The sequence below is a fragment of the Lactobacillus kullabergensis genome, from assembly GCF_000967195.1.
GTDB classification, from domain to species: Bacteria; Bacillota; Bacilli; order Lactobacillales; family Lactobacillaceae; genus Lactobacillus; species Lactobacillus kullabergensis.
Map to the genome: position 1 here is coordinate 105917 of NZ_KQ033871.1, position 47052 is coordinate 152968.

General features: G+C 35.7%; 45 protein-coding genes. 31 read left to right on the forward strand and 14 right to left on the reverse strand.

What is annotated here, in order from left to right:
• The 4 genes from JF76_RS10285 to JF76_RS01040 all read right to left on the reverse strand — a co-directional run.
• Positions 1-710 (reverse strand): hypothetical protein (locus JF76_RS10285; protein WP_167594931.1); only part of this gene is annotated, 710 nt, incomplete at its 3' end.
• Positions 711-730: 20 nt separating this feature from the next.
• On the reverse strand, positions 731-1714 hold the full coding sequence (locus JF76_RS10370) for an SLAP domain-containing protein (RefSeq protein ID WP_045927432.1): 984 nt from the start codon (positions 1712-1714) through the stop codon (positions 731-733).
• Positions 1715-1734: 20 nt separating this feature from the next.
• Positions 1735-2694, reverse strand: coding sequence for an SLAP domain-containing protein (locus JF76_RS01035; protein ID WP_045927433.1), 960 nt, complete (start codon positions 2692-2694; stop codon positions 1735-1737).
• A 20-nt stretch (positions 2695-2714) separates the two neighbouring features.
• The gene (locus JF76_RS01040; RefSeq protein WP_045927434.1) at positions 2715-3677 is read right to left on the reverse strand and encodes an SLAP domain-containing protein; all 963 of its coding nucleotides are present in this window, start codon (positions 3675-3677) and stop codon (positions 2715-2717) included.
• 219 nt (positions 3678-3896) lie between these two features.
• On the opposite strand from JF76_RS01040, the gene JF76_RS01045 reads away from it, so the two are divergent.
• Entirely contained in the window at positions 3897-6428 is a 2532-nt protein-coding gene (locus tag JF76_RS01045) for a M1 family metallopeptidase (protein WP_045927435.1), read from the forward strand.
• A 140-nt stretch (positions 6429-6568) separates the two neighbouring features.
• On the opposite strand, the gene JF76_RS01050 is transcribed toward JF76_RS01045, so the two are convergent.
• Positions 6569-7780 carry a L,D-transpeptidase family protein gene (locus JF76_RS01050; RefSeq protein WP_045927436.1) on the reverse strand — a complete coding sequence of 404 codons (1212 nt, stop codon included), beginning with the start codon at positions 7778-7780 and terminating at the stop codon, positions 6569-6571.
• A 112-nt stretch (positions 7781-7892) separates the two neighbouring features.
• On the opposite strand from JF76_RS01050, the gene JF76_RS01055 reads away from it, so the two are divergent.
• The 5 genes from JF76_RS01055 (at position 7893) to JF76_RS01075 (ending at position 14038) form a co-directional block, all read left to right on the forward strand.
• Positions 7893-8702: a DUF4931 domain-containing protein gene (locus tag JF76_RS01055; RefSeq protein ID WP_045927437.1), complete on the forward strand. Its 810-nt coding sequence runs from the start codon at positions 7893-7895 to the stop codon at positions 8700-8702.
• A gap of 108 nt (positions 8703-8810) precedes the next feature.
• Entirely contained in the window at positions 8811-9425 is a 615-nt protein-coding gene (locus tag JF76_RS01060; protein ID WP_045927438.1) for an ECF transporter S component, read from the forward strand.
• A gap of 180 nt (positions 9426-9605) precedes the next feature.
• A complete protein-coding gene (locus JF76_RS01065; protein ID WP_045927439.1) occupies positions 9606-10355 on the forward strand; it encodes an ABC transporter ATP-binding protein in 750 nt (249 codons plus the stop codon).
• 11 nt (positions 10356-10366) lie between these two features.
• On the forward strand, positions 10367-12172 hold the full coding sequence (locus tag JF76_RS01070) for an FtsX-like permease family protein (RefSeq protein WP_045927440.1): 1806 nt from the start codon (positions 10367-10369) through the stop codon (positions 12170-12172).
• Positions 12173-12223: 51 nt separating this feature from the next.
• Positions 12224-14038, forward strand: a complete 1815-nt coding sequence (locus tag JF76_RS01075) for an FtsX-like permease family protein (protein WP_045927441.1) — start codon at positions 12224-12226, stop codon at positions 14036-14038.
• Between the two features lie 320 nt (positions 14039-14358).
• On the opposite strand, the gene JF76_RS10190 is transcribed toward JF76_RS01075, so the two are convergent.
• Entirely contained in the window at positions 14359-14529 is a 171-nt protein-coding gene (locus JF76_RS10190) for a hypothetical protein (RefSeq protein ID WP_156962734.1), read from the reverse strand.
• Between the two features lie 95 nt (positions 14530-14624).
• On the opposite strand from JF76_RS10190, the gene JF76_RS01080 reads away from it, so the two are divergent.
• The 10 genes from JF76_RS01080 (at position 14625) to JF76_RS01125 (ending at position 27633) form a co-directional block, all read left to right on the forward strand.
• On the forward strand, positions 14625-15473 hold the full coding sequence (locus tag JF76_RS01080) for a helix-turn-helix domain-containing protein (protein ID WP_045927442.1): 849 nt from the start codon (positions 14625-14627) through the stop codon (positions 15471-15473).
• A 1043-nt stretch (positions 15474-16516) separates the two neighbouring features.
• Positions 16517-18109 carry an ATP-binding cassette domain-containing protein gene (locus JF76_RS01085; protein WP_045927443.1) on the forward strand — a complete coding sequence of 531 codons (1593 nt, stop codon included), beginning with the start codon at positions 16517-16519 and terminating at the stop codon, positions 18107-18109.
• 139 nt (positions 18110-18248) lie between these two features.
• Positions 18249-19097, forward strand: a complete 849-nt coding sequence (locus JF76_RS01090; RefSeq protein WP_052060280.1) for a helix-turn-helix domain-containing protein — start codon at positions 18249-18251, stop codon at positions 19095-19097.
• Between the two features lie 525 nt (positions 19098-19622).
• Positions 19623-21086 carry a hypothetical protein gene (locus JF76_RS01095; protein ID WP_045927444.1) on the forward strand — a complete coding sequence of 488 codons (1464 nt, stop codon included), beginning with the start codon at positions 19623-19625 and terminating at the stop codon, positions 21084-21086.
• 415 nt (positions 21087-21501) lie between these two features.
• A complete protein-coding gene (locus tag JF76_RS01100; RefSeq protein ID WP_156962735.1) occupies positions 21502-22704 on the forward strand; it encodes an ABC transporter substrate-binding protein in 1203 nt (400 codons plus the stop codon).
• A gap of 27 nt (positions 22705-22731) precedes the next feature.
• A complete protein-coding gene (locus JF76_RS01105; RefSeq protein ID WP_034979008.1) occupies positions 22732-23610 on the forward strand; it encodes a branched-chain amino acid ABC transporter permease in 879 nt (292 codons plus the stop codon).
• 8 nt (positions 23611-23618) lie between these two features.
• Positions 23619-24575 carry a branched-chain amino acid ABC transporter permease gene (locus JF76_RS01110; RefSeq protein WP_045927446.1) on the forward strand — a complete coding sequence of 319 codons (957 nt, stop codon included), beginning with the start codon at positions 23619-23621 and terminating at the stop codon, positions 24573-24575.
• A 3-nt stretch (positions 24576-24578) separates the two neighbouring features.
• The gene (locus JF76_RS01115; RefSeq protein ID WP_045927447.1) at positions 24579-25361 is read left to right on the forward strand and encodes an ABC transporter ATP-binding protein; all 783 of its coding nucleotides are present in this window, start codon (positions 24579-24581) and stop codon (positions 25359-25361) included.
• Positions 25362-25367: 6 nt separating this feature from the next.
• Complete coding sequence (locus JF76_RS01120; RefSeq protein WP_141639338.1) at positions 25368-26072, forward strand: ABC transporter ATP-binding protein; 705 nt, start codon at positions 25368-25370, stop codon at positions 26070-26072.
• 358 nt (positions 26073-26430) lie between these two features.
• Positions 26431-27633 carry an ABC transporter substrate-binding protein gene (locus JF76_RS01125; RefSeq protein WP_167594945.1) on the forward strand — a complete coding sequence of 401 codons (1203 nt, stop codon included), beginning with the start codon at positions 26431-26433 and terminating at the stop codon, positions 27631-27633.
• A 73-nt stretch (positions 27634-27706) separates the two neighbouring features.
• Here the strand turns inward: JF76_RS01125 and JF76_RS01130 are convergent, their stop codons facing one another.
• From JF76_RS01130 to JF76_RS01140, 3 genes are read right to left on the reverse strand one after another with little or no spacing between them, the layout of a single operon-like run.
• Positions 27707-28561 (reverse strand): class I SAM-dependent methyltransferase, encoded by an 855-nt coding sequence (locus JF76_RS01130; protein ID WP_045927450.1) that lies wholly within the window; start codon positions 28559-28561, stop codon positions 27707-27709.
• Positions 28562-28587: 26 nt separating this feature from the next.
• A complete protein-coding gene (locus JF76_RS01135) occupies positions 28588-29232 on the reverse strand; it encodes a histidine phosphatase family protein (protein WP_045927451.1) in 645 nt (214 codons plus the stop codon).
• Between the two features lie 24 nt (positions 29233-29256).
• On the reverse strand, positions 29257-29925 hold the full coding sequence (locus tag JF76_RS01140) for a M57 family metalloprotease (protein ID WP_045927452.1): 669 nt from the start codon (positions 29923-29925) through the stop codon (positions 29257-29259).
• 203 nt (positions 29926-30128) lie between these two features.
• Between JF76_RS01140 and helD the strand changes: the two genes are divergently transcribed.
• Together helD and JF76_RS01150 are read left to right on the forward strand one after the other, a co-directional pair.
• Positions 30129-32423, forward strand: coding sequence for an RNA polymerase recycling motor HelD (helD, locus tag JF76_RS01145; protein WP_045927453.1), 2295 nt, complete (start codon positions 30129-30131; stop codon positions 32421-32423).
• A 9-nt stretch (positions 32424-32432) separates the two neighbouring features.
• Positions 32433-32882, forward strand: a complete 450-nt coding sequence (locus JF76_RS01150; RefSeq protein ID WP_045927454.1) for a GNAT family N-acetyltransferase — start codon at positions 32433-32435, stop codon at positions 32880-32882.
• A 15-nt stretch (positions 32883-32897) separates the two neighbouring features.
• Here the strand turns inward: JF76_RS01150 and JF76_RS01155 are convergent, their stop codons facing one another.
• Positions 32898-33470: an SGNH/GDSL hydrolase family protein gene (locus JF76_RS01155; RefSeq protein WP_045927455.1), complete on the reverse strand. Its 573-nt coding sequence runs from the start codon at positions 33468-33470 to the stop codon at positions 32898-32900.
• A gap of 95 nt (positions 33471-33565) precedes the next feature.
• Between JF76_RS01155 and coaA the strand changes: the two genes are divergently transcribed.
• The 5 genes from coaA to JF76_RS01180 all read left to right on the forward strand — a co-directional run bounded on the left by coaA (position 33566) and on the right by JF76_RS01180 (position 39294).
• Positions 33566-34480 carry a type I pantothenate kinase gene (coaA, locus tag JF76_RS01160; RefSeq protein WP_045927456.1) on the forward strand — a complete coding sequence of 305 codons (915 nt, stop codon included), beginning with the start codon at positions 33566-33568 and terminating at the stop codon, positions 34478-34480.
• Positions 34481-34554: 74 nt separating this feature from the next.
• The gene (locus tag JF76_RS01165; RefSeq protein ID WP_045927457.1) at positions 34555-35544 is read left to right on the forward strand and encodes an ornithine cyclodeaminase; all 990 of its coding nucleotides are present in this window, start codon (positions 34555-34557) and stop codon (positions 35542-35544) included.
• A gap of 197 nt (positions 35545-35741) precedes the next feature.
• Entirely contained in the window at positions 35742-36314 is a 573-nt protein-coding gene (gene efp, locus JF76_RS01170; protein WP_034978986.1) for an elongation factor P, read from the forward strand.
• 308 nt (positions 36315-36622) lie between these two features.
• Positions 36623-37159 (forward strand): TetR/AcrR family transcriptional regulator, encoded by a 537-nt coding sequence (locus tag JF76_RS01175; protein ID WP_045927458.1) that lies wholly within the window; start codon positions 36623-36625, stop codon positions 37157-37159.
• Between the two features lie 101 nt (positions 37160-37260).
• The gene (locus JF76_RS01180) at positions 37261-39294 is read left to right on the forward strand and encodes an FAD-binding protein (protein ID WP_045927459.1); all 2034 of its coding nucleotides are present in this window, start codon (positions 37261-37263) and stop codon (positions 39292-39294) included.
• Between the two features lie 454 nt (positions 39295-39748).
• Here the strand turns inward: JF76_RS01180 and JF76_RS01185 are convergent, their stop codons facing one another.
• Together JF76_RS01185 and JF76_RS01190 are read right to left on the reverse strand one after the other, a co-directional pair.
• Positions 39749-39973, reverse strand: a complete 225-nt coding sequence (locus tag JF76_RS01185; protein WP_244267914.1) for a hypothetical protein — start codon at positions 39971-39973, stop codon at positions 39749-39751.
• A gap of 15 nt (positions 39974-39988) precedes the next feature.
• Entirely contained in the window at positions 39989-40360 is a 372-nt protein-coding gene (locus JF76_RS01190) for a hypothetical protein (protein WP_156962736.1), read from the reverse strand.
• Positions 40361-40594: 234 nt separating this feature from the next.
• On the opposite strand from JF76_RS01190, the gene JF76_RS01195 reads away from it, so the two are divergent.
• Positions 40595-40936: a hypothetical protein gene (locus JF76_RS01195; protein ID WP_052697040.1), complete on the forward strand. Its 342-nt coding sequence runs from the start codon at positions 40595-40597 to the stop codon at positions 40934-40936.
• A gap of 168 nt (positions 40937-41104) precedes the next feature.
• Here the strand turns inward: JF76_RS01195 and JF76_RS01200 are convergent, their stop codons facing one another.
• Together JF76_RS01200 and JF76_RS01205 are read right to left on the reverse strand one after the other, a co-directional pair.
• The gene (locus JF76_RS01200) at positions 41105-41290 is read right to left on the reverse strand and encodes a hypothetical protein (RefSeq protein WP_045927461.1); all 186 of its coding nucleotides are present in this window, start codon (positions 41288-41290) and stop codon (positions 41105-41107) included.
• A 20-nt stretch (positions 41291-41310) separates the two neighbouring features.
• Entirely contained in the window at positions 41311-41991 is a 681-nt protein-coding gene (locus JF76_RS01205) for a hypothetical protein (protein WP_045927462.1), read from the reverse strand.
• Between the two features lie 56 nt (positions 41992-42047).
• Here JF76_RS01205 and yaaA point away from each other — a divergent pair, with 56 nt between their 5' ends.
• The 7 genes from yaaA to JF76_RS10375 all read left to right on the forward strand — a co-directional run.
• Positions 42048-42815 carry a peroxide stress protein YaaA gene (yaaA, locus tag JF76_RS01210; protein ID WP_045927463.1) on the forward strand — a complete coding sequence of 256 codons (768 nt, stop codon included), beginning with the start codon at positions 42048-42050 and terminating at the stop codon, positions 42813-42815.
• 29 nt (positions 42816-42844) lie between these two features.
• Complete coding sequence (locus tag JF76_RS01215) at positions 42845-43450, forward strand: histidine phosphatase family protein (RefSeq protein WP_045927464.1); 606 nt, start codon at positions 42845-42847, stop codon at positions 43448-43450.
• 135 nt (positions 43451-43585) lie between these two features.
• The gene (locus tag JF76_RS01220) at positions 43586-44107 is read left to right on the forward strand and encodes a TetR/AcrR family transcriptional regulator (protein ID WP_045927465.1); all 522 of its coding nucleotides are present in this window, start codon (positions 43586-43588) and stop codon (positions 44105-44107) included.
• A complete protein-coding gene (locus tag JF76_RS01225; RefSeq protein ID WP_045927466.1) occupies positions 44107-45168 on the forward strand; it encodes an ABC transporter permease in 1062 nt (353 codons plus the stop codon). Before JF76_RS01220 ends, JF76_RS01225 begins: the two co-directional genes overlap by 1 nt.
• Before the next feature lies 1 nt (position 45169).
• Positions 45170-45844 (forward strand): ABC transporter ATP-binding protein, encoded by a 675-nt coding sequence (locus tag JF76_RS01230; RefSeq protein WP_045927467.1) that lies wholly within the window; start codon positions 45170-45172, stop codon positions 45842-45844.
• Between the two features lie 495 nt (positions 45845-46339).
• Positions 46340-46561 (forward strand): hypothetical protein, encoded by a 222-nt coding sequence (locus JF76_RS01235; RefSeq protein WP_045927468.1) that lies wholly within the window; start codon positions 46340-46342, stop codon positions 46559-46561.
• 109 nt (positions 46562-46670) lie between these two features.
• On the forward strand, positions 46671-47052 hold a 382-nt coding region (locus tag JF76_RS10375), incomplete at its 3' end, for a TetR/AcrR family transcriptional regulator (RefSeq protein WP_045927469.1).

The window sequence follows — 47052 nt, forward strand, 5'->3', positions numbered from 1 at the left end:
TTATTAGAATTTGGATCACCACTTACGAGGTGACCAGTCTTCTTGTAGTTAGCAACAGCATCATTGATTTCTTTAGTTAAGGCATCAACAGTTGATTGTGGAACACCCATGGCTTTAGCTGCAAAATAACGACTACGCAGATCAGCTACATATTGCCCATCTTTTTTTGATAATTTAGAAAAGTCAATAGCTGAATCATAATTAGCATAAGCTTCATTTAATTTATCAAGATTTGCAACAGGGACATCAGGATTGTTACTATCTACAGGATGAAAATCAGAAGATTTTAAGTCAGTATAATCTTCGGTATTTTGTACTAATACGGTATAATCTGACGGATAATCAATTTCATGCCAGTCTTCATAATTAACATAAGCCTCAGCAATCTCACCGCCACCAACGTCTTGTAATAGTTGATTTCCGGGAATGCCACCAATAACAAGTGTCAAATAAAATGGACGACCATGCATCGAAATAGGTGGCTTAGCATCATCACTAAGTTCACGCACCACTTTAGTGCCAGCAGGGTAAACTCTGCCAGAAGGTCCTTTTAAAGCATACTTTAAAGTACCATATTGTAGCCAAACTTTGGTTCCTTGGTGATTGGCTGAAACAGTTTGAACATTGTCAAAGTTGAAAACTGCTGTCATTGGTGCGGCTAGACTTAACGCGGCAATTGTCGCAAAGATTATGCGTTTATTCTTCTTCATTTTTTCACTCCTTATAATTATTACTTTGCAACATTCACTTTACGGATGTAACGGTTTTTGCCAATACGGTAGAAGGTCTTACCCTTAATGCGGTAAGTCTTGCCGTTAATCTTGACATATGAGCCTTTCTTGAGTAGTTTCTTAGAAACACGTTTACCCTTGCGAGTATAGCGGTAAGATGCTTTACGCAATTTTACCACCCGTGATTTAGATTTGCTTGAAGTAGAAGGCTTAGCGGTGCTATTTGATGAATTAGATGAACCAGAGTTGCTGGCGTTGCTAGAATCTGAACTGCCACTCACAAAATGACCAGTCTTCTTATGATTAGCAATGGCATCGTTAATTTCTTTAGTAAGAGCATCAACGGTTGACTGTGAAACGCCCATTCCCTTAGCCGCACTATATCGTTTATTCATTGACTCTTCCCATATTTTATCTGCTTTAGAACGATGTTCAAAGTCAATGTTGTTTAGGTATTCTCCGTACGCATGATCAAGTGCATCCGTATTTGCTACTGGCACATCAGGATTATTGCTATCTACGGGATGAAAATCACGAGATGCAAGGTCTGTCTTGTCGAAAGTACTTTCAACGATATCAGTGCCAAAACTATCTACGTCAGGGTCGTCAATTTCTTGCCAATCCTCTAAATTAACATAAGCCTCGGCAATATCACCGCCGCCAAATTGGGTAATACCTATTGGGGATGAGGTGATACTTAATGATAGTGCAAATGGTAGCGCAGGGTAGGAAAGCTTACTAGGCTTAGTAAGGTTCCCCATGTATCTTGCAACTTTGGTGCCAGCAGGATAGACCCTACCGGAAGGTCCTTTTAAAGCATATTTGAGCGTGCCGTATTGAATCCAGTTATTAAAGCCTTTATGGTTGGGTGTGGCATTGATAGTGTGGACAGTGTCACTAACGATAACAGCTGCGCCAACGGTAGTTAGAGCCACACTGCAAAAAGCAATTGCTAATTTTTGGCATAGTTTATTCTTTTTCATTTTTTCACTCCTTATAATTATTATTTAGCAACGTTCACTTTACGGATATAACGGTTTTTAGCAATGCGATAGAAGGTTTTGCCCTTAATGTGGTAGGTCTTGCCGTTAATCTTGACATATGAACCTTTCTTAAGCAGTTTCTTAGATACACGTTTACCCTTGCGAGTATAGCGGTAAGATGCCTTGCGCAATCTTACTACTCGTGACTTAGAAGTGCTAGTTGCAGTAGATGAGCCAACAGAATCGTCATTACTATTGTCAGGAATGTTATCAGTTGAATTAGAACTATCATAACCTGCTAAATGACCAGTTTTTTTGTAATAAGCAAGAGCTTGTTTCATTTCAGTAATTAGCTTATCAACTGTATCTTGTGATACACCCATAGCTGTAGCAGCAAAATATTTATCGGTAAAATCAGACATTATTTGCTGATCTTGTTTAGTTATTTTGTTGGTTAATACTATATCTAACGCATTATATGCTGCTCGTAATTTGTCAACATTAGCATGTGGCACATCAGGATTACTACTGTCTACAGGATGAAAATCACTAGAAGCAAGATCGGTTGGATCTTCGGTATTTTGTACTAGAACTACTTCGTCAGATGGATAATCAATTTCATGCCAATCTTCATAGTTAACATAAGCTTGTGCAATTTCACCACCACCGAAGTCTTGTAAGGTTTCCATACCAGGTAGTCCACCAATCAAAAGGGTTAAATAGAACGGCTCACTTGGAAGAGAAGTGGGTGGAATATTGTCATTACTTAGTTCACGTACAACCTTAGTGCCAGCAGGGTAAACTCTGCCAGATGGTCCTTTTAAAGCGTACTTTAAAGTACCATATTGCAGCCAAATCTTAGTTCCCTGGTGATTGGCTGAAACAGTTTGAACATTGTCAAAATTAAAGACTGCCGTCATTGGCGCAGCCAGACTTAACGCGGCCATTGTCGCAAAGATTATGCGTTTATTCTTCTTCATTTTTTCACTCCTTATAATTATTATTTAGCAACGTTGACCTTACGGATGTAACGGTTTTTACCAATGCGGTAGAAGGTTTTACCCTTAATGCGGTAAGTTTTACCGTTAATTTTGACATATGAGCCTTTCTTAAGCAGTTTCTTAGATACACGTTTACCCTTGTGAGTATAGCGGTAAGATGCTTTACGCAATTTTACAAAACGTGACTTAGATTTGCGCTTTGCCGGAGTGACTGTGCTAGAACCACTATTGCTATTAGATGAATTGCTAGAGTTGCCAGAGTTTGAATTACCGCTTACGAGGTGACCAGTCTTCTTGTAGTTAGCAACAGCATCATTAATTTCTTTAGTTAGACTATCAACACTTTCTTGAGTTGCACCCATAGCTTTAGCAGCATTATAACGGTCTGTGAAGCGATAAATTTTTTCACGATCTTGCCCAACCACGGAAGATTTACCAGCAATTCTTGTCAAATCAGCATATGCTTCTTCTAGTGCATTGAGATTTGCACACGGTACATCAGGATTACTACTATCTACAGGATGAAAATCACTAGATTTTAAATCATTGTAATCTTCGGTATTTTGTACTAATACGGTATAATCTGATGGATAATCAATTTCATGCCAGTCTTCATAATTAACATAAGCCTCAGCAATTTGTCCGCCACCAACGTCTTGTAACAGTTGGTTGCCAGGAATACCACCAATAACAAGTGTTAAATAGAATGGTTCACTTGGAAGAGAAGTTGGTGGAATATTGTCGTTACTGAGTTCACGTACTACTTTAGTACCAGCAGGATAAACTCGACCAGATGGTCCTTTTAAAGCGTACTTTAAAGTACCGTATTGCAACCAAACTTTGGTTCCTTGATGATTAGCAGAAACAGTTTGAACATTGTCAAAATTAAAGACTGCTGCCATTGGTGCAGCCAGACTTAACGCGGCAATTGTCGCAAAGATTATGCGTTTATTCTTTTTCATTCTTTACTCCTTATAATAAAAAATCAATTGTTTCACAGGCAGAAAGGCACCTAACCGAACTGAGACTAAACTGCTGTCTTTTTCTATCAGTATACTACATGAAACTACCGTAATGGTAATTATTATGTGAAAAGCAAGTCCTAGCTGCAACTAAATTTTAATGTTATTTCCATATATGTCTGTTAAAATTGATAGTAACTATTATTTTAGGAGGTAAATATGGCTGCTAAACATTTTTATGAAACTTTTCACCCTGAACACTATGATTTGTTCATAGACATTAATCGGGCACAGAAAACTATTAATGGTACTTCAACAATTACAGGTGAGGCACTCGAAAATACTATTTTAATTAATCAGAAGTATATGAAAATTGCTTCTGTTACCAGTTCGGGCGAGGATATACCGTTCACTGTCAATGAGGACAAAGAAGCAATTGCTATTGAACTGGGTCAAACCGGTAAAGTCACAGTTGAGATTAAGTATTCGGCACCGCTGACTGATTCTATGATGGGAATTTATCCGTCATACTATCAAGTTGATGGTGTTCAAAAACAGATTATCGGTACTCAATTTGAAACAACAGCTGCACGTCAGGCTTTCCCATGTGTTGATGAGCCGGAAGCCAAAGCTACTTTTTCTTTAGCACTTAAGTATGATGAGCATGAAGGTGAAACTACGATTGCCAACATGCCGGAAGTTAAAGTTGAAGATGGTGTGCACTACTTCGAGCAAACCGTTAGAATGTCCAGCTACTTGATTGCCTTTGCTTTTGGTGAATTACAATCAAAGATCACCGAAACCAAAGACGGCGTTCAAGTAGGAGTTTTTGCGACTAAAGCACATCAAGCAAAGGAATTAGACTTTGCTTTGGATATCGCAAAACGGGCAATTGAATTTTACGAGGAATTTTACCAAACCAAGTACCCGCTGCCACATTCTTGGCAATTGGCGCTGCCTGACTTTTCTGCCGGAGCAATGGAAAACTGGGGCTTAGTCACATACCGTGAAGTCGCAATTTTGCTTGATCCTGATAATGCTACTCCTTATCAAAAAGCGTATGTGGCAACGGTTATCGCTCACGAATTGGCGCACCAATGGTTTGGCGACCTAGTTACCATGAAGTGGTGGGATGACTTATGGCTCAATGAAAGTTTTGCCAACATGATGGAATATGTTTCAGTTGATGCTTTGGAGCCGAGTTGGCATGTTTGGGATAATCTTTACCAAATTTCTGAAGTGCCAGCAGCTTTAAAACGTGATGCCACTGATGGTGTCCAATCCGTTCACGTTGATGTGGAGCATCCAGCTGATATTGATTCGATTTTTGATAGTGCGATTGTTTACGCTAAAGGTTCAAGGATGCTGGTTATGGTACGGGCACTCTTAGGAGATGATGCTTTGCGTAAGGGACTTAAGTATTACTTTGAGCAGCACCAATATGGCAACGCTACGGGTGATGACTTATGGAATGCTCTTTCGACTGCCACTGATTTGGATATTGGCAAAATCATGCATACTTGGCTTGATCAGCCCGGTTACCCTGTAGTTTCCGCCAAAGTCAATGAGAATGGTCATTTAATTTTGAGTCAAAAACAATTCTTCGTGGGTGAAGGCAAAGAAGTTGGACACAAATGGGCCATTCCACTAAACGCAAACTTTGAAGCACCGCAGATTATGTCTAAGCGAGAACTGGATCTGGGAGATTACCAAGAATTACGCAGTGCAGCTGGTCACGCTTTGCGCGTAAACGTAGGCAATAGTTCACACTTCATTGTTAATTATGATGACACTTTAATGAACGATATTATGGCTGAATTTAAGCAACTTAAACCAGTAGATCAATTACAATTACTGCAAGATTTGGGACTTTTAGCAGAAGGCAAGCAAATTTCATACGCTGAAATTGTCCCGTTGCTGCCGAAATTTGCGGATTCCAAATCATACATTGTCATTAGTGCCTTGTTATCTAGTATCCGTTCATTATTTAAATTTGTTACACCTGATTCAGCTCAAGAAAAAGATTTGAAGGCATTTGTTAATAAATTAACCCAAGAGCAAGTTGAACGTTTAGGTTGGCAAGCAAAAGATTCTGATACAGATGATGATAAGAGAATTCGACCACTAGAAATAGCCTTAGCTTTGTATGCCGGTAATTCTGCTGTGATAAAAGCTGGTCACCAAATTTTTGTTGAGCACGATCAAAACTTAAACGAAATTGATGCTTCAGTTAGACCGTATGTTTTAATGAATGAAGTTAAGAATTATAATGAACCAGGTTTAGTTGACCGTTTGCTGAAAGAATATCAAGCTGCCATCGATCCTAACTATAAGGACGATCTTACTGATGCTATTACCAACACCAAGAATCCCGCTGAAATCAAGAAACTTATTGAGAATTTTGAGAATGCTGCAGTTGTTAAGCCTCAAGATTTGCGCTCTTGGTTTGCGAATGTCTTAGCTAATCCAAAAGGCGAACAATTTGCTTGGGACTGGTTACGGGACCAATGGTCATGGCTCGAGAAAACAGTCGGTGGTGATATGGAATTTACCACTTATATTACTGTGGCTTCAAACATTTTCCATACTGAAAAGAGACTGGAAGAATTCAAAGAATTCTTTGAGCCAAAGGTTGATCAGCCGGGTCTTGGTCGTGAGATCAGAATGGATACCAAGAATATCGAGTCCAAGGTTGACGTGATTAATGCTGAAAAGGATGCTGTCAATCAGGCTGTTAAGGAAGCTTTATAAGTAAAAATTATTTAATATTTAAAATTGCAAAACCTGTTAACTAAAGCGAGTGTGAACTTGATATTAAGTTAACAGGTTTTTGCATAACAAAAAAGGACAAGTTTTTTAAATTCTTGTCCTTTAATTTCTTATTAAATTACTTAATCATATACAATTACCGGTTCATGCTTGCTTACATTCTGCCAGACTTGCTTTATTTCTCTAGGCTTGATATTGACACAGCCATGAGAACCCCCACGTAAATATGCTTTTTTACTCCAATCACCACGCCAGCTGGCATCATGGAAACCGCAACCACTTAAAGTAAACGGCATCCAGTATCTGACTGGTGAAGCATATTTAGAGCCGTCGTTATTGCGTCCGCGCAATACAGCATGACCTTGCTTATAGTGAATATACCAAACACCTTGAGGGGTACTGTTACCCTTAACGCCATCTCTCGTACCAGTGACAATGTCATTCAAATGTACGACTAATTTGCCATTTTTTACAATCCACATTTCCTGCTTTTTAAGTGAAACAACAATATAGTTATTTCCTATACCATGATTGTTTTTACCATAGCCTAAACCATAAGTACTATAACCCAGGCCATAGATGTAATCTTTACCATCAAGATTTTTAGTTCCGTTTAAAAATGCTTGTTCGACAGCGGCTTGAGCCTTTTTGACGTGAACGCCCCAGCCGTAGCTTTGGTTTTTGATTGTGATTTTCTTACCTGCAACTTTGTTGCCCTTAGGCACAGCGAACTTGTAGCTCTGATGAATGGTTGAAACATCCTGGTCAATTTTATTGAGTTTCGCCGTTAGATTTTCTGAATTAAGAAACGAATATTTGCCTTTTTTGTAAATTGCCTGGTTAATCAGATTTTGAGCTTTAAGCTGATAATCCTTGCCAGCAACATGGTAATTAACCACAGCGTGACTAACGGCCAGCATTTTTTTATTGGCAGCATCTAAGTCAGTGTTGCGGTATTCATAATTTTGCTTGTCTGGCATCGTCGTATGCTGCTTTTTGAAGTAATTGGCAACTTCCTTTTTCTTAATAGTATCAATGCTGGGATCGCGTTCAATTGCTACTTTACCATTTTCCAGGGAAACGATATTGTTGGCTTTCCGATTAATCTTGGCCGTCGCTTTATTAATTGTTAAGTTTCCAACTTCTACTCCATAAATATTAACATTAGGGTTAAAATGATTAATAGCGAATGCTTTAGCCTGCTTTTGCGATTCGACGTGATTGTTATATAACACCACGCCAAATACAACTGCTAAAATCAGAACTATTCCGATAATAATTAAAAGCAAGTTATTGCGGTTATTGTATTTTTTTAAATTTCTTTTTGATTGCATAAGTTCTACCACCGTTGGAATTTTCAAAAAAATAATTGCGGTTACAGTTTACCATCTATTGCGGCCCTAGTAAAATGCAAGATATAAGAATGTTTTTGGGAGGGATTGCTCAATGGAAAATGACCCATTAGTGTTTGATGTTAACATAGCTAAAGAAAAGCCTAATTCTTATCGTAAAGTAAAAAATAATTCTGGCTGTCCCTTTTGTGATGTGGCGGGTTTGACCCATATCTTAAAAAAACAGGGTGGGATGATTTGGCTTGATAATAAATACCATACGTTACATGATACGGTTCAGACTGTTTTGATTGAGTCCAATAAGCATCAAGGTGATATTACCACTTATTCGCTTGCGTATAATCGTTCTTTGATGCGTTTTTCACTGTCATGCTTTAAGCAGATGAATGATTCACACAAGTACAGATCGGTTTTATGGTATAAAAATTATGGCGAAAATTCTGGTGGCTCTCTTGCACACCCCCACATGCAAATAGTGGGTCTGGAAAAGTTGGATGGTTATAAATATATTCAACCCAATAATTTTGAGGGTATAAGTCTTTTTAATAAAGATGGAGTTGAGGTTAATGTGAGCACGCATCCAATTCAGGGCTACATTGAACTTGATTTTAATCTTCTTAATGAAAACAGTATTGATGAATGGTCCGACTGGATTCAAAGTGGAGCAAAGTATATGCTAAAAGTTTTATCAAAAGGGCGTAATAACTCCTATAACTTGTTTTTCTATCCGCGCTTTGATCGAGGCATTAGTGCTAAATTAATCTTACGTTATACGGCATCACCGTATTTTGTCGGTTATAAGCTCTCACAGGTTGATAATCGGGAAAAATTACTGACTGAAGCTGAAAAATTTAAGCGCTTTTTTGAGTCTGGATCAGTTTTAGAGAAAGGATTTAAAATATAGCTTTTATTGAAGTAATTATTGTTAAAACTAATACTTAGCAGAGATAATATTTGCGACAAATAATTCTAAGCAATATAATAGCAAGGTGTTTTTTTAAGGAGGACGCAAATGCGCAGAAAAGAAACTAAGAACCTGGCTATTACTGCCATATTTGTCGCAATCTTTTTATTGCAAACTTTCATTCCTAATATCGGTTATATTCGCATATTGCCAACTTTGCCGGCTATAACTACTATTCCTTTGACTGTTTCCATTTATTCTTTGCTTATGGGACCAATTGCCGGCACATTTTTTGGTATTTTCTGGGGTATTGCCCGTATGGTACAGGCATATACGCAACCTGGGGATATTGTCAGCTTAATGCTCTTTCAAAACTTTGCGATTGCCGTAATTCCTAGTGTTTTGGCGGGTCTTTTTCCAGGACTGATTGGGAAACTAACTGCTAAAAAGAAAAATAGCATTAAAGAATTAAGCTACACATTTGCAGGTGCAGTGACTTCTTTAACTAACACTGTTTTTGTAATTCTATTAACCAGTCTAGTTTTCATGGGCAACTCTGCCAAACTGCTAGGCCATTTGGGCAGCTTCACTCAGGGGACGCCTTTAATTACAGCGTTAATAATTGCTTTAGGTTTGAACGGCCTGGTTGAGGCAGTATTTACTGCAATTGTGACGCCAATTATTGTGACGCCGCTCAATAAGGTGTTATGCAGAGTAGGCTAAAAGAACAGTAGTGTTTTTAAGAAAAACTTAATATTCTTAATTGACCGCTAAAAACAAGGAAAAAGTATGCAGATAAGTCTTTCTAACTCGGAAAGGCTTATTTTTTTATTGACAAAAGTTATAAATACAATTAGTGTATTAGATAAATAGTACAGAAGTATTGCAACGAGGATTTTACAAATGACTGAAATTTTACGAGTAGATCAAGTTACTAAGACATATGGCAAGCGGGGCGAAAAGCAATACCAGGCTCTCAAGGGCATTAATTTTGCGGTTAATTCAGGTGAATTTGTAGCCATTATGGGCGCCTCTGGTTCCGGTAAAACAACTTTGCTTAACATTTTGTCAACTTTGGATAAACCGACAACAGGCAATGTTTTTATTAACCATGAGGATAACAGCACTTTAAATGCCAATCAATTAGCTGACTTTAGAAGTAAGCAAATCGGCTTTATTTTTCAGGACTTTAATTTGCTGGAAAATTTAACTAATCGGGAGAATATTGCCTTGCCTTTAAGTTTAAGGGGTATTTCTCCCAGAAAAATTGATCCCCTGGTTGATAAAATTGCAACTAGACTGGGCATTAAAGAAATTCTGCCCAAGTATCCTGCTGAAGTATCAGGTGGGCAAAAACAGAGAGTGGCAGCTGCCAGGGCGTTAGTGCATGAACCTGCAATTTTGCTTGCCGATGAGCCAACGGGTGCCTTAGATTCAAAGAGCGCCCGCGAATTGCTCTATACTATGGCAGATTTGAATCATAACGATGGTATTACCACTCTGATGGTTACGCACGATCCGTTTGCTGCCAGCTTTGCCAGTCGTATTTTATTTATTAAAGACGGCAAGATTGGTGAGCAAATGTTGAAAAACGGTCAGTCCAGACAAGAATTTTACCATCTATTAATCGACCACTTAGATACTGACGAATAAGGAGAACTAAAATGGTTTGGAAGTTGTCCTTAACGGGAATCAAAAGTCGTTTTAAAGATTATGCGGTTTTATTTTCCGGCTTGGTTGTTGCCAGCATGATCTTTTACATGTTCCTTACAATCACAATTAATCCTACTTTTATCAAAAATGATATTTCAGCACCAAGTAACTATGTTCGGTTCACTTTTGCCTTTGGTATTATCTTGCTGATAATCATTACTATGGTTTACCTGGTTTATGCCAATTCTTTTTTGTTGAGCATGCGTAAACACGATTACGGTATGTATATGATGCTGGGAGCTAAGAGTACCAAAATTGGTTTGCTGATTTTTTTGGAAACTCTAATAACTGGCATTTTAGCTACACTAGTGGGTATTGTGCTCGGGTTTGGCCTCACTGCCATAGTGTCAAAGCTGTTAATATTTCGTTTAGGGTTGACAGTGAAACATTTTGCGGTTGTTTTACCTAACGCTATCATTTGGACGATTATCTTCTTCATTATCATGTTCTTATTCGGAGCTTTGAAAAATGTCCGTAAATTAACCAAGACGCCAGTAATTGAACTATTACGCGATGACCAAAAGCCAGTTGCTTACAAACACCGGCCGGTCTTGCACTGGATTCAAGGAATACTGGGTCTGTTACTTTTAGCTGCAGGCTACTTTATTTTGGGTCTTCCAGGCGGTGCTATTTTATTTATTATTCCAGCAGCGTTGGTGACAATAGTCGCTGGTTCCTATTTCACATTTAACGCTTTTTTCGGCGCCTTAATCGGATTTTTGCTTAACCGCAGAAGCTTTTCTTATCATGGCATCCGGGTATTTACTCTAGGCCAGTTGAAATTTCGATTGCATGATTATACGCGAATTTTGACAGTTGTTTCACTGCTTTTTGCCCTGGCACTTGGAGCGATTACTGTAGGGCTTAACTTCAGCACGCTCAGTGAGCAGCTTGAAGACAATTTTTATTATGACACTACTATTATCAGTGACTCATCCAGAGTAACGCAGGCTAAAAATAAACTGACCATTACCCGTGAGCAAACCTATCATTATAAAGAGCAGGGTAAATATTTGTATTTTAACCGCAGTGAATTTAACAATAACCCGGTCAAAAACGTCAAGTTTTACATGAAAAATGGTAAACCGGCATACAAGAAGGTCAATTTGCCCACTGAGAAATTGGACGTCCCAGCGACATATGCTAACAATGCCTTTGGTGCTATGGTTCCTGATGGTATTGCTAAAATCATTCGCCTGGTTTCACCAAAAAAATGGACCGAGAAAAAAGGACAAGACAAGTTTGTCAGCTTTGTAAAAGTGAAAAACTTTGATCAGGATTTCCCCACCATCTTAAAATTGCAGAAACAACAACTGAAGGAAAATCCTGCTTATTCTTATATTTATACTTCCAGCAAGGCGGGCAGTTTTCAGTTAATCAAGAATTTCAGCAGCGGTTTTGAATTTATGGGCTTCTTTTTAGGCTTCGCTTTCCTGACCATGCTGGCTTCAACTTTAATGTTCAAGGTCTTAAGTGGCGCAGCTAGTGACAAGGTGCGTTACCAAATGTTATTTGAAATTGGCACAAGGGCAAAAGTTTTGCGTCAATCTATTAAAAATGAGATTGGAGTGCTGTTTCTTCTGCCCGGCGTATTAGGCGTAATCGATGTGCTCTTTGGGTTGAGGCTGTTTAAATTGCTCTTGCCACACCCATACCAGAACTTATGGATTCCTTTTACAATTTTTATCATGCTATACCTGATTTATTACTTATTAACCGTAAAACTATATGAAAAAATCGTCCTGGAACGTGAGTAAAATTGGGAGCAGTAAATAGATTCTTGTTTTTAATTAAAGAAAGGAGCAGTAATGATTTGGAAACTGTCTGTGACGGGGATTAAGAATAGGCTAAAAGATTATCTGGTATTATTTTCTGGTTTAATTGTTGCCAGCATGATTTTCTACATGTTCTTGTCAATTGCTACTAACCCTGTATTTATTAGTAAAGATGTCTACGGTAGAACAGCATACCTGACTTATATTTTTACCTTTGGCATTATTTTGTTAGTAATCATTACATCGGTTTATCTTGTTTATGCCAATTCGTTTTTGTTAAGTATGCGTAAGCATGACTATGGCATGTATATGATGCTTGGAGCCAAAAGCACGCGGATTGGTTTACTAATTTTTTCTGAAACTCTGCTAACCGGCTTTTTAGCAGTTCTGCTGGGAATAGTACTGGGGCTGGGGTTGACCACAATAGTTACCAAGGTGCTGATAGGTAAGTTAGGGCTGGAAATTACTCACTTTAAGGCAATATTACCCAGCGCAATAATAGGGACTTTGCTTTTCTTTGTTATTATTTTTCTCTTGGGTGCACTGAGCAATGTGCACAAACTTACACATACTCCAGTAATTGATCTTTTACACGAAGATCAAACTCCAATTAATCTTAATCATCATCCACTTTTGCGGGGAATTGAAGCAATTTGCGGTGTGCTTTTGCTAGCAGTCGGTTACTATGTAATGACTCTGTCCACCAGATATATTTACTTTCTTATTCCCACCGCCTTAGTAACAATTATTGCTGGCTCTTTCTTCGTCTTTAATGGCGTCTTTACAGCTATAATTAATTATTTACTTAATAAAAAATCTTTTTCATATCGTGGTATTAATGAATTTACTCTTGGTCAGTTGAAATTTCGTTTGCAAAGCTACACCAAGATATTAACTATGATTTCAATTCTGTTTGCCTTGGCTTTAGGTGCAATTACCGTGGGACTTAATTTTGGCTCCATGAAGGATGAGACGCAAAAAAGCTTTTATTATGATGCTACAATTGTTAGTCAGACGCCAGCAGTTAAAAAAGCAGAAGCTAAGTTAACCATTACCAATAAGCAGACTTATCACTACAAAGAAAAGGGGATGCATCTTTACTTTAACCGCGCGGAATTTGAAAAACAGCCACTGAAAGAAATAGAAATCTATTTTCATGACAATCAAGACAATTTACCTACATATAAAGTGAAAACACTGGTTACTGCCGAACTGGATAAACCAGAAACAGCTGCCAATAGCATTTTTAGCCAAATGGTGCCTAACGGCATTCCTAAGAAAATTAAGCTAGTTTCACAACAAAGGTGGAATACACTTGGTGGTCAGAAAAAATTCGTCAGTTATATTAATGTCAAAGACTTTGCCCATGATTTTCCAGTGATTAAACAAATTCAAAAAGAGCAACTAAGGGAAAATCGCAATTACCAAGATATTTACCTTTCTTCAAAATCATATAACTATAGCAATATGATTGGTTTTACCAGTGCGTTTGAATTTATGGGCTTTTTCTTAGGAATAGCATTTCTGACTATGCTCGCTTCGACGTTAATGTTTAAAGTTTTAAGTGGTGCCGCTAGTGACAAGGTGCGCTACCAGATGCTACATGAAATTGGAGCCAGGCCACAATTATTACGCAGTTCAATCAGAAAAGAAATTGGTACTTTGTTCACCATGCCTGCTATTTTAGGCATAGTAGATGTCCTTTGTGGCTTACAATTGTTTAAAACATTGCTGATATCTCCATACCATAATATCTGGATTCCATTTACAATTTTTATTGTGCTTTATCTGGGTTATTACTTGTTAACAGTTACATTATATGAAAAAATTGTACTCACAAATAAATAATTATAAAAAGACCGGATTTTGAAATAAATTTTCAAAATCAAAATAGTAACTCTTTAATTGGTGGGAATTCACGCAACATCTCATGAAAAATAAGCAGAAGTCGCTTGGACTAATGCTTATTTTTTCGTCTAGTCGTGTCCTTTTGAATACGATTTTTTTAATTGTTCAAATTGTGCAAAATTACCCGGTAAAAAAGACTTTAATTTCACAAAATCTTAATTGGAGAACGCTTTTATCCCTAATATGCGAAAAATTGGTATAGCGTTCATTATTTTATGTTGGATTGATCTGAATTTTTAGGTAAAAACATCAATAAATTTTTATGCAATTTCAGCTTGTTTTGTTTTGTTGACTTTTATCATTACAGTTAAAGTAACAGTGAAAACGATTGCACTAAATCCCAAGACACCGTACAGGTCATAATTAACGTTGATTGTACCAGCTATGGTGGGAAATTTTCTGTAGTTTTTATTCTTTAAAAAGATGGTCACATTTTTAACTCTCTTCATAACTTAACGATATATTTTGGCTATAATGAAAAAGAGGGAATGTCATATTTGACAGCATAAAACTAGGAGGAATAAAAATGACAATTGGGGAGTTGCTAAAAGATTATCGGATAAGTCAAAAAAAGACGCAGAAACAATGGGCAAAAGATGTGATAAGCCCTTCATTTTATGCGAAAGTAGAGAAAAATTTAAGTCGGATATCAGCAGAAGATTTAATTGAATTGCTACATTCTAATCAAATTCCAGTGATTGATTTTTTCAGTAAATTAAATCAAAAAGATAAGTCGATTAATCAACAAGAATTAGAAATAAATCGACTTATTAATGAAGCATATTACCAAAATTCAAAAAAAGAGTTGCAACAAATACGAGATGTAGTTGCTGAAGGTGAATTGCCTAATAAAAATGATGAATTACTTCTTATTGATGCCTATATTGCGGTAATTAGTAAAGACCTTACAATGCTAGATAAAGAAGTTATAGACAGAATGAAAGAAAAAGTTTTTAATATTTCTAATTTTGATGAAGATGGATTAATTATGTACTGTAATTTCATGAGCTTTTATGATTTGAATAGCAACTTATTGCTATCTAAAAGGATAATAAAACAGCTTGTTGGATCAAGCAGTGTCAGAATACAAGAAAAAATTTTGGCTATCATTATCAATATGCTGATTTTTTGCATTAGAAATAAACGATTTGAAGAAACTGAGGAATTTGTTAATTATGCGGATCAAATAAAAACAAAACCGGAGGTTTTCTTTTATAAGCTGCTGATACCGGCATTTTATAATATAGTTAAATATCAAGATAATCATGAACAAAAATATCTGGATGAAACAGAAATAATAATTAAAAGTATCAAATTAGCGGGAATGCCAGATTATGGTAAGGAGTTAGAAGAGCTTTTAGTTGCAAATAAATAAACTTAAAAATGTCATATTTTATTTTGAAGTAACCCTCAAATTTAGGACAAATTTGGGGGTATTTTTATGTCTAAATTATCTAAACAAGATAAAATTGAGATCTGTCATCTTTGGCACAGCTAATTAATTTGCTTTTGCTGATTTTTTGGCATTTCTGAAGAATATTATCCACTCATAAATACATGCAATAACCGTTATTAGATAATCATACCAATGAAAAGCTTTTGAAAAGCCTACTAGAGAGAACAAACACGGCAATCAACGCTAAACTAAAAAATATAGGTTTAGCAATCGCCATATTATACTTAATAAGCCAAGTATCAATTGGCAGAAGCTCTAAAGCTAAAATAATTATTATTACTAAAGTAGTATTCATGTTATAGTCACACCTTTTAAATTATTTTAAAGATAAATATGATTGTTCGTGCAGTCCAGTAAGCGACTGTCTTGTCAAAGTGTAGATATACAAAAAGGCAATCCACTGGATTGCCTAGACGTCTAGTACGCCTCTTTTGCATGCAAAGATCGCACTTTATTTCTTCTACTGAAATTATAGCATAAGAACACATGATAGAATAGTGAAGTACGCCTTTCGATCCTCCCCGAAAAAAGGTGATAGCATGGGAAGGGTTGTACTTTTATTTCTTCTGAAGTGTTTACTACTAACCAGTCTAACGCCTGCATTGCGCAAGCTAGGACAAGATTTTGATAAATTAGCCAATTTAATCGAAAAGATGCTTCGGTTATTTAAGTAGTAATCAGAAAGAAATGGACTTTTGTCCTACCTCTTTTTGATTACTGCTTTATTTTTTATGTACCTTTTAAAGTTGCTAGCTACTTGGATTTAGCTCTACTTCAATTAATATACTATGTTAATCTACTTTGGTATAGGTGAAAGTCGATAGGAAATAAATTCTGTTAGCTTTTGGATTTGTCATATCCACCTTATTTGCGTCAAATATGACAGTTTTATTAATAAAAATAAAAAGGCAATTATATTATTTATATAAATAACGAAGGTTTTTTGAAAGGAAAAGAAAATCATGGTTTATAAATATTATTCGCATTTTAAGTTTTTTTGTTTAAATATTTTTGGATTAATTTCCAGTATGCAGAATATTGTTACAGCATACATTGTTGGTTCGTTAATTAATTTGGCAACAGCTAAAAATTTTGCAGCTATTCCAGTCTTTTTTGGTAAAAATATTTTGTTATTGATCTTAATTTTAGTCGCCACTTTAATTTTTGATTATCTTAAAGCAGACGCTGCTAAGCAGGTCAATACTAAGTTAAGGCTTAAAGTGATGAGGGGTATGCTCTCGGATGAGCAAGAAGATGCTTCTAATTTAGGTTTTTTAACTAATGATTTTAAACTTTTGGAAACAAATCGCTATGATGCTGAAATAGGAATTCTGATTTATTCATACACCGTCGTATTTGCTATGGTATTCGCTTTGTATCTAAATTGGCAGCTTACAATAATATTTTTTATTGGTTCGGTTATACCAACAATTGTTTCCACCTTTTTCCAAAAGCCTATTCAAAATGCTGCAGAAGCTTGGACAAATGCTAATGATAAATATGTTAATCAAACTAAAAATTTGTTATCTGGTACTGCTACCTTTAATTTATATGATAAGCAGGATAATGCAGTTAAACAAAACCAGTATAAAGTTAACCAATTAGAAGAAAAATTAGCCAAGATGAATGTGCTTAATACTAATACCAGTGCTTTTCTTAATGCAATTGCAATTATGGGTACTTATTTACTGCCATTTGCAATTGGTATTGCATTAGTAATTAAAGGCCAAACTACTTTAGGTGCTCTTTTTGCAATAACGCAATTATCGAATTCATTTGTAAATCCAATTTTACAAATTCTGCAAGAACGAAATAATTTGTCTACTACAAAGCCAATTGTTCGAAAGATAAAGCAATATATACAAAAAGCAGATAATGTGGAGCGTGAACAAACCAATGATCCTACATTTAATGAACTACAAGTGCAAGACCTAGATTTAATGCGTCAGGATAAGGTATTAGCACAACATATTAATCTTGATATTAAGTCTGGCCAAAAAGTTGCGGTCATCGGACCCTCAGGATCAGGGAAATCTACGATGTTACAGTTTCTAATGTATGGTAAGTATGGTAAATCTAAAAAAATTATACTTGATCATAACGAAGTAGCGTCAGGATCATTTACTAAGTTGTTTGCCTATTCCAGCCAGAGTGCAGTTATTTTTTCTGATACGCTTTGGTTTAATCTAACTCTAGGAGCCAATATATCTAAAGAAAAAGTTCTTGAGGTATGTCAAGGACTACAGTTAGGACAATTAATTAAAGAAAAGGGATTTGATTATCAATTAGGTGACAATGCAGATCAACTATCTGGTGGCCAATTGTCCAGAATTGAGGTGGCACGGGCTATTTTAGCCAATCGACCAATTTTATTACTGGATGAAATTAATGCTTCACTTGATAAAACTTCATCAAAGGCAATTCACCAATATATTTTTGATTCAAACTTTACTTTTGTTGAAGTTATTCATCATTACGATCCAGAAGAACTGCAAAAGTATGATGTAGTTGTTGATTTTAATCAATACCAATTTAACGATAAGAGCCTGTCGTAGTCAGATAGATAATAACCCAATTTACCTCAGCATTATATAATTTTTATTTTTAATTTTATGATACTTTTATATTTTTTGATTATAATAAAATTAAAAAGTTTAATATTTGATAGTTAATCAAATAGTTGAGGAAATTAAAATGACAATTGGTGAATTACTAAAAGACTATCGCATTCAGCAAAAGAAAACACAAAGGCAATGGGTTAATGATGTGGTAAGCCCGTCATTTTATGCAAAAGTTGAAAAAAATTTAAGCAGCATTTCAGCAGATAATTTAATTGAGCTATTAAACGTTAACAAAATTTCATTAACTGATTTTTTTGGTAAGTTAAACCACCAGGCGAAGACCGTACATGACGAGAACCTAGAGATTGATAGAATGGTTAATGAAGCGTATTATCAAAATTCTGTGCATGATCTGCAACAAATACGAAATTTTGTTGCGGAAAGTGATTTTCCAAATAAAGAAGATAAATTAGATATAATTGATATCTTTATTGCAATAATTAACAAAAATCTTTCCAGTATTGATAGTGGCGTTATAGATAGATTGAAAGAAAGAACGTTTGATGTTTCTCATTTTAATTCTGATAGTTTAAGACTGTACTGCAACCTTATGAGTTTTTATGATTTAGATAGTAATTTATTGATTTCAAAAAGAGTAATACGTCAGTTTATTGGCTCGAGTAGCATTGATATTCAAAAGTTAGTTTTGTCTATAATTATTAATATGATGATTTTGTGTATTCGTAACAAAAGATTTGAAGAAACAGAATTTTATATTAGTAGTGAAAAACAAATCAAAACAAAACCAGATATATTTTTTTATAAGACTATTGCTCCAGCTTATGAGAATATAATCAAATATCATTATGACCAAGATCCCAAGTGTCTTGATAAAGTACAAACAATAACTGCAAGTGTAAAAATTGCTGGTATGCCCAGTTATGGTAAAGAACTTGAAGAACTAATGATTGCTAATAAATAAAATTTTTAAATGTCATATTAAACCATTAAGAGTTAAATATGACATTTTTTATATGCTTATATAAAATTGTAATAAACTAGAAGTAAATAGAAAGGAGTAAGAAAATTGAAAATTTATTACATAAATTAATTCTTATTGGGCTCAATTTAGATTAATTAGAAACATGGGAAAAATGTTTTGTAAGTTAAGCGAAGATTTAAAAATTATGTCTAAAGTAGATGATCATATTTATGAAGCATTTGTAGATGGATTATTTATAAAGTTTAGACCGGAAAAAAATTATAAAGATAAGTAAATTTTCTATAAAGAAATATGATAGGAAAAATGTTTTAAAAATGGCGATCAAGCTGGAGGAAATTGATACTAACAAAAAGCAATATTTAAAAAAGAATAATGGTTTAAAAAGCAAATATTAAAATATGTTCAAGAAACTGTTCAGGTCATTTAAAAAATGACAGCGCTAACTATAATTAAGTCAAAAGGTGGTCTGCTTGAAGGAGCTGAACAGAAAGTTTGGTGATCTTGATGCAAAAATTAAAAAATATGCGCGTTGGACTGATAGAACTTTGTGCGACACTCATTATTGGCGGTTTGATGATAATCGCTGGCATTATTTTAGGGTTGGATTTAGCTTCCTTAATTATTAAGTTATTTAGCGGTTTAATAAAACCAAATGTGCCGAATTTTAACGTCATTAACAGTTTCCTGCGGATAAATTCAGGCATGCAAGTGGCTATGTTACTGGCGGTTCTAATAATTGTTGGTGGTATAATAGTAACTTATAGGCTAACCAGAACTATTTTAAACAGTTTAGAAAAAGAAGATATTCCTGCTTTTCATAAACAGAAGTGGCTAGAAATAATTGCACTGGTAGCTGGACTAGCTCTAATAGGTGGCGGCTATTTCATATTGAATTTGCCCGTCCAAAATCTGTTTAATCCTTTATTACCGGCATTTGTCACAATTGTGTCAGGTACTTATTTACTTTGCCACTCGTTATTAAGCTTGGTACCTGCAACTTGGTTTAGCAAAATTAAGTTGGCTAAAGGAAAAACGGAGCTGGGACTCCATCATTATGCTAGTGTTTTTACTATCATTTCCATACTCTTTGCCTTGACTATGGGCTCTCTTGCTTTAAGTCATGACTTTAATGCTTTTCCCCAAGATATTAAAAGGGGAACTTATTATGATGGCGTAATTGCCAGCAACACCGCCAATATTAAAAACGATGTGGCACAACTAAAAATTAAAAAGCAGCAAACTTACCATTATAAAGAAACAAAAGGGCACTTTTATTTTGTTCGTGATGAGCTGGCAGATAATCCAATTAAGTACGTCAGAAATACCGGCAGACGCAATTTTCAAGTCAAATCAATCAAGTTAGACCAATTGAATAAAAATTCTCTAGCGGGTACCAGTTTTCGCGAACTCGTTCCCAACGGTTTTAAAAATAAAACAATTGCACTTTGTTCAACTGCAGAATTAAATAAGGTTAAAGGCAATACTAAATATCTGACTTTGGCACAGCTAAACAGTTTTGATAGAGACTGGCCATTTTTACTAAAAATTGAACATAAACAGGCTCAAAGTAGTCTTACCTATAGTCGACTCTACAGCAATTCCAAGGCAGCTCTTTATCAGCTGGCACTGGGGATGACCAGAGAAATGAAGATTTTGGGCTTCTCACTGGCATTGGTGTTTGGTGCAAGCCTGATTGCGATCTTGATAATAGTAGTCAAAGCTGCTAAACGAGATCAGAAATTTGCGAATGAGAGGCTGGCTCAAAGAACATGGCAGAGCAAAACCGGACTTTTATTCTTTATTCCCGCAATATTTGGGGTCTTTGATGTTTTGTTTGGCTTGAGATTTTTTAATCAGCTTCTGCCAACTGCATATTATGAAATATGGTTACCAATAATGCTCATGATTGTAAGTTATTTTGTTTTATACATCATGGTTGCATTTTGGCGGAAAAAAGCAGTATTTTAAAAAAGTCTGATAAGTAAAACGCACGCTTTAACAGCGTGCGTTCGTTTTTCCTGTGAAAACAATAGAATTAATAAAAAATACTTAGAACTTTGATAAAAATAATTACAAAAATTTCTTGACATGCTAATGTTATTTTTTTATAATTCTAAGTATTAAATTAAATTTTGGGAGGCGATTTTAATGAAAGCTAAATATTTAAATAAACGAACCAACATTAAAAATATTATCGCCCAGAGTTTAATTGCCTTGTTGTTGTCGTCTAGGACTTAGCATGATTGAATTACTTTTAGTGATTTTACATGAAAAGCCCTTGTTTGCGTCTTAATGAATGGGGCTTATCTAATAACTGATCTAAGCCTCATTCATTAAATGAATGAGGTTTTTAGTTACCAGACTATTTGAAAAGGAGAAAATGATGGGTAAATTTTCAAAAAGATTGTTGCGTGTTTTGACGGTGGGAATGGCCGGCTTGGCACTAGCCGGTTGTTCAGTTGCAAAAAGTGGGGGGAGCAAGGGTACACACCAAGATAAAGATACAGTCAAAGTCGGGATTAATATAGAGTTGTCTGGTACTGCTGCTGGATATGGCAGTGCTGAAAAGCAAGGTATAGTATTAGCAGCTTCTGAAATTAATAAAGCCGGTGGAATTAACGTCAACGGGCATAAAAAGAAGCTTAAATTGCTTATCCGTGATAATAAATCCGCAATTGCTACTTCGGCTTCGGTTGCTGCACAACTGGCAACTAAGGATAAAGTGGCAGCAGTTATAGGGCCAGCTACTACTAATTGTGGTACTGCTGAAATTCCTAATATTACCAAGGCTTCTGTTCCAGGCATTAGTCCATCTGCAACAGATCCAAACTATACCAGACAGAAAAATGGCAAGGTGCAGCCTTACGTCTTTAGAGCTTGCTTCCAGGATACTTTCCAAGGAAAGAGCGCTGCTAAATTTGTCACCGACAAATTGAAAGCCAAACGAGTAGCAGTTTATGCTGATAACTCCAGTGACTATGGTACTGGTTTAGCAAAAGCCTTCAAAGATACTTATAAAGGCAAGATAGTTGATAGTCAAACTTATTCTGCAGGTGATAAAGATTTCAATGCTGTTTTAACTTCATTTAAATCTAAGAAAATCGATGCTATTTATGTACCGGGTTACTACACAGAGTTGGGTTTGATCATCAAACAAGCACGGCAAATGGGTATTAAAGCTCCAATCGTTGGCGGTGACGGTATGTGTGATCCTAAACTTGTTCAAATATCAGGTGCTAAAAACGCTACTGATATTTACTACACTACACCGTTTTCAACTAATGTAGCTGCCAAGAACCCAAATTCAAAAGCTGCTAAGTTTATCAAGGCATATAAAGCTCGTTACCATGCAGATGCACCGACATTTTCAGCACTAGCATATGATGCGGTTTACTTAGTAAAAGCTGCTATTGAAGAACAAAAATCAGATGATTCGGTTAAAATTACTGAAGGTCTAGCTAAGATTAAAGACTTTGACGGTGTTACTGGCAGAATTACCATGGACAAATTCCACAATCCAGAAATGCCAATTGCTATTGAAAAATTGACTAACGGTAAAGTAAGCGACTCATTCCGTGTTGAGTAAGTAAGAAAATGAAAGGAGTGCTTAAATTTGCAAACAGTTTTACAGCAAATCATTAACGCCTTGTCACTGGGTTCGATTTATGCCTTGTTGGCTTTAGGCTACAGCATGGTTTATGGCATTATTAATTTAATTAACTTTGCTCACGGCGATATTTATATGCTAGGTGCATTCTTTGCCTACTATGTGATTAATGCTTGGCATTTTAACTTTATTACAGCACTGCTTTCTGCAATGATTATTGGTGCAGTTTCAGGCGTAGTGATTGAGTATTTTGCTTACCGGCCACTACGTAAGTCGCCTCGTATAGCTGTACTGATTACGGCTATCGGCGTATCGTTTTTACTGGAAAATGGCATGTCATACTTTGTAGGATCAAATGCTCGCAGCTTCCCCCAAGTAATTGAACAGGTTAATTACAATATCGGTGGAGTGCAAATTTCAAATGTTCAGATTTTGATTTTGGCCACTGCTTTAATCTTGATGGTTTCATTGCAGGTCATTATTCAAAAGACCAAAATGGGTCGGGCAATGCGTGCAGTATCCGTAGATCCTGCTGCCGCTGAATTAGTTGGTGTTAATGTTAATCATACGATTTCATTTACCTTTGCTTTAGGTTCGGCTTTAGCCGGTGCCGCAGGTATATTAATTGGAATGTATTATAACCAAATTGATCCTTTAATGGGGATGACACCAGGAATTAAAGCCTTTGTTGCTGCTGTGCTTGGTGGAATCGGCTCAGTGCCAGGAGCTTCTATTGGTGGCTTCTTAATCGGTATCTTGGAAACATTTTTCCAGTCTATCGGTTTGTCGGCATATAAAGACTCAGTTGTTTATCTAGTATTAATAGTCATTTTGCTTTTCTTACCTGCTGGTATTTTTGGCAAAAATGCTAAAGAGAAGGTGTAGGTGGCAAAATGAAATCTAATTGGAAATACATTTTGTCGTGGCTGTTATTAATGGTAGGCGGCTTTTACTTAATCAATGCGTTGATTATGGTTGGCGTGATAGATGATTTTATTGAAAACATGCTGGTTACGATTGGAATAAATATTATCTTAGCTACCGGTTTAAACCTGATTATCGGTTTTAGTGGTCAATTTTCTCTGGGTCATGCCGGTTTCATGGCAATTGGAGCATACGCTACCGCGATTATTACTCAACGCATGAGTAGCGAAGCTGGCTTTTTAATCTCAATGCTCGTAGGTGTGCTGATAGCCATTGTAATTGCTGCAGTTATTGGTACGGCAACTTTCATTCGCTTAAAGGGTGACTATTTAGCAATCGCAACTCTAGGAGCAGCTGAAATTATCCGCAATGTCATTAATAATTTGAAAATTACTGGTGGAGCGGCAGGGTTATACAATATTCCTCAGTTATGCTCATGGCCAACTGTTTATATCTTGGTTTGTGTGACCACAATCATTTTGACTAACTTCATTCGTTCAAAAAATGGTCGGGCAATTAAAGCCGTTCGTGAAGACGAAATTGCTGCTGAAGCAATGGGAATTAATACTACTAAATGGAAGCTGGCAGCTTTCGTTCTAGGTGGCGCAACTGCTGCAATAGCTGGCAGTCTTCATGCCTCATTCTTGCAGACAATATCACCTTCAAACTTTGGTATCATGGAATCTATCTCTATCTTAGTTATTGTTGTTTTGGGTGGTGTTGGCAGTATGACTGGCACGTTTGTTGCGGCGATTGTTTTAGGCGTTTTAGATACCGTTTTACAAAGTTTCGGTGCGTTAAGAATGGTGATCTATGCTATAGTCCTGATACTAATCATGATTTTCAAGCCATCAGGACTTTTAGGTAACTGGGAATTCTCACTTAAAAATTTGACGCGCCATTTCGGCAAAAAGGAAAGGAGCTAGTATATGCCACACTTATTAGATGTTGACCACGTAGTGCGCAAGTTTGGTGGGTTAACTGCAGTTAATGATGTTTCACTTCACCTGGATAAGCATGAACTAGTTGCCTTGATTGGTCCTAATGGTGCAGGTAAAACCACTTTGTTCAACTTGTTAACTGGAATGGTGCAAGTTACTAGTGGAAAGATTAATTTGCAAGTTGATGATAAAAATTATGATTTAACGCATAAAAGTGCTGTGCAAATTGCAGACTTAGGTTTATCCCGTACATTTCAAAATATTCGCTTATTTAAAGACTTAACTGTTATGGATAATGTCCTAACTGCAATGACAAATGAATATAAAGAAAACTTTTTAACAACAGTTTTTCGTTTACCCAGTTTTTATAAAACGGAAAAGGAAATGAAGGAAGCTGCGCAAAAGCTATTAGCAATCTTTGATTTAACGGATAATGAACAAACTTTGGCTAAGAATTTGCCTTATGGAACGCAAAGACGCTTGGAAATAGTACGAGCTTTAGCTACTCACCCGCAGATTCTTTTCCTGGATGAACCTGCTGCTGGTATGAACCCAGAAGAAACAGCGGATTTGACTAATCTTATTAAGTATATTCAGAAGGAATTTCAGATCACAGTTTTGTTAATTGAGCATGACATGTCTTTAGTTATGAACCTGGCTGAAAGAATTTATGTACTTGATCAAGGCGAGATATTGGCTACCGGGTCTCCTGAAGAAATTAAGGCAAATCCTAAAGTTGTTGAAGCATATCTAGGAGAGGGTGATGACTAGATGGCAATGTTAGAAGTTCGTGACCTGTCTGTAAATTATGGTGTTATTCAAGCTGTTAAGAATGTCAGTTTTGAAATTAACCAAGGTGAAATCGTAACCCTAATCGGAGCTAATGGAGCTGGTAAGTCAACTATTGTTAAGACAATTTCTGGCTTGTTGAAACCCAAAAGTGGTCAAATTTTCTACCTTGGTGAAGAAATAGATCACAAAAGTGCTCCGCAAATTGTCAGCGCGGGTATCTCCCAAGTAGCAGAAGGTCGGCATATTTTTGCCGGAATGACCGTAATGGAGAATCTGCAGATGGGTGCGTTTTTGCAAAAGAATCATGATGAAGTTTCAAAAACCTACAAAGATATTTTTGAACGCTTTCCAATTTTGAAAAAAAGACGTAATCAGGATGCAGCTACCTTGTCAGGTGGTGAGCAGCAAATGTTGGCCATGGGTCGTGCCTTAATGGCAAAGCCAAAATTGTTGCTGCTTGATGAACCATCAATGGGTTTGTCACCCCTGTATATTCAAGAAATATTTAAAATTATTAAAGAACTAAACGAAAAAGGTACAACTATTTTGTTGATAGAACAAAATGCTAAACAAGCTCTATCTATTGCCGATCGTGGTTATGTATTGGCGACAGGAGTAGTGCAATTAAGTGGTACTGGTCAAGAATTGTTGGCTAACCCAGAAGTACAGAAAGTATATTTTGGTGGTTAGTGGTAATCAAGTTGTTGTAATGGCAATGATGTTAATTCATTGTTGAGTCACATAGTGAAAACTGTAGGGTTTACATAAAATTCTGAGGAGGTAATTACGATGGAAACGAAATATGTTAATCAAAAAAATAATATGAATATTTTTCAAACTCAGGATTTAGTTGCCTTGTTGTTGGAACGCAGGACTTAACATACATGAATTACGTGATGTAATTTAAAGTAGTTAAGCCCTAGTTTGCGTGCCAATGATTGGGGTTTAACTAATTGGTAATTTAAGCCTCATTCATTGATTTGAATGAGGCTTTTTTGTGGGCAATTTTAGTTAAAGAATAGAAAGAATAGTTAGAAGGAACAAGATGATGGATAATATTAGCGGTATTAAAAAGGTAATGAATGTTGTAATCACTGGCATGGCAGCTTTTATGCTGGCAGGCTGTACTGTTGCTAAAAGCAGTAGTGGGGATGGAACTAAGCAAGATAAAGATTCAGTCAAAATTGGCGTCAACATGGAGTTGTCTGGAGCTGCAGCTGGTTATGGCAACGCTCAAAAGCAAGGTATTCAATTAGCAGTTAGTGAAATTAATAAAAAAGGCGGCATTGATGTTAATGGTCGTAAGAAAAAAATCAAACTGATCATGCGTGATAATAAAACTGCTATTTCTACTTCTGCTTCAGTTGCCGCCCAATTAGCTACAAAAGAAAAGGTAGCAGCAATTGTAGGACCGGCAACTACTAATGCCGGTACAGCCGAAATTCCTAATATTACTAAAGCTAAGGTACCAAGTGTCAGTCCTTCAGCGACAGATCCAAATTATACTTTACAAAAGAATGGCAAAGTACAGCCATTTGTTTTTAGGGCATGTTACCAAAATAATTTTCAAGGTGGTAGTGCAGCTAAATTCGTAATGAATAATATTAAGGCCAAAAGAGTGGCTGTCTATACTGATAATTCAAGTGACTATGGTAACGGTCTTGCTAAAGCATTTAAGAAAACATATAAAGGCAAGATAGTTGATAGTCAGACATTTTCAGAGGGTGACAAAGATTTTAACGCTGTATTAACTTCGTTTAAAGCTAAGAAAGTTGATGCTATTTATGTTCCTGGCTACTACACTGAAGTTGGTTTAATAATTAAACAAGCACGTCAAATTGGTATTAAAGCACCAATTGTTGGTAGTGATGGCATGGCTGATCCGAAGCTGATACAGATTGCTGGTGCTAAAAATGCAAGTAAAATCTACTATACTACGCCATTTTCAACACAGGTAGCTGCCAAGGATCCAACTGCTTCTAAATTTATGCGTGATTTCAAGAACCGCTACCATGAAGAAGCACCAACTTTTTCTGCTTTAGCATATGATGCGGTATATATGATTAAAGAAGCAATCGAAAATGAAAAATCTGATGATTCTGCAAAAATCACGAAGGGTCTGGAACAAATTAAAGATTTTACTGGCGTAACTGGGAAAATCACTGTAGATAAAGATCACAATCCTGAAAAACCAATTGCTGTAGAAGAATTAATTAATGGTAAAGTGGGTAAAACTTTTAAAATTGAATAGGACTTATTTTTAGGGAATAAAAAGGTTAGCTTTGCTAGCAAAGCTAACCTTTTTGATTGTATTAATACTGATTTTACAATTTTTGTGCAACTACTGAAAAAGTCAATGGAATCTGTGGTGAATCAGCTGGAAGTACCCAACCTTCTTGGCTTTTATCATAGATTAGTGATGGCAAGGACTTCCAATCACTAATTTTATGCTCTCCTACGTTTTTAATGGTTAAACCAGCAGCAATTAATGAATTAATAATTTCTGCAAAATCATGAGCCCAATTATGGTTTGTCTGATGCTTTATTTTGCCATTAGAATTTGGTGTATATGAAGCATCTGATTCATAAGTAATCTCAGTGCCGCTAAAGTAACCCAGCTTAATTTCTAACCCGGCATTATCAAGTGCAAACAACAAAGGGTGATTGTCACGAATCATAAAAATTCCGCCAGGAGCCAGGAGTTGAGCAATAGATTCTGCCCATGATTTTAATTCTGGCAGCCAAGTAATTGTACCTGCACTAGTCACAATTATGTCGAATTGTCCTAATTTTTCCGGGATAGCTTCTGCGGCATAGCGAGCATCACCTTCAACGTAAGTAATTGATGTGTTAGCCTCTTGAGCCAACTTGCGTGCATACTTTAGGGCAGCAGGTGAAAAGTCCAGACCGTAAACGTCTTTAGCTCCTAAGCGCGCCCAACTGAGCGTATCATCTCCAATATGACACTGCAAATGCAGTAGCCGCTTATTTTCAACTGAATTATGAGTCAAAAATGGTTTGAGTACGTCCAAATCACGTTTAACAGTTGTAGTGATAGCATTTTGGTTTTTAGCAAACTGAGTAAGATCGCCATAGCCACCATTTGCATGTACAACAGCGCGATCATTCCAGTTTTTTAAGTTGTCAGCAACATCAGACATATCATTTTTTGATTTCATAAAATGTTCTCCTGTTAATTGAGTCATCAGAGCTTTAATTTGTCATATGAAACAACTTTTTTCTCTTGCTCTGTCATATTCATCACTGTAATTGAAGCATTACGAGGTCGCTCTTTAATATCAAAATCGCTGTAACGATCGGCAATACTATGGATGGTAAAACCATGAGTTACGAGCAAAATATTTTCAGCCCCATCTAATTGACCGATTAATTTAAATCCCTTATTTATTCTGTGCCAATACTCTTTTGCATTTTCTGCGTCATGAAAAGGATCAGCTTCTTTAATCCAGTCTTTCACTGTGTCTAATGATTCATTTTTGAGCATTTCAGCATGGCTTTTATAACCGTGAGGACCACTGATCATTTGCCAAGCAGCATCTGAATCCATACCTTCAAAATAGCCGTAAAAATGTTCACGGAAAAAGGGAGTTGCGATATGTTGAATTTCATCACGGTTAACATTGTGTTTAATAATGATATCACAAGTGTCACTGGCTCTTTTCATATCACTTGATAATGCAATATCAAAAGGCACATTTTTTAAAGCTTCACCAACTTGGTCAGCACCTGCTATTCCTTTTTCTGTTAGTGGCGTATCACACCAGCCTTGCATCTTGTTATAGCGGTTAATAAAGGTTTCACCGTGACGCACTATATATATTCTTTTCATTTTACTCCTCACAAATCTAATATTTTATTCTTTGTATAATTTTTGAACATTTTCAACGTCGACAGGCTCAATTGGATACAAAGAACCGGTAGGATACATTACAGACACTCCATTGTTATGTTTTAGTCCGATTGCATGTCCCAATTCATGTTCGACAGTATTTAAAATACGTTGGTAAGTATAACTATATGGTGAAAAATTCTGTAAATAATAAATATTTAACCTGGTAACTGCGGAATACATGATTCCGGTTTTCACGTAATAATGAAAAGTAGTATAACCCGCATAATTGGTATTGGGGCTGTAAACCTGTTCAATCACGATATTAGCTTTTTTCTTGTTTTTGGTTTCAGTAAAAGTAAAGGCTTTGGTATCATTCCATGCATCAATTGCATCTTTAGTAGCTGAAATTAATTCTTCATTATCATTAAGATCAATGTAAACAGTGGCTTTAGGCTTTTTCCAGTGCCAAGAAGAAGCTATAGCAGCTGTATTCTTTTTCTTGGTCTTTTTAGTTTTCTTTGTTTTCTTTTTAGCTTTTTTTGCCTTTTTAGCAGTTTTCTTGGCATAAACAGTCTGAGAAGGCCAACTGAATACTGAATCATCAGTAATCGGAGCAACTGTACTTTCAATTGTAAAAGTTACAACCAGCGCACATGCTAATTTTGATAAAAAATGACAAAATCTTTTCATACCTTAATCAACTCCATTACCTTACATTATATAGGAAAAGTAGAAAAAGTTTCATAATTTACTGACTTTAACACATAAAATTATAATCGTTATCTGGAAATTTTTACATATTTCACTGTTTAGCAAAAAACGAATCCAAGGTTTTAATATAAACCGATTTCATGGTAAAATAGAATGCAAGTTTTGGAAAATTAGGTGAGTTTATGACAAAAGCGATGGATGATAGAGAATTTGAGCAAAAGCATCTTGATAAGATTTTAAAAATGATACGGGCTAAAAAAGCCGAGTTGTCCTCGTCAATTAAGTCCGCTGAAGGAGAGGCCCAAGATCTTAATTCACACTTTTTTGATGATGTAAAATTAGATTATGACGGCTATTCAACATCTATGGAAACTGCTTTGTCTATTCACCAGCAACAGCAGTTACTTGATGAACGTCAAAATGCTTGGCAGCATGCCGCAAAGCAACTAAGCACTGTCCAAAAATTAGAGCAAAAACCATATTTTGCCAGAGTTGATTTCAAAGAAACTAATGAAAAACCAGAAACTATTTATATTGGTCTGGGTTCTTTTGCGGACAAAAATAATCATTTCTTGATTTATGATTGGCGTGCACCAATTTCATCAATTTATTATGATGGCAAGATTGGTAAGGTTTCTTATATGTCGCCTGAAGGTGAAATTACCGTTGATATGACCAAAAAGCGGCAGTTCATGATTGAAAACGGCAAGATTATTAACATGTTTGACACTAATGAGTCTATTGGTGATCAGATGCTGCTGGAAGTTTTAGGTGAAAAATCCGGCACGCAAATGAAATCAATTGTGACAACGATTCAGCGTGAGCAGAATAAAATCATTAGGAACACCAGTGCAGACTTATTGTTTGTTCAAGGAGCGGCAGGCTCTGGTAAAACTTCTGCAATATTACAGAGGATTGCCTATCTGCTGTATCGCTATCGTGGCAACCTTACCAGTAGTGACGTTATCATGTTTAGTCCTAATCAATTGTTTAATGATTATATAAAAAATGTTTTGCCCGAGATGGGTGAACAAAATATGGTACAAATGACATACTGGCAATTTGTAGCAAGACGATTGCCTGGAATGACTGTTGAAAATTTATTTGATCAATTTGAAGACAGCAAAGCTGATTCTGCAATTAGTCAATTTAAGGATTCAACAAATTTCTTTAATTTGCTGCACCATTATGCTAAACACCTCAATAATCGAGGCGTAATTTTTAAAAATATTTACTTCCGCAATAAAAAGAAACCATTTTTTACAAAAGAAAAAATCAGTGAACTCTATTATTCATTTAATTCCAATTATAATTTGAGCAATAGAATTGATGCTACGCGAGAAGGATTAATAAAATCACTCAATCGCAAGATTAACAGCGAAACTAAAAAGGCCTGGGTGTCTGATGCCATCCAAAATCTTAGTCAAGAGCAGCTGAATGCTTTATATGATCGTCCAGACCAGGAGTTTGAATCAGAGGAAAAAGAAGAAAAATTCCTAAGTCGTAAAATTGTCGTGAAGGCACTTGATAAAGTTTTCCAGCAAATTAGACGGAATAATTTTATTAATATGCGTGCACAATATTTGAACTTTTTACGTGCTGTTCCTAAAATGACTGATCTAAGTAAATGGCAAATTGAAGAAGCAGATTGGCAAAAACACATCGAAGAAGTTAAGCAAAGTTTTATGAAGCATTATATTCATATGAATGATGTTTCGGCCTACTTATACCTTTATGATCTGATCACAGGTCGTCATGTAGATTTTGAAATGCGTTACGCTTTTATTGACGAGATTCAAGATTATACGCCGTTTCAGCTGTGCTATCTGAAATATAATTTTCCTCGGGCTAAATTCACGATGTTGGGTGATTTAAACCAGGCTATTTTTACCAAAGATGAAAGTAGAAGTCTGCTTAAGCAGATCAGTGGTTTATTTGATCCTGAAAAAACTGATGTTGTACAGTTAACTAAATCTTATCGTTCAACTAAACAGTTGACTGAATTTACCAAGCAAATTTTGCGACAGGGTGAAAAAATTGAGTCGTTTGACCGTCAGGGTCCTAAACCAGCTCTTTGGGAACGTTCTGATGATGCTGCTGCAATCAATGTACTGGAACAAATACTAGATGAAAATAATCAGGCTAACATGACAACCGCAATTATTACCAAGGACTTGGCTAGTGCCAAAATTGTGGCAGAAAAGCTCAAAGAAGACAAAGTGAAAGCAACATTGATTGCCACTGCCAATCAGCGACTAGTTGATGGCACGTTGGTCATTCCATCTTATTTAGCTAAGGGCTTGGAGTTTGATGCCGTCATTATGTGGGCTGCTTCAAAAGAAAACTATCATCGTATTGATGAAACGCAACTTGTTTACACAATAACTTCACGGGCGATGTACAAGCTTGATATTATTTATACTAACGAAAAGAGTCCACTTCTGGAAGTAGACCCGAAAACTTATATAGAAAAGTAGGAATTTTTGATGACTGACAGTGAAAAATTTACCTTCAAACGGGTTGCGCAAATGACAGGACGCGAAATGTTTTGTGTAGCTCGTTTACGAATAGATACGTTTGTAACTGAACAGGAAATAACAGCACCAGAGCTTGACGATCAAGATTTAGACTCAATTCAGGTTTATTTGCTCAACGCTGAGAAAACAAATGCATTGGCCGTTTGTCGTATTTTTCAAGAAAATGGTAAGTGGATGCTAGGCAGAGTAGCAGTAGCTGTAGCAGCCCGTGGGCAAAAATTAGGAACCAAAATGATGAAACAGGTTCATGAATACCTGCATAATCAGGGTGCTGACCGACTTTATTGTCATGCACAATGGCAGGCAAAACCGTTTTATGATTTTTTAGGCTATCACACTGAAGGCGAGCCATTTGTAGAGGCTGGCATTAAGCATGTTATGATGTATAAAGATTTATAAAAATGATAACTTGCACTATATTTGTGCAAGTTTTTCTTTAATTGCCGTCACTACCAAATTTATTAAAATTTGATTTCCGTCACTAGTGAGATGTTGTCCGTCTTCTTGATAATACGAAGATAAATTTTCCAACGGACAAAAGTTGGCGATTAAGTTAATAAAGGGGATATTATACTTGCGAGCACAATCTGCAGCAATTTGATTATATACTTTCATATCTTCAAGATTATAGTATTGCATAATGTCCTTGTTATTAGGATCTTCATAAGATGGACCTGCAATAATCATTTTAGCGCTACCGATATTTTCAACCATGTAATCCAGGTTTTTAGCATAATCAGTGCTGCTAATGCCCCAATCACTTGACATGTCGTTTGTACCGTATTCGAGCACTACTATGTCGGCATCTTGCGGAATTAAATTTAGACGTTTCTTGCCTTCGGCAGTGGTGGCACCGCTTAAAGATAAGTTTATAATTTGCACATTTGCACCTAATTCTTTTTGCACGCCTGCAGTTATGACATTGGTGTCATGACCAGCATGGTAGCCATTAAATATAGAATCGCCAAATAGAATTATCTTTTTCATAGTTTTGCCTTTCTTTTTGATTAGAAGAATTAATTAGGAGACTTTATACTTTTATTTTACTATATTAAAGAACATAGAAATTTAAGGATATTAGAATGAAAAATTATTTACAATTTAACAGGGAAAAATGGCAGTCTTTTTCTGCCACTGAATCAGTTAAGATTACTAAAGAAGAACTGGCAAAGATAAAATCTTTAGGAGATATTATTAATTTAACTGATGTTCAAGAAGTTTACAGCAGTTTAATTAAGTATCTTTATTTAGTTTATCAAGGTAAACGGTCTCTGCAGCAAAAGCAAAGCGAGTTTTTGCAGCAGAAAGTTGCCAGCGCGCCTTTTATTATTGGTATTTCCGGTTCAGTAGCAGTGGGTAAATCTACCACAGCCAGACTTTTACAATTATTGCTTAGCCGGACATATCCTGATTTGAAAGTACACTTAATGACCACAGACGGTTTTATTTATTCTAATCAGGAATTGGAAAGACGCAATCTGACTGACCGTAAGGGTTTTCCTGAAAGCTATAATATGAAATTGCTTACCGACTTTCTGCAAGATGTATTGAGTGGCAAAAAAGATATTGTTTACCCACTTTATTCTCAAGAATTGAGTGATATTGTGCCTGGTGAATATGGTCATGTGTGTGAACCCGATATTTTAATTATTGAGGGCATTAATACGCTGCAGCTGCCCACCAATGGCCAAATTGTGACAAGTGACTTTTTTGATTTTTCAATTTATATTGATGCTCCTGAGGATCTGATTGAAAAGTGGTTTATGCAGCGTTTCGTCAGGGTAATGGAACTGAATAAAAATAATCCGCATAATTTTTATTATGAGATGGCTAATGGTCCCAGGGATGAAGCCTTAAAGTTTGCAGAGGAAACTTGGCAAATGGTGAACTTGGTCAATTTACGTGAGTATATTGCTCCAACAAAGCAACGCGCCAATTTAATTTTGCATAAAACTGCAGGTCATGTTATCGATCAGATTTATCTTAAACAAATCTAATGTGTACCTTTACAAAGAGTAACTTATAATGGGCTTTAAAAGTATGAACTTAAGAGTAAATACAGGAGGAACTAATGTTACTGTTAAACAGAAGTGATATTGAAAAATGTTATTCCTTAAAAGACTGCATTGATGCAGTGGCCGATGCTTTTAAATATTTTTCTGCCGGTAAAGTAGACGTGCCGTTAAGAACGCAGATTCTTAAGCAAAATGGTAAAGATACCTTTTTGTGTATGCCGGCTTTTTGTGAAGAGTATGATGCGGCATGTGTGAAAGTGTTGAACATGTTTCCTGAAAATATTAATCAAGGCTTGCCTTCAATTAATGCTCAGGTGTTAAATATTGATACCAAAACTGGAGTAGTTAATGCTATTTTGGATGGTAATTATGTTACCCAATTGCGCACAGGTTCTGCTTCTGGCGTGGCGCTGAAATATTTGGCAAAAAAGAATTGCAGAAAGGGTGCATTGATTGGCACGGGAGGGCAAGCTGCTACACAACTTGAAGCGATGCTGATCGTACGTAATCTAGATGAAGTGGCTGTCAGCGATCTTGATTTTGAACGTGCCCAAAAGTTTGCTGCCAAAATGCAAGAACAACTAGCGCAATACCATACAAAAATTACTGCTGTTAAGACAGGCAATGAAGCCGTGAAGGATGCAGATGTGATTATTACAGTTACGCCGTCGGCTAAACCAGTTTATGATGCTCAGTTTATTAAAAAAGGCGCAACTATTTGTGGCGTAGGTGCTTACCAACCACAAATGGAAGAGACCCCGGCCGAGCTAGTCGCTAAAGCAAATAAAATTTACTTTGATTCTAAAGATGCTGTTTTAGCAGAATCTGGTGACATAATTATTCCTTTAAATAAGGGCATGGTTGCAAATACTAGTTTTACTGGCGAAATCGGTCAAGTAGTCAGTGGCGACTTAATTGGGCGTGAAAACGATGACGAAATAATTTTCTTTGAAACTGTTGGTATTGCAGCTCAAGACCTAATGGCAACGAAGTCTATTTATGATAAAGCCGCAAGGCAAAAAGTAGGTACACAAGTTAATATGTAATTTCACTACAAGTAAATATTTGGTTTATATTAAAATCATAAATCACTGATTTAGTGGTGTTGATAAAGTCCAAATTTTGTTATACTAATCATTATGAATGAGATTTATTTACTATTAATTAAAAAATTTGCTTTACCTCCAGCGTGGTTTTCTTAAAATCAGTAATCAATTCAGAAATAGATTTAAAGGAGTAAAAAATGGTACAAGCAATTAACTTAAAAAAGGGTATGGTCTTTAGTCAAGATGGCAAACTAATTCGTGTTTTAAAGGCTAATCACCATAAACCGGGAAAAGGCAATACAGTTATGCAAATGGATTTGCGTAATGTTGAAAGTGGTGCTGTGGTTCATAAAACTATGCGTCCAACGGAAAAAGTAGATTTAGTCGAAATCACCAAAAAAAATGCGCAGTATCTTTATAATGAAGGTGATATTTATACTTTTATGGATACTGAAACTTATGAACAATATGAGGTTTCAGCAGAACAATTAGGTGATGATAAACTTTACCTGATGCCTAATATTGAGGTTCAGTTGGAATTTGCTAATGACAGCAAGCTGCTTGGTGTGGAATTACCATCAACTGTCACAATGAAAGTAGCTCATACTGAACCGGGCATTAAAGGCGCTACTGTTACCGGTTCCGGCAAACCAGCTACTATGGAAACAGGTTTGGTAGTCCAAGTTCCCGACTTCATTAAGGAAGGTGAAGAACTGGTTATCAATACTGCAGAGGGTGCCTACAAGTCAAGAGCCGAAGGTGGCAAGTAACTTTATTTATTATTAAATGAGTAATTAATTGGCGTAACCGTATAAGTTACGCCTTTTTTGATATAAAATTTAGCCTATGGCATTTCTTATTGTGAACGTAAAGCAACATGGAAAATTAACTTAAAGCTACAATTAACTAGTTTAGTTTTTAGACATAATTCAATAGATTTAAAATGTGATTTTGGTATCAAGGTTAAGAAAGTTCGTCATTTTACTTTGACTTAAATTTTTGCACTTTAGGTATGAGTATATAATAAAATTAACGAAACCGTTCATACTTGGAAACTGAATAAAGGGTATAGCTAAAAATGAAACAAAAAGTTAAGGCTAATGAAACAAAAATAAGAATAGCCAGCATGTTAAATGAATTGCTAAAAGAAAAAGACATTGAAAGAGTTTCGGTAGTTGAACTTTGTCAAAAAAGTAATGTCTCTCGTACTACTTTTTATAAATATTTTCAGGATATATACGACATTCACCAATGGTTATGGAAATATTATTTGGCGGACTGCATGAATAATATTTATGTTCAATATGGATGGTATGATGGCCTGTTAAAATTCTTTTCTGTGATGTTAAAGCACAAGGAATTATTTCAAAACAGTGAGAAGGGGATCACACCATTTCCAGAACAAGGTTATGAAAATGTATTAAAAATTATTAAACGGAAATTTTATCAAAAAGGCATTTATTTAACGGCAAAAGAAAAAGTAATTCTAAAGTACTGCATTTATATGCAAGCCTCAGCTACTTCTAAATGGATAAGGGATAAAATGCAAGATGATCCTAGAGAAGTAACTAAAGCTTTAATTTATGCCCTGCCTGATTTTATTCCTCGAAATTAACGCTTATGTTAACAAAATCACGAATCTGTAAATTGATAGATTGGCTAAATAATCTAATCTAGTATGTGAAGACAGTAACATGCTAGATTGGAGGAATTAAAATGGCAAGTTATAAAGATGGCAATTATCATGCAGAAAATCAAGGAATGCATGATTTGGTAAAAGTAGATGCAAAAATCAAAAATAATAAAATCGTTGAATTACAGATTGACGCTAGTAAAGAGACTAAAAATATTGGACAGTTAGCAGCACCCAAAATGCAGGCTAAAATTTTAGCGGCACAAAGTGCAGATGTTGATGTAATTAGTGGTGCGAGTGTCACTTCAAATGCAATTAAGAAAGATATACAGGAAATCATAAATGAAGCCAGTGGAAAGCCAGCTCAAAGTAAAAGCATAAGGAAGGCTCCTGACTGGCTCGGAAATGAGCCTGAAATTGATTCTGAAGAAATAAAGAAGGTTATTCATGCTGATATTGTAATAGTTGGTGGTGGCAATGCTGGAACAATGTGCGCCTTTGCTGCCAGTGAAAAGCACAAAAAAGTTGCTGTAATTGAAGCCCAAGCGGAAGATAATGTCTATTATTATGGTATGCATGATATAGCAGCTGTTAATTCTGATTTTCAACTAGAAAATGGTGCGCCTAAGATAAAAAAGAGCGAATTTATTGCTGAGTATCAACGAAGAACTCATAACCGAACCGATCCTATGCTAGTCAAGCAGTTTGTAGATAATAGTGGTGCTATGATAGATTGGCTAATGGATCATACTGCTCCTGAAGTTGTTAACAAAGCTTGTTTGTTAAACGTTACTTCTAAACATGATTATTTACCTCAAGGCAGGGAAATAAATAAGTTTACCAGTTGGACAGGTGCTGTGCAAATTAACTATAATGCTGCTGCCCCCAAATTAATAGCTGATGCTGAAAAGCAAGGAGCAAAATGGTATTGGGAAACTAAGGGGGTTAAACTAATTCATGAATCATATTCAGTTGAAGAACAAGATGAAAAAACTTCTGAAAATGGTGAAGTAAGTTTCTTTAGTAAAAAAGTGCCTCATCAAAAAGTTACGGGAGTTATTGCAAAAGATAAAAATGGTCAATTTATAGAGTTTTTGGCTAATGATGCGGTTGTTCTAACTGGTGGGGATTATGGTGGTAATCCTCAAATGTATGAAGCTTTACAAGACGAGAAAAGAAATGTATATGAAGCTCATGGCTTGGACACAGAAGAATTACACTGTCCAAGTTTTGGTAGAGACGGCAGTGGCATAAAAATGGCTTTATGGGCTGGAGCTACAATGGATCCGGGTCCGCGTTGTGCGGTTGATCCTCAGGTTATTTTAAATTCTGATAAATATGCAACCAATGTTTTACGCTGGGGCTCAAGCTTTTCAGGACAGCCTGCACCTGAAATAGGCGCATCACGGTTTAATCCTTGGGGGTCACCATTTATTTACTTTGATAGCAATGGTAAGAGATTTACTGATGAAACTGTTCTCGGTGTATTTGGAATGAGAGAGCGTGTTGAAAGGTCGAAACCGGGAAGATATTTTGCAATTTGGGATAGTCAGTGGCCAGAATTAATGCGCAGATCAATTCCAGAGCACTTTTCTGTACCAACAGGCGGTGATGAAGAAGTTGATTTGTATCAAGAATTCCAATCATGGCTTGATCGGGGCGCTAAAGGTGCAAAGACCAATCCTGGCGAAACAGTTTCATGCTGGGGTGCTCAAGATTTGGACACTTTGCTTACATATATGCATTTGAATGAAGAACAAAAAGAAAATATTAAAGCAGAAATTGCTAAATATAATCATTTCTGTGAACAAGGTGAGGATACAGACTTCGGTAGGGATCCGAAACTCCTATTGCCGGTTAATAAAGGTCTATTCTTTGGCATGTACTTTGTTGAAGATAAGCCAATGACTGGAATAGTTACCTTAAACGGAGTTAACACAGATTCTGAGCAACGAGTAGTTGACTCTAACTGGAATCCAATCGACAATTTATACGCTTGTGGTAACAATGCCGGTGAAAGATTCGCAATCGAATATTCTACTCCAATGCAAGGGTTGACCCTTGGCATGGCCATGACCTTAGGTTGGGTACTCGGTTATCAATTAGCGCAGAAGTAAGATTATAGATCCTTTTAGTAGAGACAGTTCCGGCAGCTTTAAAGCGGTCAGTGGAATTAGCCAATATTGCGAATGTGGGTCCGGCCCGTAAACCAGTGAGAGAAACCACGACTCAAGTTGACCTGGAAATTATTAAGATGCTCAAGTATTATGGATCTGAATTCATAGTTAAAGCTAACTGATTAACTTTGATACCATTATTTCATGATTATTCGCTGCGTTAGAAGAGACAGCATCTCCTGATGAAAAGCAATGATGAACAAGATGCAATAGTGGATTTAGAAACTTTAATATTAAAAAAAGACTGACAAATTTCGTTTGTGAAACGCTGATTTATCAGTCTTTTTGTTTATAACAATCTTAGCTAATGCGTAATAAGTATTTTCCTAGTCTTTTTTATTCACTTCAGAGAAACTGTTGTTAACTTTTTTGGGATTATTGGTTCTCCAAATGTTTATTTATTTTTTCTAGAACTGTCATAAATAAATAATTTACGAGTATCAAAGGTAGTCTTATGGTAAATTGTATTATATAATTTTCTTTTTGGATGAGCCCAACCCATACCAGGTTTACCATAGTTGGGGATAATAGCTCTTTTTATGGCCCTTGTTGCTCTTCCCTTTGTTCTGGCAGAGATTGACCTTCTTAAACTAGGCTTTCTAAAACCAATTTTAATCATTACCTATTCTTCTCCTTAATCTTCCCATTTACATAAGGTGTAGCCTTGGTTAATAGCCCTTTTTAATGATATTTTGGTTATGTTTCCATGTGCTCTTCGAAGACCACGGCAACTCGGATTAAAATGATATCTTCTTCCCGAATTAGGAGCTATATAGACTTTACGTACATTGCGCTTGGCGGCACCTTTTTGCTTTTTTTGTTTTCTTTTTGCAGCTGACTTTCTTTTGCGAGCAGCTTTTCTTCTTTTAACAGTTACTTTTTCAGTAACTGCTTTTTTTGCATTACTTTTTACTACTTTTGTTGATTTTGCAATAACCGTTTGTTGTGCATCTTGTATACCTGTGTTGCCAGACACAAAATTAGTGAAAAAAGTTATGAAAACCACTACAAAGCAAACCATATCTTTTTATAAAAAGGTTTTTTATTCTGCATATTTTACCTCCCAAATAAAATAATTAGTTCCTTAATATAATCATATCGCATATAGAAATAAAAAGTGCAAGTTTTTATATAAATGTATATAATAGAAATCATATATATTAAAGTGAAAAAATGTTTGGAAACAAAATCTTGATTTTCATTTAAGTAATACTTGTGTAATAACCAAGGGGAGAAGATTATGAGTATAGGACCTTTGTCAGAGTGGGTTACTGCAGCTGCAGAAATTGCTGCTGTATGTGTTGCTTTATTTTTACCTGTTTATGATAAAAAGCAGGAAAAACGTAAAAAGACACGCAATATGAAGGCAATTTTTAGATTTTTAATTAGAAAAGCACTAGACGAAAAAGATACGTCAAATTTAGAATCTTACTTTAAAATAAGTTATTTGGTGATTGATAGTAATGACGATAAACAGATTTATTCAATAGTGCAACGTGCAATTGAAATTTTAAATGATAAAGATATTATGCAGGATAAAAAAGAAACAGATGTTGAGCAACTGCTGGAATATCTTAAATAAAAAATACCTGTTTCAACGTAATAAAGGATCAGTAAAAGCCAGTATTTTAGGTTAACAAAAAGGCATTGAGTATATTACTCAGTGCCTTTTTAATATGTTATTTTTATTGTACTTATATTATTGATTTGCAATTTTTCAAAACTAATTATTGAGTACAGGTAGCTTTAGTCAAGCTAAATATTTAATTTCTGAGGCTTTGATGAAATCTCCTCCTTCAGCTGCAACTTTATAAAATAATTCTGCTTTATTATTATCAGAACTAGTCATCTTTACAACCTTTGATATTCTGATTTCATCTCCTTTTTGACCAGGATGTCGCATTACTTTACCATCTTTATCATGATATTGAATCATTAAAAAACTGTTATTGAGTGCTAATATTTAGTTTCTTTAATATCGTCTTCTGGCCGGTGCTCTTGAATCCGAATTAGCTTCCAGGTAAAATCACTTGCAGGCACATCCTTTAAGGTGATGCTCAATTCGTCATCAGTAAAAGTGAAATCCAGCTCAGTCCTATTCTCAATCATTTCGATGCGATTAGGATTGTCGGACAGACCCAGAATTTTTAGCGTTTCTGGCAGTGGCTGCTTGATAAAAATATATTTTTGATAAGGCATGTGCCTATTCTGGAGTACGAAACCGTTATTGTCTTCTACATTGCTAATTTTAAGCGCGCAGGGTTCGCTTTCATTAAAAGCATGGCCAAAAAGATGCATCCAGTTGTTGATTTGCTTAAGCATTTCTTCAGTTTCAGAAGACAACTTATCATTATCTGTGACCGGAATATTAATTATCGTATTTTGCCCATCTTTACGATTGGCTACAAGCTTTGCAATTGGATCCGCTGGGACTAAATCACAACTTTCTTGGATAGTTTCTGCATCGACCAAAGCAATAGTATATTTTGCACAAGCTTTTTCAAAGTCAGTTTGATGAGCGTCAACGCTGACAGCCCGGGCTCCAATATTGCGAGCAGTTTTAACTAAAAAATCAGCGTCTACATCTTTTGCGCTTTTTAGTTTAAAATTTAATACGATGGCAAAATCAGGATTCATTGATTTCTCTCCTTCAGTAAATATTATTAATAAGTTTAACCCAAAAGGTGGTAAAGATGAAAATTATTATTTCACCAGCAATGAAAATGACAGTTGATAATGATTCTTTTTCTGCAAGGACGCACCCACAATTTTTAGCTCAAGCTCAAGAATTAGCCGCTTTTCTAAAAAAATGCAGTTTTAACGAATTACAAAAAATTTGGCAATCTAGTGAGCGTACAACTAAAGAAGGTCAAAGACAAATTCAAACTCTAAACTTGAGTCAAAAAGATGGCTTAACTCCTGCGATTATTTCCTATTCTGGCATTCAATATCAATATATGGCTCCCGACCTGTTCACTAAACCCGCCTTGTCTTATTTGCAAGAGAACGTCCGTATATTATCAGGTCTGTACGGTGTTTTGCGGCCTTTTGATGGTGTATGGCCTTACAGACTGGAAATGAAAAATAGAGTAGAGGGTTTTAAGCAGCCAAATTTATACCGATTTTGGGGCACGACAATCGCTGATAACCTTTTTGATGAAGATCAGATACTCATTAATTTGGCTTCTAAAGAATATTCGCGCAATGTTACTCCATACGTTAAGAATGGCAGGCAGATGATTACTGTTGATTTTCAAGAAAGGAAAAATGGTCAGTGGAAAACAGTTGGGGTGCATGCCAAGATGGCTCGCGGAGAAATGGTGCGCTATATTGCTGAAAACCAATTAACTGAACCTGAGCAACTACAGGACTTTCATGATTTTGGTTTTGTGTTTGAGCCGAAAGTTAGTACTGATGACACTTATGTTTTCAGGACAAAGTTCGATTTTAAACGGCGCTAAAAATTAAGATATAGAAATGTGAGGTTATTATGGAAATTGTTTTTGTTCGCCATGGTCAGACGGATTTAAATAAAACTGGTCGTATTCAAGGCTCGGTTTTTGATCATGATTTAGATAAGACTGGTCGTGCATGTGCTGAAAGAGCTGCTGCGAATTTCGATCCTGCGGGATTTGATGTGGTTTTTTCAAGTCCTTTAAAGAGATCTTTGACAACCGCTGAAATTTTTACTAAAGGACAAAAAGAAATAAAAATTGATCAAAGGCTAACGGAAATTAATTTTGGCGAATGGGACGGTCATTTTCTTTCAGAGCTGGGGCAAAAATATCCTGATGCCATTGATCCGTGGGGCAAGGCTGCAGCTGACTATATTAAATATGCTCCAAGTGGCGAATCTTTTGCAGCATTGGATCAAAGGTGTGGCAGTTTTTTAGATGATATGAAAAAGAATTATTTGACTAAAAAAGTGCTTGTATTTTGCCATGGTACTTTAATTAGAATGATGTTTGCCCACTATTTTACGCATGGTAACATGAAGTATTTTGAAACCATGGATAATTGTGCTTTAGCAAAAGTTTCTTATCTTAATGGTATTCCCCGGGTAAATTATTATAACCGTATTTTAACTTTTGAATAGCGTACTAAGCCTCATTGAGAGGCTTTTTTTATAAAAAATTATGCGAGCAATATAATTGACCACTAAAAATAAATGAACTATTATTTTTATAAAGTGACACTGTGTCACTTACGACAAAAGGAGATGATTTGGAAAATGGCTAATTCAACTTTTATTAACTTGCCTGCTGGTAAAAAGAAAAAAATTGAAAGTGCGTTGTTAAAAGAATTCAGCAGCTATCCTTTGGCAAAAGCACAAGTAGCGCGAATAGTGAAAGAAACAGGCATCGCACGCGGGACTTTTTACAAATATTTTATTGATTTAGAAGATGCATACCATTATATGTATGAATTAGCTCTAAAAAGTATTCATTTACCCATAAAAATAAAAGCGCAGTTTGATGCACAACAATATTATGTCAATGTTGTGCATTTTATTGAAGAAATGCAGACAAGTACATATGCGGGATTAATAAAAATGCATATCTTGTATAACGAAAGTTCACCTGGTCATCCTTTTACACCAAAAATACTAGCTGGATTAGATCCGCAGAACTGGAGTGCAATGGTGCTGAGTCATGCCACCATTCGCTTGGTATTAGCAAATCCAGATCAAAAATCAGCACTTATGACTCGCTTTAAGGCGAGCTTGGAACTTTTAAACAAAGGAAAGAATTAATGTTTTTAGCAATTAAAGAAATAAAAAGAGAGAAACTACGTTATGGCTTAATAATTTTAATGATTTTTTTGATTAGTTATCTCATATTTGTCTTATCTGCGCTGGCAACCGGCTTGGCCAGTGAAAATACGCAGGCATTAGAATCTTGGGATGCTCAAAAAGTAGTCTTAAATAAAAATGCTAACGTAAGCATGAATCAGTCATTTCTAACAAAAACTGATTTAAAAAAAGCAACACTGTCTAAAGATGAAGCTTTATTGGGCCAAATTCCAGTCGTAGTTAAGAAAGCCGGACGCCCCCAAATTTCAGCACAATTTATTGGAGTTAAAAAGAAACAGTTTATTTATCATGATCAGGAACTTATTGCGGGTAGAAAAGCAAAAAAGAATTATGAGGTGGCTGTTGACCAGGCATTTAAAACCAAAGGGTACAAATTGGGCGACAAGCTTGCACTTAACGGTTCAAGCAGAAAGTACAAGATTGTAGGTTTTGTTAAAAATGCGAAAATTAATATTGCTCCAATTATTTACGGGACATTGGAGTCTTGGAAAAAATTGCGGCAAGGGATGCCAACTTTAGAGGCTTCAGCTCTAATTTCTCGTAATCATAACTACAAGTATAATTATAAAGATAGCAAAACGTATCCCATTGACCAATTTATTAAAAAGCTTCCAGGATATACAGCACAAAATATGACTTTTGAATTGATGATTGGATTTTTATACATCATTTCATTAATTATAATCGCAGTTTTCCTATACATTTTGACAATGCAGAAAATGCATAACTATGCGGTCATGCGTGCTCAGGGGATTCCCAGCAGCACTTTAGTAAAAGTAACCGTTAGCCAGGCAATTATATTGGTCCTTGCTGGATTAGTCATTGGCTTGGCAGCCATGCTTGTAACAGTTAAAGTTTTACCGGCCGCAGTTCCCATCAGCTTCACGCCAAGAATCATTCTGACCGGTACAGTAGGTTTGCTGTTAACGGCAATTATCGGCAGCTTAATTCCAATCAGATCAATTTTAAAAGTAGATCCGGCACAGGCAATAGGTGAATAATATGACAATTATCGAATTAAAAAATGTTCAAAAAGTATATGGTACGGGAGCTGCACAAGTTGTTGCCCTTAAAAATATTAATTTTAAAGCCAATCTAGGTGAAGTGGTTTTGATTATGGGGCCTTCAGGAGCTGGTAAAAGTACCTTTTTAACAATAGCTGGTTCTCTGCAAAAGCCAACTGCCGGAGAAGTAATTGTTGACGGTCAGAATATTGCACACATTTCCGCAAGAGCAAGTGATCATTTGCGGTTAACGCAGCTGGGCTTTGTACTGCAGGCTTATAACTTAGTGCCATTTTTAAAAATTAAGGAGCAATTTGAACTGGTTAGCAAGGTAAAGAAAGCGGGAAATATCAGTCAAGAAAAATTGCAGGAATTATTAAAGCAGCTTGGTATCAATTCTTTACTTGATAAATATCCGAGTGAATTATCAGGCGGTCAGCAGCAACGGGCAGCAATTGCTCGTGCTCTTTACGCTAATCCGCAAATTTTGCTGGCTGATGAACCTACTGCTTCGCTTGACAGTGAAAATGTGGCAGAAGTAGGGCAATTGTTTAAAAACCTAGCGAAAAATTATAATAAGGCAGTTTTGTTGGTAACGCATGATCCAAGATTAAAGCAATATGCAGACCATATTTATGAAATGATGGATGGCAAAATAAAGCAAGAAATTTAGTTATTAAATTTAACAAATAAAAATAACAATATAAAAAATAACCATGAAAATCATTTTGATTAAAAGCGAGAAATCAACTAATCTTTTTTGATGGTTAGTAATTTTATTATTTGCAATAATCTTAGTTTAATATTAATTGTGTTATTAATTGAAAGCATTTTTTAGCTGATTAAATTTTACAGAAAAAACCTTAATTCTTTCGTGTTAGAAAAAAGTACTTTGCTCTTGACAAAGTACTTTTAAATTTACTATTCTTATTAGTGGAAAGATAATGTTATTTTTTGAGGTAAAATAACGAATGTAATTAAAAAATAGAATTATTAATGTGTTTTTTAACTGCTTAAGTAAATTACTAGGAAATAATAATTTCTTTGCTAAAATAACAAAAAAATATTTTTGAGTATATGTTTTAATTTGGTGTAATTTTTATTTTATTTATTAGCGGTATCAGTATTTTATATTACTGAGTAAAGCTATTCATGTAGAGGTATAGTAATGAATGATATCCCTGAAGATAAGACGATTGAGTTATCAACCGATTATCAAAATCATAGTATTAATATGACATTTTCAGACAATCTAACAGATGATTCTGAAAGAGGTTATATTCTTTCTGCTGCTTTCTTCTCCTATTGTGCTGCACAAGGTCTAAGCAAAGAAGAAGTAAGTAACATGGTTTCAACTTATTATGATGAGTTTTTAAACAATGAGGAATAATTAACTCATTTCAAATATTTGTCTAAATGAAGTTTTGATAGTAGTAATACTGTCTCTGGAAAACTGGTTTATATAATAGTACGTTTAAAGTTAATCAAGGAAAACCAAAATGGCTAGAAAAAAAGAAATAGGAAGAAATAAAATTTTAAGCATTGCCTATAAGATGGTTGTTAAAGATGGTATTGAGAGTTTGACTGCCCGCAATATTGCCAAGGCAGGGCATTTTTCAACGCAGCCTTTATATCTTGAATTTAACAGTATGGAAGACTTGCGCAAAGAAGTATTGCGTAAAATTGCGGACAATTTAAAGAATAATATTTTGCAAAAAAGTTATACTGGCAAGCCATTGATTGATATGGACTTATCATACATTGATTTTGCCAAGGAACAAGAAAATCTTTTTAGAGCGATGTTTGTTGACGGTAAATTTGGCAGTAAAATTATCGCCGATACATTAATTGATTTTGGTATTGAAAAATTTAGGGAGCAGT

Excerpts from the sequence above, each read along its gene's own strand:
- JF76_RS10370 (WP_045927432.1), bottom strand. The coding sequence starts at position 1,714 with ATGAAAAAGAATAAACTATGCCAAAAATTAGCAATTGCTTTTTGCAGT.
- JF76_RS01035 (WP_045927433.1), bottom strand. The coding sequence starts at position 2,694 with ATGAAGAAGAATAAACGCATAATCTTTGCGACAATGGCCGCGTTAAGT.
- JF76_RS01040 (WP_045927434.1), bottom strand. The coding sequence starts at position 3,677 with ATGAAAAAGAATAAACGCATAATCTTTGCGACAATTGCCGCGTTAAGT.
- JF76_RS01045 (WP_045927435.1), top strand. The coding sequence starts at position 3,897 with ATGGCTGCTAAACATTTTTATGAAACTTTTCACCCTGAACACTATGAT.
- JF76_RS01050 (WP_045927436.1), bottom strand. The coding sequence starts at position 7,780 with ATGCAATCAAAAAGAAATTTAAAAAAATACAATAACCGCAATAACTTG.
- JF76_RS01055 (WP_045927437.1), top strand. The coding sequence starts at position 7,893 with ATGGAAAATGACCCATTAGTGTTTGATGTTAACATAGCTAAAGAAAAG.
- JF76_RS01060 (WP_045927438.1), top strand. The coding sequence starts at position 8,811 with ATGCGCAGAAAAGAAACTAAGAACCTGGCTATTACTGCCATATTTGTC.
- JF76_RS01065 (WP_045927439.1), top strand. The coding sequence starts at position 9,606 with ATGACTGAAATTTTACGAGTAGATCAAGTTACTAAGACATATGGCAAG.
- JF76_RS01070 (WP_045927440.1), top strand. The coding sequence starts at position 10,367 with ATGGTTTGGAAGTTGTCCTTAACGGGAATCAAAAGTCGTTTTAAAGAT.
- JF76_RS01075 (WP_045927441.1), top strand. The coding sequence starts at position 12,224 with ATGATTTGGAAACTGTCTGTGACGGGGATTAAGAATAGGCTAAAAGAT.
- JF76_RS01080 (WP_045927442.1), top strand. The coding sequence starts at position 14,625 with ATGACAATTGGGGAGTTGCTAAAAGATTATCGGATAAGTCAAAAAAAG.
- JF76_RS01085 (WP_045927443.1), top strand. The coding sequence starts at position 16,517 with ATGGTTTATAAATATTATTCGCATTTTAAGTTTTTTTGTTTAAATATT.
- JF76_RS01090 (WP_052060280.1), top strand. The coding sequence starts at position 18,249 with ATGACAATTGGTGAATTACTAAAAGACTATCGCATTCAGCAAAAGAAA.
- JF76_RS01095 (WP_045927444.1), top strand. The coding sequence starts at position 19,623 with ATGCAAAAATTAAAAAATATGCGCGTTGGACTGATAGAACTTTGTGCG.
- JF76_RS01100 (WP_156962735.1), top strand. The coding sequence starts at position 21,502 with ATGGGTAAATTTTCAAAAAGATTGTTGCGTGTTTTGACGGTGGGAATG.
- JF76_RS01110 (WP_045927446.1), top strand. The coding sequence starts at position 23,619 with ATGAAATCTAATTGGAAATACATTTTGTCGTGGCTGTTATTAATGGTA.
- JF76_RS01115 (WP_045927447.1), top strand. The coding sequence starts at position 24,579 with ATGCCACACTTATTAGATGTTGACCACGTAGTGCGCAAGTTTGGTGGG.
- JF76_RS01120 (WP_141639338.1), top strand. The coding sequence starts at position 25,368 with ATGTTAGAAGTTCGTGACCTGTCTGTAAATTATGGTGTTATTCAAGCT.
- JF76_RS01125 (WP_167594945.1), top strand. The coding sequence starts at position 26,431 with ATGGATAATATTAGCGGTATTAAAAAGGTAATGAATGTTGTAATCACT.
- JF76_RS01130 (WP_045927450.1), bottom strand. The coding sequence starts at position 28,561 with ATGAAATCAAAAAATGATATGTCTGATGTTGCTGACAACTTAAAAAAC.
- JF76_RS01135 (WP_045927451.1), bottom strand. The coding sequence starts at position 29,232 with ATGAAAAGAATATATATAGTGCGTCACGGTGAAACCTTTATTAACCGC.
- JF76_RS01140 (WP_045927452.1), bottom strand. The coding sequence starts at position 29,925 with ATGAAAAGATTTTGTCATTTTTTATCAAAATTAGCATGTGCGCTGGTT.
- helD (WP_045927453.1), top strand. The coding sequence starts at position 30,129 with ATGACAAAAGCGATGGATGATAGAGAATTTGAGCAAAAGCATCTTGAT.
- JF76_RS01150 (WP_045927454.1), top strand. The coding sequence starts at position 32,433 with ATGACTGACAGTGAAAAATTTACCTTCAAACGGGTTGCGCAAATGACA.
- JF76_RS01155 (WP_045927455.1), bottom strand. The coding sequence starts at position 33,470 with ATGAAAAAGATAATTCTATTTGGCGATTCTATATTTAATGGCTACCAT.
- coaA (WP_045927456.1), top strand. The coding sequence starts at position 33,566 with ATGAAAAATTATTTACAATTTAACAGGGAAAAATGGCAGTCTTTTTCT.
- JF76_RS01165 (WP_045927457.1), top strand. The coding sequence starts at position 34,555 with ATGTTACTGTTAAACAGAAGTGATATTGAAAAATGTTATTCCTTAAAA.
- efp (WP_034978986.1), top strand. The coding sequence starts at position 35,742 with ATGGTACAAGCAATTAACTTAAAAAAGGGTATGGTCTTTAGTCAAGAT.
- JF76_RS01175 (WP_045927458.1), top strand. The coding sequence starts at position 36,623 with ATGAAACAAAAAGTTAAGGCTAATGAAACAAAAATAAGAATAGCCAGC.
- JF76_RS01180 (WP_045927459.1), top strand. The coding sequence starts at position 37,261 with ATGGCAAGTTATAAAGATGGCAATTATCATGCAGAAAATCAAGGAATG.
- JF76_RS01185 (WP_244267914.1), bottom strand. The coding sequence starts at position 39,973 with ATGATTAAAATTGGTTTTAGAAAGCCTAGTTTAAGAAGGTCAATCTCT.
- JF76_RS01195 (WP_052697040.1), top strand. The coding sequence starts at position 40,595 with ATGAGTATAGGACCTTTGTCAGAGTGGGTTACTGCAGCTGCAGAAATT.
- JF76_RS01200 (WP_045927461.1), bottom strand. The coding sequence starts at position 41,290 with ATGATTCAATATCATGATAAAGATGGTAAAGTAATGCGACATCCTGGT.
- JF76_RS01205 (WP_045927462.1), bottom strand. The coding sequence starts at position 41,991 with ATGAATCCTGATTTTGCCATCGTATTAAATTTTAAACTAAAAAGCGCA.
- yaaA (WP_045927463.1), top strand. The coding sequence starts at position 42,048 with ATGAAAATTATTATTTCACCAGCAATGAAAATGACAGTTGATAATGAT.
- JF76_RS01215 (WP_045927464.1), top strand. The coding sequence starts at position 42,845 with ATGGAAATTGTTTTTGTTCGCCATGGTCAGACGGATTTAAATAAAACT.
- JF76_RS01220 (WP_045927465.1), top strand. The coding sequence starts at position 43,586 with ATGGCTAATTCAACTTTTATTAACTTGCCTGCTGGTAAAAAGAAAAAA.
- JF76_RS01225 (WP_045927466.1), top strand. The coding sequence starts at position 44,107 with ATGTTTTTAGCAATTAAAGAAATAAAAAGAGAGAAACTACGTTATGGC.
- JF76_RS01230 (WP_045927467.1), top strand. The coding sequence starts at position 45,170 with ATGACAATTATCGAATTAAAAAATGTTCAAAAAGTATATGGTACGGGA.
- JF76_RS01235 (WP_045927468.1), top strand. The coding sequence starts at position 46,340 with ATGAATGATATCCCTGAAGATAAGACGATTGAGTTATCAACCGATTAT.